General features: G+C 46.0%; 49 protein-coding genes, 5 tRNA genes, 11 pseudogenes and 1 riboswitch (2 of these 66 only partly in view). Of the genes and pseudogenes, 18 read left to right on the plus strand and 47 right to left on the minus strand.

The window, feature by feature from the left end; genetic code table 11:
* From RE628_RS21705 to RE628_RS21825, 23 genes and pseudogenes are all read right to left on the minus strand, one after another.
* Positions 1-80, minus strand: partial view of a DUF6382 domain-containing protein gene (locus tag RE628_RS21705; protein WP_309154992.1) — the 5' portion only. It extends 1,639 nt beyond the left edge of the window; only the first 80 of its 1,719 coding nucleotides appear in the window; the start codon lies at positions 78-80; the stop codon falls past the left edge of the window.
* 18 nt (positions 81-98) lie between these two features.
* A complete protein-coding gene (locus tag RE628_RS21710) occupies positions 99-608 on the minus strand; it encodes an A24 family peptidase (protein ID WP_309154993.1) in 510 nt (169 codons plus the stop codon).
* A gap of 55 nt (positions 609-663) precedes the next feature.
* Entirely contained in the window at positions 664-1,671 is a 1,008-nt protein-coding gene (locus RE628_RS21715; protein ID WP_309154994.1) for a pilus assembly protein, read from the minus strand.
* On the minus strand, positions 1,640-2,344 hold the full coding sequence (locus RE628_RS21720) for a hypothetical protein (RefSeq protein WP_309154995.1): 705 nt from the start codon (positions 2,342-2,344) through the stop codon (positions 1,640-1,642). Before RE628_RS21720 ends, RE628_RS21715 begins: the two co-directional genes overlap by 32 nt.
* Complete coding sequence (locus RE628_RS21725; protein ID WP_309154996.1) at positions 2,341-2,979, minus strand: hypothetical protein; 639 nt, start codon at positions 2,977-2,979, stop codon at positions 2,341-2,343. Before RE628_RS21725 ends, RE628_RS21720 begins: the two co-directional genes overlap by 4 nt.
* The gene (locus RE628_RS21730) at positions 2,976-3,809 is read right to left on the minus strand and encodes a hypothetical protein (RefSeq protein ID WP_309154997.1); all 834 of its coding nucleotides are present in this window, start codon (positions 3,807-3,809) and stop codon (positions 2,976-2,978) included. The genes RE628_RS21725 and RE628_RS21730 overlap by 4 nt, the downstream gene beginning before the upstream one ends.
* A gap of 138 nt (positions 3,810-3,947) precedes the next feature.
* Complete coding sequence (locus RE628_RS21735; RefSeq protein WP_309154998.1) at positions 3,948-4,625, minus strand: TadE/TadG family type IV pilus assembly protein; 678 nt, start codon at positions 4,623-4,625, stop codon at positions 3,948-3,950.
* 6 nt (positions 4,626-4,631) lie between these two features.
* Positions 4,632-4,832 (minus strand): Flp1 family type IVb pilin, encoded by a 201-nt coding sequence (locus tag RE628_RS21740; protein ID WP_309154999.1) that lies wholly within the window; start codon positions 4,830-4,832, stop codon positions 4,632-4,634.
* A gap of 81 nt (positions 4,833-4,913) precedes the next feature.
* Positions 4,914-5,787 (minus strand): annotated as a pseudogene (locus tag RE628_RS29780) (type II secretion system F family protein).
* Positions 5,788-5,796: 9 nt separating this feature from the next.
* Positions 5,797-6,618, minus strand: coding sequence for a type II secretion system F family protein (locus RE628_RS21760; RefSeq protein WP_309155003.1), 822 nt, complete (start codon positions 6,616-6,618; stop codon positions 5,797-5,799).
* A gap of 16 nt (positions 6,619-6,634) precedes the next feature.
* Positions 6,635-7,866 (minus strand): annotated as a pseudogene (locus RE628_RS21765) (CpaF family protein).
* Complete coding sequence (locus tag RE628_RS21770; protein WP_309155004.1) at positions 7,863-8,129, minus strand: hypothetical protein; 267 nt, start codon at positions 8,127-8,129, stop codon at positions 7,863-7,865. Before RE628_RS21770 ends, RE628_RS21765 begins: the two are co-directional and overlap by 4 nt.
* On the minus strand, positions 8,101-8,850 hold the full coding sequence (locus tag RE628_RS21775; protein WP_309155005.1) for an AAA family ATPase: 750 nt from the start codon (positions 8,848-8,850) through the stop codon (positions 8,101-8,103). Before RE628_RS21775 ends, RE628_RS21770 begins: the two co-directional genes overlap by 29 nt.
* 506 nt (positions 8,851-9,356) lie before the next feature.
* Positions 9,357-9,785, minus strand: coding sequence for a thiol-disulfide oxidoreductase DCC family protein (locus RE628_RS21780; protein ID WP_309155006.1), 429 nt, complete (start codon positions 9,783-9,785; stop codon positions 9,357-9,359).
* 176 nt (positions 9,786-9,961) lie between these two features.
* Positions 9,962-10,240 carry a hypothetical protein gene (locus RE628_RS21785; protein ID WP_309155007.1) on the minus strand — a complete coding sequence of 93 codons (279 nt, stop codon included), beginning with the start codon at positions 10,238-10,240 and terminating at the stop codon, positions 9,962-9,964.
* Between the two features lie 301 nt (positions 10,241-10,541).
* Positions 10,542-10,624 (minus strand) — tRNA-Leu (locus RE628_RS21790).
* Between the two features lie 164 nt (positions 10,625-10,788).
* Positions 10,789-11,814 carry an alpha/beta hydrolase gene (locus RE628_RS21795; RefSeq protein ID WP_309155008.1) on the minus strand — a complete coding sequence of 342 codons (1,026 nt, stop codon included), beginning with the start codon at positions 11,812-11,814 and terminating at the stop codon, positions 10,789-10,791.
* Positions 11,697-12,341, minus strand: coding sequence for an alpha/beta hydrolase (locus RE628_RS21800; protein WP_309155009.1), 645 nt, complete (start codon positions 12,339-12,341; stop codon positions 11,697-11,699). The genes RE628_RS21795 and RE628_RS21800 overlap by 118 nt, the downstream gene beginning before the upstream one ends.
* A 17-nt stretch (positions 12,342-12,358) precedes the next feature.
* On the minus strand, positions 12,359-13,381 hold the full coding sequence (locus RE628_RS21805) for a FecCD family ABC transporter permease (RefSeq protein ID WP_309155010.1): 1,023 nt from the start codon (positions 13,379-13,381) through the stop codon (positions 12,359-12,361).
* Positions 13,374-14,380: pseudogene (locus RE628_RS21810) on the minus strand (FecCD family ABC transporter permease). The gene RE628_RS21805 and the pseudogene RE628_RS21810 overlap by 8 nt, the downstream one beginning before the upstream one ends.
* 34 nt (positions 14,381-14,414) lie before the next feature.
* A pseudogene (locus RE628_RS21815) lies at positions 14,415-15,418 on the minus strand (iron-hydroxamate ABC transporter substrate-binding protein).
* Positions 15,419-15,547: 129 nt separating this feature from the next.
* Positions 15,548-16,348, minus strand: a complete 801-nt coding sequence (locus RE628_RS21820) for an ABC transporter substrate-binding protein (RefSeq protein WP_309155012.1) — start codon at positions 16,346-16,348, stop codon at positions 15,548-15,550.
* A 20-nt stretch (positions 16,349-16,368) separates the two neighbouring features.
* Entirely contained in the window at positions 16,369-17,166 is a 798-nt protein-coding gene (locus tag RE628_RS21825; RefSeq protein WP_309155013.1) for an AraC family transcriptional regulator, read from the minus strand.
* Between the two features lie 306 nt (positions 17,167-17,472).
* Here RE628_RS21825 and RE628_RS21830 point away from each other — a divergent pair.
* Positions 17,473-18,437 (plus strand): annotated as a pseudogene (locus RE628_RS21830) (DUF2804 domain-containing protein).
* A gap of 60 nt (positions 18,438-18,497) precedes the next feature.
* Here RE628_RS21830 and RE628_RS21835 read toward each other — a convergent pair.
* Positions 18,498-18,580, minus strand: a tRNA-Leu gene (locus RE628_RS21835).
* Between the two features lie 6 nt (positions 18,581-18,586).
* Positions 18,587-18,660, minus strand: a tRNA-Glu gene (locus tag RE628_RS21840).
* Positions 18,661-18,865: 205 nt separating this feature from the next.
* On the opposite strand from RE628_RS21840, the gene RE628_RS21845 reads away from it, so the two are divergent.
* Positions 18,866-19,210, plus strand: coding sequence for a hypothetical protein (locus RE628_RS21845; RefSeq protein ID WP_309155015.1), 345 nt, complete (start codon positions 18,866-18,868; stop codon positions 19,208-19,210).
* 13 nt (positions 19,211-19,223) lie between these two features.
* Here RE628_RS21845 and RE628_RS21850 read toward each other — a convergent pair.
* Both RE628_RS21850 and RE628_RS21855 read right to left on the minus strand, forming a co-directional pair.
* Positions 19,224-19,310 (minus strand) — tRNA-Ser (locus RE628_RS21850).
* A gap of 7 nt (positions 19,311-19,317) precedes the next feature.
* Positions 19,318-19,392: transfer RNA gene (locus RE628_RS21855), tRNA-Asn, on the minus strand.
* Positions 19,393-19,789: 397 nt separating this feature from the next.
* On the opposite strand from RE628_RS21855, the gene RE628_RS21860 reads away from it, so the two are divergent.
* Complete coding sequence (locus RE628_RS21860; RefSeq protein ID WP_309155016.1) at positions 19,790-21,076, plus strand: MFS transporter; 1,287 nt, start codon at positions 19,790-19,792, stop codon at positions 21,074-21,076.
* Between the two features lie 97 nt (positions 21,077-21,173).
* Positions 21,174-21,821, plus strand: coding sequence for a helix-turn-helix domain-containing protein (locus tag RE628_RS21865; protein WP_309155017.1), 648 nt, complete (start codon positions 21,174-21,176; stop codon positions 21,819-21,821).
* Between the two features lie 159 nt (positions 21,822-21,980).
* Here RE628_RS21865 and RE628_RS21870 read toward each other — a convergent pair whose 3' ends face one another.
* Positions 21,981-22,442, minus strand: coding sequence for a SprT family protein (locus tag RE628_RS21870; protein ID WP_309155018.1), 462 nt, complete (start codon positions 22,440-22,442; stop codon positions 21,981-21,983).
* 155 nt (positions 22,443-22,597) lie between these two features.
* On the opposite strand from RE628_RS21870, the gene RE628_RS21875 reads away from it, so the two are divergent.
* Together RE628_RS21875 and cmpA are read left to right on the plus strand one after the other, a co-directional pair.
* Entirely contained in the window at positions 22,598-22,948 is a 351-nt protein-coding gene (locus RE628_RS21875; RefSeq protein WP_309155019.1) for a hydrolase/acyltransferase, read from the plus strand.
* Between the two features lie 382 nt (positions 22,949-23,330).
* Entirely contained in the window at positions 23,331-23,480 is a 150-nt protein-coding gene (cmpA, locus tag RE628_RS21880) for a cortex morphogenetic protein CmpA (protein ID WP_309155020.1), read from the plus strand.
* Positions 23,481-23,634: 154 nt separating this feature from the next.
* Here cmpA and RE628_RS21885 read toward each other — a convergent pair whose 3' ends face one another.
* Positions 23,635-23,778, minus strand: a complete 144-nt coding sequence (locus RE628_RS21885; RefSeq protein ID WP_309155021.1) for a hypothetical protein — start codon at positions 23,776-23,778, stop codon at positions 23,635-23,637.
* A 354-nt stretch (positions 23,779-24,132) separates the two neighbouring features.
* Here RE628_RS21885 and RE628_RS21890 point away from each other — a divergent pair, with 354 nt between their 5' ends.
* The 3 genes from RE628_RS21890 (at position 24,133) to RE628_RS21900 (ending at position 26,560) form a co-directional block, all read left to right on the plus strand.
* Positions 24,133-24,588, plus strand: coding sequence for a CcdC protein domain-containing protein (locus RE628_RS21890; RefSeq protein WP_309155022.1), 456 nt, complete (start codon positions 24,133-24,135; stop codon positions 24,586-24,588).
* 69 nt (positions 24,589-24,657) lie between these two features.
* Positions 24,658-25,899: a sensor histidine kinase gene (locus RE628_RS21895; protein ID WP_309155023.1), complete on the plus strand. Its 1,242-nt coding sequence runs from the start codon at positions 24,658-24,660 to the stop codon at positions 25,897-25,899.
* Positions 25,889-26,560: a response regulator transcription factor gene (locus RE628_RS21900; RefSeq protein WP_309155024.1), complete on the plus strand. Its 672-nt coding sequence runs from the start codon at positions 25,889-25,891 to the stop codon at positions 26,558-26,560. The genes RE628_RS21895 and RE628_RS21900 overlap by 11 nt, the downstream gene beginning before the upstream one ends.
* A gap of 93 nt (positions 26,561-26,653) precedes the next feature.
* Here the strand turns inward: RE628_RS21900 and RE628_RS21905 are convergent, their stop codons facing one another.
* The gene (locus tag RE628_RS21905; protein WP_309155025.1) at positions 26,654-28,867 is read right to left on the minus strand and encodes a Tex family protein; all 2,214 of its coding nucleotides are present in this window, start codon (positions 28,865-28,867) and stop codon (positions 26,654-26,656) included.
* Positions 28,868-29,027: 160 nt separating this feature from the next.
* On the minus strand, positions 29,028-29,396 hold the full coding sequence (locus RE628_RS21910; protein ID WP_309155026.1) for a DUF4190 domain-containing protein: 369 nt from the start codon (positions 29,394-29,396) through the stop codon (positions 29,028-29,030).
* A gap of 344 nt (positions 29,397-29,740) precedes the next feature.
* Between RE628_RS21910 and RE628_RS21915 the strand changes: the two genes are divergently transcribed.
* The 5 genes and pseudogenes from RE628_RS21915 (at position 29,741) to RE628_RS21940 (ending at position 33,092) form a co-directional block, all read left to right on the plus strand.
* The gene (locus tag RE628_RS21915) at positions 29,741-30,517 is read left to right on the plus strand and encodes an efflux RND transporter periplasmic adaptor subunit (RefSeq protein WP_309155027.1); all 777 of its coding nucleotides are present in this window, start codon (positions 29,741-29,743) and stop codon (positions 30,515-30,517) included.
* A 38-nt stretch (positions 30,518-30,555) separates the two neighbouring features.
* Positions 30,556-31,209, plus strand: coding sequence for a hypothetical protein (locus RE628_RS21920; protein WP_309155028.1), 654 nt, complete (start codon positions 30,556-30,558; stop codon positions 31,207-31,209).
* Positions 31,209-31,970 (plus strand): ABC transporter ATP-binding protein, encoded by a 762-nt coding sequence (locus tag RE628_RS21925; RefSeq protein ID WP_309155029.1) that lies wholly within the window; start codon positions 31,209-31,211, stop codon positions 31,968-31,970. The genes RE628_RS21920 and RE628_RS21925 overlap by 1 nt, the downstream gene beginning before the upstream one ends.
* Positions 31,971-31,983: 13 nt before the next feature.
* Positions 31,984-32,543, plus strand: a pseudogene (locus RE628_RS21930) (ABC transporter permease); the annotation flags it as partial.
* A 9-nt stretch (positions 32,544-32,552) separates the two neighbouring features.
* Positions 32,553-33,092, plus strand: coding sequence for an ABC transporter permease (locus RE628_RS21940; protein ID WP_309155031.1), 540 nt, complete (start codon positions 32,553-32,555; stop codon positions 33,090-33,092).
* A gap of 144 nt (positions 33,093-33,236) precedes the next feature.
* On the opposite strand, the gene RE628_RS21945 is transcribed toward RE628_RS21940, so the two are convergent.
* The 4 genes and pseudogenes from RE628_RS21945 to RE628_RS21960 all read right to left on the minus strand — a co-directional run bounded on the left by RE628_RS21945 (position 33,237) and on the right by RE628_RS21960 (position 36,643).
* Positions 33,237-33,587 carry a type II toxin-antitoxin system PemK/MazF family toxin gene (locus RE628_RS21945; RefSeq protein ID WP_068779893.1) on the minus strand — a complete coding sequence of 117 codons (351 nt, stop codon included), beginning with the start codon at positions 33,585-33,587 and terminating at the stop codon, positions 33,237-33,239.
* Between the two features lie 3 nt (positions 33,588-33,590).
* Entirely contained in the window at positions 33,591-33,872 is a 282-nt protein-coding gene (locus RE628_RS21950) for a CopG family ribbon-helix-helix protein (protein ID WP_082790021.1), read from the minus strand.
* 244 nt (positions 33,873-34,116) lie between these two features.
* Positions 34,117-35,267 (minus strand): annotated as a pseudogene (gene alr / locus RE628_RS21955) (alanine racemase).
* A 243-nt stretch (positions 35,268-35,510) separates the two neighbouring features.
* Positions 35,511-36,643: pseudogene (locus RE628_RS21960) on the minus strand (outer membrane lipoprotein carrier protein LolA).
* Between the two features lie 297 nt (positions 36,644-36,940).
* Positions 36,941-37,118: riboswitch (M-box (ykoK) riboswitch) on the plus strand.
* Positions 37,119-37,468: 350 nt separating this feature from the next.
* Between RE628_RS21960 and mgtA the strand changes: the two are divergent.
* A complete protein-coding gene (mgtA, locus tag RE628_RS21965; RefSeq protein ID WP_309155033.1) occupies positions 37,469-40,114 on the plus strand; it encodes a magnesium-translocating P-type ATPase in 2,646 nt (881 codons plus the stop codon).
* A gap of 206 nt (positions 40,115-40,320) precedes the next feature.
* Positions 40,321-40,461, plus strand: a complete 141-nt coding sequence (locus RE628_RS21970; protein WP_309155034.1) for a tryptophanyl-tRNA synthetase — start codon at positions 40,321-40,323, stop codon at positions 40,459-40,461.
* 65 nt (positions 40,462-40,526) lie between these two features.
* Here RE628_RS21970 and RE628_RS21975 read toward each other — a convergent pair whose 3' ends face one another.
* From RE628_RS21975 to RE628_RS22040, 12 genes and pseudogenes are all read right to left on the minus strand, one after another.
* Positions 40,527-40,724: an S-layer homology domain-containing protein gene (locus RE628_RS21975; protein ID WP_309155035.1), complete on the minus strand. Its 198-nt coding sequence runs from the start codon at positions 40,722-40,724 to the stop codon at positions 40,527-40,529.
* Complete coding sequence (locus RE628_RS21980) at positions 40,706-45,103, minus strand: S-layer homology domain-containing protein (protein WP_309155036.1); 4,398 nt, start codon at positions 45,101-45,103, stop codon at positions 40,706-40,708. Before RE628_RS21980 ends, RE628_RS21975 begins: the two co-directional genes overlap by 19 nt.
* Positions 45,104-45,159: 56 nt before the next feature.
* The gene (locus tag RE628_RS21985) at positions 45,160-46,092 is read right to left on the minus strand and encodes a lamin tail domain-containing protein (RefSeq protein WP_309155037.1); all 933 of its coding nucleotides are present in this window, start codon (positions 46,090-46,092) and stop codon (positions 45,160-45,162) included.
* A 29-nt stretch (positions 46,093-46,121) separates the two neighbouring features.
* The gene (locus tag RE628_RS21990) at positions 46,122-46,538 is read right to left on the minus strand and encodes a hypothetical protein (RefSeq protein WP_309155038.1); all 417 of its coding nucleotides are present in this window, start codon (positions 46,536-46,538) and stop codon (positions 46,122-46,124) included.
* Between the two features lie 242 nt (positions 46,539-46,780).
* A complete protein-coding gene (locus RE628_RS21995) occupies positions 46,781-47,014 on the minus strand; it encodes a hypothetical protein (protein ID WP_309155039.1) in 234 nt (77 codons plus the stop codon).
* Positions 47,015-47,101: 87 nt separating this feature from the next.
* Positions 47,102-48,325: an MDR family MFS transporter gene (locus tag RE628_RS22000; protein WP_309155040.1), complete on the minus strand. Its 1,224-nt coding sequence runs from the start codon at positions 48,323-48,325 to the stop codon at positions 47,102-47,104.
* A gap of 133 nt (positions 48,326-48,458) precedes the next feature.
* Positions 48,459-49,016 carry a sensor histidine kinase gene (locus tag RE628_RS22005; protein WP_309155042.1) on the minus strand — a complete coding sequence of 186 codons (558 nt, stop codon included), beginning with the start codon at positions 49,014-49,016 and terminating at the stop codon, positions 48,459-48,461.
* Positions 48,923-50,230: a cache domain-containing sensor histidine kinase gene (locus RE628_RS22010; protein ID WP_309155043.1), complete on the minus strand. Its 1,308-nt coding sequence runs from the start codon at positions 50,228-50,230 to the stop codon at positions 48,923-48,925. Before RE628_RS22010 ends, RE628_RS22005 begins: the two co-directional genes overlap by 94 nt.
* A gap of 15 nt (positions 50,231-50,245) precedes the next feature.
* Positions 50,246-51,835: pseudogene (locus RE628_RS29785) on the minus strand (response regulator).
* Positions 51,836-51,984: 149 nt separating this feature from the next.
* Positions 51,985-53,667 (minus strand): extracellular solute-binding protein, encoded by a 1,683-nt coding sequence (locus tag RE628_RS22030; RefSeq protein WP_309155046.1) that lies wholly within the window; start codon positions 53,665-53,667, stop codon positions 51,985-51,987.
* A 303-nt stretch (positions 53,668-53,970) separates the two neighbouring features.
* On the minus strand, positions 53,971-54,864 hold the full coding sequence (locus tag RE628_RS22035) for a carbohydrate ABC transporter permease (RefSeq protein ID WP_309155047.1): 894 nt from the start codon (positions 54,862-54,864) through the stop codon (positions 53,971-53,973).
* Positions 54,865-54,894: 30 nt separating this feature from the next.
* Positions 54,895-55,855, minus strand: a pseudogene (locus RE628_RS22040) (ABC transporter permease).
* Positions 55,856-56,115: 260 nt separating this feature from the next.
* Here RE628_RS22040 and RE628_RS22045 point away from each other — a divergent pair.
* A pseudogene (locus tag RE628_RS22045) lies at positions 56,116-57,412 on the plus strand (amino acid permease).
* Between the two features lie 124 nt (positions 57,413-57,536).
* On the plus strand, positions 57,537-57,671 hold the 5' end (the start) of the coding sequence (locus RE628_RS22050; RefSeq protein ID WP_309155048.1) for an alpha/beta hydrolase family protein. Its footprint extends 2,118 nt past the window's final position; the window shows 135 of its 2,253 coding nt (coding positions 1-135); it begins with the start codon at positions 57,537-57,539; its stop codon lies beyond the right edge, outside the window.

Below are 57,671 nucleotides of genomic sequence, written 5' to 3' on the forward strand. Positions count from 1 at the left end.
TTGGAGTGCAGACCACCTTCAGCCTTCAAAATCATATAGGTACCGCCATTTCTCATAAAATCAACTTTAAACGCCGGCATCAAAGACCACTCCCCTTACTAAGAAAAAGTCAAGATCGCATACACAGCTCCTGGGAGAACAGCTAACATAAAAGGCATCTGCAATTGCCTCTTAGCTCCCGCCTGGACCGGGCTTAAACTGTGCAGGATCAAAATTCCGAACAAGCTATGCATAACATTGCGAATTCGCATAATAAACTCCCGTCGCAATAGCAATATGAACAATCCAATCACACCCGCAGCTAGAATAGAATACATGAGAATGGATAGAGTCAGGCTAACCCCGAGCCACGCCCCAATTGCACCGAACAGCTTAACATCACCTCCCCCTACAGCTCTGAACAGATACATAATGAACATCAGTACAAAACCAGCTGCAGCCCCCTTTATAGCAAATAGAATTCCGTCCATTCCTCCGGTTACGGCATGATACGATATACCGATAATGAATCCGCTAAGTGTGATCTTATTAGGTATCTTCATCGATTTGATATCTGTAATGAATGCCGTAATCAGCATAGCTAGACAACCCCAATACTCCAATGCCATAGCCGTTTGTCCCCCTTGTTCAAATCTTGGTTATCAGTACTGCCTGGTTCAGGCATTATTTGCGTGGGCTCTCAACATCGAACTGAGCCGTTGTCTGTAACCCATCCTCGGTCTCGATGATAAATGTCCATGTACCTGGTGTCGTGTTCCCACCTACCAGCCAATTCCATTCCACCTTACCTTCCTCATTTGCAGTTGCGTCCCCTAAATATTTAGCCTGACTCACACCGCTCTTGTAGTACACCGTGAGTTTGGCTGTGGTTCCCGGTTTGATTAAGGCTGCGACAAGGGCGCGATGCCCAGCGTATGCTGGTTCCGGCTTGGACAGAATAACTGCGGGCTGACCTTCTGCATTCTCCCCGTCTCCACCTCCCTGATCAAGCTCATTCGTATCCCCAATCCATAACCGCTCCACAGCCTTCGCTTGCAGTCTGATCGGTTTCTGCGTGAATGGCATTCGGATCGGCAATTCATAGCTGATCTCTAGGCCGAAATAAGGAGTTCGTCCGCTTTTGAAATCAGGTACGATTACACGGCTTACATGCAGTCTGTTCTCATTTAACTTCGTATCTGTCACAAAAGGGTGTAGCAGTGGCTTGATTACTGGATCGAGGACAGACTCCAGAACATTATTTTTCAGATTCTGCAGGGGCTCATCCCCTTTTCGTGCAGCGGCTCTGATCCAGTCAGAGATCGGCTCCGGTAAAGCATCCGCATACTGCTCAGCCCATTCTGTGAGCGACAGGCTCGGCATCTTCCAGCCCGATCCTGAATCTTCCTTACTTTTCTCCGTATCCTCCTTTTCATCGTTCGATATGGCTGAGATCGCCAATGCGACCGGATATATATGGGATGACACCTGCTTCACTGAATTCGATGCTACAATCTGCATCTGGTTAGAGATCACGGTCATCTGCACCATGTAAATAAAGAAGAAAATAACGATGATAAATACCGGCATGACCAAGGCGGCTTCAAGGACAATACTACCTCGAGAATCCCTACGCTGAAGCGAAGAAGGCCCCTTTGAATCAATAGGAGAAGTCCGCTTGTTTATCGACATAATATCGACTTCCTTCCACTCTTCCTTTCAAGGCCCCAGAGGCTCCAAGCGTCTTCGCTACTCCCGGAAGGAACCATAGTGGCATCGAGACGCTTACTCCTCCTCTTAAGTAAGTCGCACGCTGTTCCACGGGAATTCCGGTATTCATACGAATCAGCGCAAGCATCCGAGACAGCCTCCGCTCACTTGTTCCATGCATCAGCAGGAAGATACGCAAATGATCCCTATAGGTCAACTTCACCTTGATAAATTCACTGAGCTCAATGCTTCCTTCCTTAGTTAGCGTCAACATGTCCTTCGTAGCATGCTGGATTCCATACAGCAAAGCAGCAGCAAGAATCAGCAGTGGATTGCCTTTATTTAAATTTTTCAGCAATCCTTCCATCGTTCGAATTGCAAGACGCAACGCGAATATCTCTCCATAAGCCGCAGCAATGTTTCCCGTCGGATTATGAAAACCGTACAATATGTATTCAACCTCTTGCTTTCCAGGCGCAAACGAGTCACCTATAGTGTCAATCACCCCAGAACCCTCACTGTGCATCAATTCATCCAAGGTGCTTATATCAAATAGCGGATAGTAATGTACGACATATTCTCCCTGAAGAGCTGCATCTGTCATCGATTGTAGTACACTGGACATTCCACCAAAGAAGACATCCATCCCACTCATCGCCTCGGCTCCGGCATCGGCCGGATCACCCCTGTTCCAAACCCACCCTCATCCCCGGTGGAGAGTGATTGATTAAACTCGAGATTATCGTTATATAAGGTCTGTAGCTCATCAAATTGCTTCTGTGCATCCACAAGTTTATCTTTGAGTGCGGAGATCTTTCCTATCAGCCCCTTCGCATCCTTAAGCGATGCTTCTGCTTGGTTCTCGATCGTTTTACGCTCCTGGTCAGAGGCGCGATGTTGTTCGAGCAGACTTTTGTTAGCATCAAGGATATTGCTACTTCCCGAATCCACATATTTAAGTAAATAAACATCTGTTGAGTGGTCAAGACTGCTCACTGCTGAAGATAAAGAGTAGTCCGAGATTGAAGCTGTAAGAACCGAGCCCTCTAAACCTAGAAAAGAACTTACCTCGGCATAGAACAAATTAAAATCAGCTTCCTGCTGGCCGATATCCTTCTCCAAACCAGCAAGTAGTTCAGCGGTAAGAAGCAACGAACCACTCTGCTCGCGGATAGCGGCGATCTCATCATTGGTAACTGCCTCGTTATCACTGAGACCTTCATGTGAAGCTACGTCATCGTAGCCATCAAGTACGGGTCGATGCTCTGCTTCTTCAATCGTCCTCTTCATCTGGTCATTGATAACGATAACTTCTTGAAGCAGTTTTCTCGCATCAGGAAGAAGCACAGCATGACGCTCCGAAGCCTTCTGCCCACTGCGCCCAAACCGCTAAACACCCCCGAGGCCATCGATTGGTACTTTTGAATATAAAACAAGTACTCCTCCTCTTCCTCAGGGTCCCTTAACTTTTCCTCTTTGTACCTTGCTGCATAGTTCGAATATTCCTGGGCTACGTATGAAGCTGTCGCTCCACCGCCAGATGATCCACTAGAGGCACCAGAACGTGGGATTAGCACAGCAATATTATTCACGGTTAACGCCGCAGAACGCTGCTTCTCTAGCATCTCATCCAACTTGGCTTCCCGTTGATCGTACAACTTCTGCAACTTGCTAAGCAGGTCGACGGTATTCGAAGCTTCTTTCATTACCTTCGACATCGGCTTGAAACGATTAATGATCTCTATTGCAAAATCTATGGGAGCCTTATATTTCATTTCTTCGCGGATCTGTTGTTCGAATACTTCATAAGTTCCTATCGGCCGCAGAAGTTCAACGGTCGATGAATCTAGCCTTGCTTTCATCAGCGGAATATCATCGCTCCGCTTCGATAAATCCATCTGGTCCTGCAACACCTTAGACATAATATAATTTGCATCAGTGTTCCCAAATGCAAATAAACCATATTGCTCCACCAGCTGCGGGTCATAAGAGGACAGGACCGACCTTGATGCAGAATGGGTCATCATCTCCGTCTTAGCCTGCAGCGCCGCCATTCTTGCAAAATCAATAAATATCGACACAAATGCGAATATCGAGGCGAATATAACGACTAGAAACACGGTAACAGCTCCGCTCTCCGCCTGATGTCGCTGTTTTTAAACACCGGCTTCCCCTCTTTCGGAAATGAAATCACTTGGTTATCTCCTCATCCTTCATCAGTTGGTCGGTCATTGCCTATTCACTTCAGCAGTCTGGAGCTAAGGCTTTTCTTCCTGCCTGCCGAATAACGTCAACGCTTTGCCTGCTTCCTTCTGATCCATCTTTTCCCCACCGCTGCCTTTGAATTTAGCTCCGTAGTATCTTGCTAAATCCACTGTTCTGATCCACTCCACCGGATCAACTATATATGAGACGGCCTGTCCAGATTGAATCACATCACCGATCACCCGTTCCAAAGGGACAAATGGGACAAGTCTATCCAATCCTACCTTGACTTTACGCAGTAGAAGCTTGTTCTCATATTGCATTCTGCCATGAATTGCAACAGGAATCGCCGAACCGGTTGTCGCAAGCTTCTTCAGAGGCAAAGATCCACCTCCAGACTCAGTCTGTTCAGCGGGAAGGGACAATCCTGAAGTGGGCAAATCGCTGGACCAGCCGAATATCGCCTGCAGCATACCATCATCCTTAAGCCGCCAATAGAGTGAATCATACTTTCCAGTCTCATAGGCGCCCGTTAAAGGCTTCCGATAGCTGTTATCCCAGGAATACGCACTCCGTTCAGCCGCGACAGCCGCAACCTGACCAAGTGCGGCATTTTGATATAAATACAAACAGAAGAACAACAGAATTAAGATCGCTACGAATATGGACGGAAATACGAGTGAAGACTCGAGAATGAAACTCCCCTTCTGATCACGTAGTAGTCTCTTCATATTCACTTATGCATCTTCATCCATAAATTTCTCTGTTCTGCTCTTCGCTTTGCCAAGCAAGCTCTCTAGGATTTCCTTCAACTGCTTACGGAAAGCAATAGCCAAAATGACGATAACAGCGATGATCAAAATCATCTCCAGCATTCCTAAGCCATCCTCATCTTGAGAGAACGTTCTAATCTTATTTGCAAGTACACTTAACATCATGTAACCCTCCTAGAAATTTCGCTTATAAATCCACTTATAATGCTTGTTCAAAAAGTCCGGTTTTCAGCTTTTTAACTTCCTCTATAATTCCATGATCATCAATGCAGGAGCACCTACCATAACAACGATAATGAGGAACAACAGCAGCATAGGAAATACCAGCTTAGCCGAGGCTTGTTCGCCGAGCGTCTTGCTCACAGCCTTGCGTCTTCCCACAAAGTATGAGACAGATCCATCAACGCCAACACAAAGTCATTGCCACCACGGCGATAATTAAGCAATACCGAGGTTACAAAAGCCGACACCTCCTGAACGCCTAGCCGTTTGCTAACTCCCTCCATCGCCTGTTGGAAGGAGTACCCACTCTCCCATTCCCGCTGCATTCTGAACATTTCACGATACAACGGGTGTTGTTCTGCACCTGCCTTACGCTCCAGACAACGCTTGATAGCCTGCTGAACAGTAGAGCCCGCACCAACCAGCAGCACTATTTTATTAAGCAGCTCTGGCAGCTCCAGAATAATCTCTCGCTCTCGCTTGGCGACTTTCTGATGTAAATCCCTTGCGAGTGCAACCGGAATAAGAACAGCCAGAAGGGCACCAAATATCATAACGCTGGGATCATCTCCAAGAAGCAGAGAAAACAAACTACCAGCGGTTAGAATAAGCCAGCCGTACGAGAGCATTTCAGCTAGGAACAGCAAAGTATATTCGCCCCGCGCTTATCACCACTAATCTTCTGGACTGAACGCTGTATTTTGAAGAAAAAAATCGGAAACCTTTGCGATATTCTCAGCTTCTCTAACAGTAACAGCATTGGAGGAGCTATGATCTGCAGTCTGAGTCCATCCATCTTCATGTCCCGGCAGCCCTGATATTTATGGTGTGAGTTCCGGTACAGGATCAGCCAGGTCAGCACCAATATCGTAATTTCAGCGATGCTATAAACTATCATCTTTGCCTCCTAGACCCGGATATCCATAATTTTGAGCATTAACCAGAAACAAAACGCGAACACGACCAGCGCACCGAACGAGATAGCCAGACCGATTCCGCTATGCATCGGCTCCATATAATCCGGTGAAGAGAACTCCATAAATACGAGAAAAAATATTGGAGCGGCGGACATCGCCTTTGCTTCGAACCGTTTCTGGGCAATCATAACGCTGATCTCCTGACTAATCTCGAGCTTCTCGCTAATTATCGTTGACGTACGCCGAATGACTTCGACCAAATCCCCCCCGGAACGCTTGCAAATCGTAAAGACGTCAGCAAAGTTGCTAACATCCTCCAACCCGGCCCGCTCGCTGAAGTCGAACAGCGCCTCTTCAATCGGCTGGCCGTACTCCATACGGGTGCAGATGATACCAAGCTCAATGATCATATCGCTTGAATTGCCTGGATAGAGTAGCTGTAGATCTTCAATAGCTTCGCGAAATCCATTCTCTACCGAGCGGCCCGCTGCCAAAGAAGAGGAGAGCGAATAGAGTGCCTGCTTGAAATGGAGGCCGAGCGTCTCTCTTCTCTTACGGAGAAGATAACCGCTCCAATATTTCGGAGCAAAAGTCGCTCCACCGACGAGGACCAAGCTAATCAGCCATGAATGGAAGAAGATGTAACCGATAAGAAAGAAGCCTACTCCACCAACCAGTAATGCGGACAGCCTCTGTCTAGGTGATAGAACATAGCTGCGATAATCCGTCAATCTGGTTGGTTGCTGAGCATCGCTCCTCTCCGCCGCTTTTGCTGATGCTTTTAAGGTACTCGACCTCCCCAATCCGCTCATCTCTTCCCACCCCCTCTCATAAGATCATCCCTTCTACAGAGATGCCAGCCATGTTAAGCTTGTCCGTATGCATCAGCCGATGCCCCGTTCTTCTCAAGCTGCCAATAACTCTCCCATTCTTCTCCGCTTCCTCCTCAAATACATAAAGCGGATTTAGCATCACCTCCCCATCCTTCATTCCGCATACTTCTGCTATTTCCAAGACCCTCCGCGAGCGATCGCGGAGCTGGCTGAGATGGACGATGATATCGATCGCAGAAGAAATCTGCTGTCTGACGACCCCAAGCGGCAAATCCGCGCCGCTCAACACCATCGTCTCCAGTCTACTGATCATATCGACCGAGGAATTCGCGTGGCCTGTAGACAGAGATCCATCATGCCCCGTGTTCATCGCCTGTAGCATATCTAACGCCTCCCGGCCTCGGACTTCGCCGACGACAATCCGATCCGGTCGCATACGCAATGAGGAACGAATCAGATCACGGATCGATATCTCCCCTTTGCCTTCGGTATTCGCATTACGAGTCTCCAGGGATACCAGATTAGGTAATGTTACGATCTGCAATTCTGCCGAATCCTCAATCGTAATAACCCGTTCATCTGCAGGGATATATCGCGACAAGGCATTCAGAAATGTCGTCTTGCCAGAGCCTGTCCCCCACTAATAAAAACATTGTATTTACTACGAACGAGAGTCTGCATAAAACGGGCAGCCTCTTTGCTGAGTGATCCCTTCTCAATCAATTGCTCCATCGTTAGTGGGTGTTCGGGGAACTTACGGATCGTCATCGTTGGCCCCTTCAAGGCAATCGGAGGCAGCACGATATTAACCCGGGAACCATCCTTCAGTCTCGCATCTACGATCGGCGACGATTCATTCACCACCCGGTTGACTCCGGAGACAATCGCTTGGATAATATCCTCTAGCCTCTCCTGGGATTCAAAATGGAGAGCAAGCTTACGTACTCTGCCATTCTGTTCTACGAAAATCTGCTCATGGCTGTTGATCATAATCTCCGATACCGAACGATCATCGACCAGTGGCTGCAGTACATCTAGGCCCCGGAACGAGTCATAAAGTCTCCGTACCCATTTCCGCTTCTCCGATGAAGTGAGGTTGGCCAGCCGGTAATCCTCAAGTACCCTCCGTTCGATGTATTCCATCAGTTGCCCGTCCTGAAGCGTCAACGTAACATCAAGTCCAGAACGGATCTCTGCCCGGAGCTGGGTGAACATATCCTCTGTCATCGCTGTCCGCTGCCTCCCCTGAATACTTCGGAACTGCCATACAGCTTGCGGCAAAGCTGCTGCACATCACGTTGATAGAGTGGAGAATACATTGCGGAAGCCTGTCTGATCCCATTCTTCCAAGCAGATATGTACGAGAGCATCGATTCAAAGACGATTTCGATCCCCGGTATGGAGGTATTTAATTCACCTGAGTACCGGTTCACTGCAAATAAGGATTTGCTCAAAATATGGTTATGCATGTCCGGATGGGATCGCTCCAAATGGGTGAACCACAGACCGGCTCTTCCGCATAACGTTATCATCATCTGTTACGAGCCATACCAGCTTATCTGCCCGTTCCATCACTGCCTCGGTTCGTCCATTCGGATAAGAATCCGTATCGATCACGACAGCGTCGTACAATCCACTTGCCGCAATGAATTCGATTAGATCAATGGTCTCCTGACGCTGTAACTCAAGCATCTCATTTAAATTGTCTAATGGAGCAAAGGTGTCCCCTTGAAGCAGCGGATGTCTACAAGCATAGGCCGATACGGGAAACTTCGGGGCCTGCTGCTCTTCTTCCGCGGACTTCAAATCGTATAGCAAACGAGCCAGGCCTCCCTGCTGCCCTTCACGGACATCCTGACCTTCAAAGATAAGTCTGTTATTCACTGTCTCTAGATTCAAATAAAATACTTTAGTTCCTTCAGATGAGAGCTGCTTCGTGATATTCAGTGATACGGTGGTCTTTCCTAGGCCACCGACAGCCGAATACACACCAATTACGACCGCCCCACCTTCCGTATTCACCAGCTTATCTCTGTCTCCCCGAACGATATTCATGAGTGTGGACAGCAATTGGTACAAGGGCTGATATTTATTCAGACTCAAGCCTGAAGCAGACTCTCCTCTCACACATAGAGAGACCACGATTAGGCGCCCCGACTTCGGGCCCTGCCACACTTCCAGAAATGCAGGTTCTGCAAGTACGATATCCACCAGTTCCCCGAATCCTTCATATAGGTCTCAAAGGCATCCTGTTGGCTGAAACCCGTTACGATAATGCGCCGGTCGAACTCACTACAGTGGACGTATTGTAAAAATGGCTCTAAATATAACTCATCCTGTACAGCCAGAACCAATCTGAAGGGATTCAAACCTTCACCTTCTTTCTTACTCGGAACACAAAAAAGCACCGCCCAAATACCGACATATCGGTTAATTTGGACGGTGCTACCGTTCACGAGTTCCTAATATTTACAGTCAGAATATCACAGATCATTTCCCCAAGCAAGTCCTAAATATATATCATAGACTACCTCTATAATTGCGAGTTTAAAAAGTCAGACTTTCAGCACCGAGAAGGTTGGATGAAGCTAGGGCGTGAGGAGCGGAGCGTACGTAGTGTGTACGTGAGCACCGGAAGGCCCGGCTGAATTCAAGATTCGATGTCGAATAGCTTCATGATTTACTTCGTGATCAAAGGGGAGCTTTTTAGACTACCTCTATAAGTCTAAGAAGCGTTCTTTGATTCCGTTGGCAGGCAGCATGCACACATCGGATTTACCGAACCAGCGGTACCTGTTGTTTGCGACCCAACGGTAAACTGCATCGCGTATGCCCTGGGGAACAATAATTAATGCATATAATAACGGCCAAGGGAATTTGAGCTTCTTGGCTATTTTGAGAGCTGCAGAGGAACGTGTGTACAAGCTTTCTCGCTCCAGCAGGTACATCGTATTCATCGGCTCGTCTATAGCTCGTGCTCCTCCATACTGTTGCAGTAGCCGCCTGCCGACATCAGATTGCAATGACGCGAACTTGAATTGGGCACCGGGATCATGCTTAATGATAAATTTAACGGCTCCCTGACACAAAAGACATACCCCATCAAACAATACGATCGCAGCCTGATCTGCATTCTTTCCTGGCATCTGAGAACCCTCCCCGAGCAACTCATTACCTTAATCATCCGCTATACTGTCAAAAACAAAAAGGATAATTATCAGCATCTATGCTCATGCTTCCATTGTACGTCTTTTTCGAACGCTTTATAGAGCAAAAAAATACGAAGGAATCGAGCTCCTCCGTATTCTTTATTCCACCAGGCTTATTCTGCCAGCAACTTCTCGATCATTTGATCGCCTACAAGCTGGCTATGGAAGTCTTCCTTAAAGCCCTCCATGCAGTTGCAAATGTAGTCCTTACGACATACCGGACATGGCGTCTTTTGCAGTCGATTGACATTCGTGAGGCGCCATTCTGGAAAACGGTGATAAAATACTCTGCACTGCGTTCCATCGGCCAATTTCACAGCAAATTCGTACAATCCTTCCTTCTCGTTACTCCCGGCTATGGACACGTTCTGAACACTTGGTCTGTAAGACATTGTCATCACCCGTTTTATTAAATTAGAAAACTTTTCAAGCGGAAGTTCAAAAAATCATCTTTCAATTAAAGCTTGACTTTTGGAACTCTCACTTTTAGTACTAAGACATATTAAATAATTTTTTAATACATGTCAACTTGAATCACATAGTCTAACCCCTTTAGATCCAAAGAATTCAAAAAAATAATAAATTCAAGCGTTTACATGAATGAATGCGGGCAAATTACATTATTATTATATTGTCCCAAAAACAAAAAAAGATCCTTACTTCCCGTAAGGATCTTTCCTCTGTTCTTCGTTATGCGGTAGAGAGGACTCGAACCTCCACGGGCGTACGCCCACTACCCCCTCAAGATAGCGTGTCTGCCATTCCACCACTACCGCATGTTATTAAGTTTTTCAGCAACTCTGTTATTATACACTGGCGATCGTAAAAAGTAAATAGGAATTTTATTAAAGCTAATTATCGCAAGCAAGTTCATCCCGAATATCACGGATAATATCATATAAGCGCCTCCATCCAATGGATAAGAAGCGCTTTTCTCATTTTAACTTGTCACACGACGCAGCATCGGGCTAAATAACGAAGGCAGCAGCGATACATGTCCCTCATTGGGGACTTCGATCATCGAGACCAACTTTGGACCATATACGTCTTCCGTCATGAGTTGATACAAGTTATGCGCGTCACGGACCATATTCGGCTTCTCTTGACTGCCCACACTCAAATGTAGCTCTATCTCCGTCTCATGAAGTGATATTTGCACTTTATTATTTTCCCACAGCTGAAGCAGGGTTAGATTCTTCCACCAAATCGATGGACTAGCGGCAAAATAACGCCGGAACGTGCTCGGACGCTTAAATAGTGTATACAGAGTGAAAAATCCACCTAGCGAATGACCGAATAAAGACTGCTTAGCACGGTCGATTGGGAATTCCTTCTCGATCAGCGGCTTAAGCTCATATTCGATAAAATCGAGAAAAACCTCAGCCCCTCCTGTCAGCGGCCAAGCTGACCCGTCAGGTCTTTTCGGTAATTCGCTGTCGTCGGCAAAGACCGTGTAATCGTAGAAGCGCTCACTCGTCACAATCGGATCATTGGAGTTATACCCTATGCCCACAATCACGAATGGAACCATGCCATGAGGGCCTCTGGTTTGCAGTCTGGCCGCTTCTGCCAGGGAACCGAAGGTGGCATTGGCATCCAGCGTATAAAGCACGGGATAACCGCCCTCAGGTGGCGGACCCATTGGCTCTACGATGTAGATCTGGTATTCCCGCCCAGACAAATGAGATTGGAGGTCCCATACCTGCGTACCGGGAACATGCATCTCCCCACTCATTCTCCTGAATTGGAGGTGCCCCTCTGAATTGCCAAAAAGCCACTTCAAGCTCTCTGGAAAATGCTTCATCATAAACAGATCGTCATGGGTACCTTCTGGCTCCACTGCCAGTTTCAACCCAGCTGCGCCCATGCCCTTATCAAGCCACAGTTGGTGGGCCTCCTTGGTATGCTCCACCATATGACGCTGCCGCGTCTCTTTATAAATCCCTTCTTTATCTCCAACAGACATATACACACGCTGAGTAGCCTCAAGACCGTCATGCTCCCGGATGAAATCGAGCACCCCTTCATACCAGAAGGAGGCCGATAGCAGACCGAGCCGTCCGAATGTATCCGGTCGCCAGCAACCCGCGAAGAAGGAGATGAGTCCCCAAGCGAGCCGCCGATGATCGCCGTCTCCTCGGCCTGTCTTTTTGTCCGGTAATGATGGTCGATATAGGGCTTGATCACATCTGCAACTTCATCGATATAGGCATGTCCCCGGCCCGCAAAGGCTGGGAAGCTGTCCACCAGCGCGGCTGCTGGCCAAGGTGTATATTCATCATTACGTGAATGCGGCTCGATGCCGATTAGAATAACTTCTGCCAATTGACCGGATAAATACAAATGATCCAAATAATTCAGGCAACCGCCGAATAGCTCGTCTCCATCCTGGACATACGCCACAGGATAACAGCGCCCTGATGTTTCATATGATGGAGGCAAATGGAGGACTAACTTCCAGTCTCCAACATTAAGCTGCTGATATCGGTTCATACTTTCCCCCATCTTCCCTACGATCCTCTTGTACGAAGCAATAAATAAACGAAATACGGCACTCCGATGATCGACACGACGATACCCACCGACAGCTCTGCCGGAGCAAATACGGTCTTGCCGATAAAATCGCCGATCAGCACCATAATCATGCCCACAAGCCCACTAACCGGAATGATTCGCATATGTCGCAAACCTATAAGCTGCCGGGCCAGATGAGGCGCGATCAAGCCAATAAAAGCAATACTGCCCGACACGGCAACGCTTGCGCTGACCAGTCCAATGCTGCAGAGTAGAAATATATTTTTCTCCCGTTCAACATTCAGCCCTACGCTCTTCTGACTATCCTCACTAAGCTGGAACAGATCGAGCTTATAAGACCGAATACAGATCAACGGTAGAAGCAACAGCCATGGCAGCATCGTAACGACGAACTTCCAATTCGCATTGTGGAGACTTCCCGCAAGCCATACAACCGCCATCTCGTAATCATTCGGATTCATCTTCAAAGATATAAACATTGTGAGCGCACCAAAGCCGGATGCAACTGCGATACCGACCAGAATCAGTCGCTGGGAATCAAGCGTGCCATTCTCTTTAGCGAACATATATATCGCTACGGTAGCCAGTAAGCCGCCTGCAATTCCGAACATCGGCATCAGCATGACACCGAGCCACCCTGTCGCATTAATCACTCCCTGGAACAGGAACATGAACAACACGACAGCCAGGCCAGCCCCGGCATTAATGCCTAATATCCCCGGATCGGCAAGCCCATTCCGCGTGACCCCTTGGATGATCGCTCCGGCAGTACCAAGCGCGAACCCAACAAGCGCTCCTAATACAATCCGCGGCAGCCTGAACTCAAACACAACCAGATTATGCTCTGGCTGAGGATTGATTTTTAGTAGAGTCTTGATCACATCCAATACCGACATATCGAATGTACCATTAGTCAAGCTAAGATAAGCAGACGCAACAGCAAGAAGAATGCCGATGACTAATACTCTCCAGAATCTTCGCTGAGTTAAATTATTCACGGTGCGCCCCTCCCTTTGTCTTGATCAGATACAGGAAAAATGGCACACCGATCAAAGAGGTAACAACTCCTACTGGAGTTTCAAATGGATAGTTAATGAAGCGGGCTGCAATGTCGCATGTTGCCAGGAAAATCCCACCGAGTACTCCGGAGACCGGAATGACCCAGCGATAATCGACACCCGAGAGGAGACGGGCAATATGTGGAATGATCAGACCGATGAAGGCGATTTTTCCAGCCAGCGCTACAGAGACACCGGTCAACAGCACGGTCGCAAGAATAGCCAATGCCTTGATGATCCAGGTACGGATACCCAGCCCTTGAGCCACCTCTTCCCCAGCGCAAGCGCCGAGATATACCTGGAGATCAGCATCGCTAACGTCAGTCCGACGAGTGCAAACGGAATGCTAAGCTTAATCATCTCTGGGTCCATCTGATGCAATCTGGCATTATACCAGAAGCTGATATTTTGCGAGACTTGGAAATACGTCGACATCGCATGAGCCGTTCCGCTAAGAAAGGTACCGATGATCGAACCAAGAATCGCTAATTTGACTGGACTTAGTCCATTAGGAATAAGCCAGGCTAGCCCGAAGACAATAGCTGTTCCCAAGGCAGAGCCAATGAGCGAACTCGTGATATATAAATTCGGACTGGCATTCGGTAAAAGTACCATGCACAGCGTAACCGCAAATACGGAACCATCCGATACCCCCATAATCGAAGGGGAAGCGAGGTAATTCCGGGTCATACCCTGCATGAGGGCTCCAGACACAGCCAGGAATGCTCCGATTAGCATTGACCCGATAACACGCGGAAGACGGGAACTCATAATAATCTGATGATCTACATTGTCTGGATCAAAGGCAATGATCGAGTTCCATACCTCGGCTGCCGTAATACTCTTGGCCCCATATAGAATTGAAGCAAGGATCAATAATACAATGACTGCCGGGGCCATTCCGAGAATGGCCACCGGCAGCTTTCGTTTTAATCGCATTGTCAACACGCCTTATATTAAACTGATGTATATTTTACTTGGTCAGATTAGCTACTGCAGCTTTCAAGAACTCAATCTTGCTGTAAGCTGTTCCCCTTGAGCAAGCGGATCAACGATGTTCACGAACACTTTCTCATTTTTGAAAGCATTCAAGCTTTTCATGATCGGATCTTGCTGGAAGTCTTCCAGTGCTTTTGGCGTGTCCTGGTTCTCATCCGTCGAGAATTGGATGAACAGATAATCCGGATTCATCTCTGCGAGCTTCTCCTTCGAGATCAGCTCCTGAGCCTTAGCAGCTTGTACTTCTGCCGGAACAGTCATACCGAGATCCTCATACAATACCGGGTTGAAGAATACCCCAGCCGGATAAATGTAAACTTCCCCGCCGCGGATTCGTACGGCCACGACTTTCTTATCCTTCAGACTATCTCCAATTTGCGACTTAGCCGCATCCAGATCCGTCTTGTATTTGGCGATTTCCTGCTCAGCCTGCTCTTCTTTACCACTAAGCTCTCCAAGCAGTCTCAGATTTGCTTCCCAATTCGTAGATATATGAGAATACGGGATGGTTGGAGCAATTTTCTCCAGTTTCTCATTGACCTCTGGTTTGAACTTGGTTGAAGTCAGAATGACATCCGGCTTAAGGGACAAAATCGTCTCAAAGTTCGGCTCCATCTTCTCACCAACAGACTTCGCTTCTGAAGTAACTGACTCGAACAAGGACGGGAACTTGCCAGAGAATGAAATCGCACCGATCGGCTTCACATCCAATACGATCGAATCCTCCATCGCTTCAACGGCACCAGTAATAACGATCCGTTCAACCTTGCCCGGAAGTGTATATTCCTGATCCAGGTATTTAATGACTCTAGTATCCGATGATGCCGGCTGCTCCGCTGTTTCCGCGGGCTGCTGTGCGGCGGTTTGGTTAGAATTTTGCGCTGCTGGAGACTCCGAGGACGAATTCTCCTTGCCGCAGGCCGATAGGACTACGGTTAACGCCAGAATTACCCCTAATAACATATTGAATCTTTTCATATTCTTTCTAGCTTCTCCCTTCGACGACTCTCGTCTCAATTGATAATGATTATCATTATTATTGATAGTAAAGGAGGATCGTCGAATGTACCATGGACAAATCGCCGAATTAGCATGGACTTTTTCCAGTTAACAGTGCTGTTGCCGCTTCTGCCATTTGCTCCATTGCAGCCGGTGAACGCTCCCGCCACGGATAAGAAGTAATAAGATGCATTTTCCCTCTCTAACCGCCTCAAGCGACATCCATGCTGCTGTGGACGACAGCTCTCTCCAATAGGCTAACGTCTCCGAATCCTGCCTCACGAGAACAAAAATATGCTCCGCCCCGATCATCGCCAATTGATCCACAGTCAGCGGTACAAATGACTGTTCCCCTTCCAGATGAAGGGGGACTTCGCAGCCCAGGAGCTTATACAGCACTTCATTCACAGCTTGACTATTATAAAGTGTAAGCTGATCTTCAAAGACGCGCACCGCCACCACTGCCGGAGGCTGCATATACTGGATGATCCAAAGCCGCAGGCGAATGATACTCCGTTCAAAGGATTGCAACCACTGCTCCGCCTCAGCCTTTCTGTTTAACAGCCTGGCCAGTGCCATTAGTTCTCCTTTCCAATCCTCTGTCTCCAATGACAGCTCATAGATCGGGGCAATCTGCTCCAGTCTCTGCTTCTCCCAAGGCTCCAGCCCCTGGATACATATGATCTGCTCCGGTTGAGTCTCTGCTAGCTTGTCGAGATTAGCTTCTTTGTTATGATTCTGCCGATAGGCATCCAGGTGAACAGGGATATCCGGGCCGAGTGTATGATATAGCTCAGATGACCATTTAGGATGCAACGGGGCAGCATAGGGGATTATCTGCAATGGAGTCAGATATCCGAGCAGCGAGGTAGAACCATATAAGGCGATCCTATAGCTCCGCTCCTTCATGTAGGCCGAAGGGGATAGACCTACCTCTTTTTAAATTTCCGACTGAAATAGAACTCGTCCTTGTACCCTACCATTGGAGCGATCTCCTTCAACAATGCGCTGGAACTGAGCATCAACTGCTTCGCCTTAGCCATCCTTACCTGCGTCACATAATCCATGGCACTATGTCCGTATGTCTTTTTGAACATATCTGCAAAATATTTCGGACTAAATTCAGCGACCTCAGCCAGTCGATTCAGCGTCAGTTCCTCGCCATAGTGTTCCTCTACATACGTTCTGGCCCGTTCAAGCGCTTGAGCTTTATCCGTTTTGACTGCATTCCTGCTCTCAGCCGCCAGCTCGTACAACAGCTCCTCGAAATCAAGCTGAGCCCTCCACTGCTTATGCGGCTGGCTATGGTGGAAATGCCTGTACACTTTACGGCATACCGCATGTAGATTCTCTACCGGACTTGCACCTATGCTGTTCTCCCACAGCGCACAATCTCCAAGTTCTCTAATTTCTGATAGAGACTCCTTACATGAGGCATCAGCCCGATAGAGAGTGAAATGGAACACGGCAGCTGTTACAAACTCGCTCACGCTGCTCTTCACTCCAAATGTTCTTCCGCAAGGGCATAGCCAGGCACTCCCCTCACGAAGATGAACAGAGCGCCCTTCCAATTCGAGATTGAGCTCACCCTTTAGTACTATAATTAACGCATTTTGCACGGCCAACTGCTGCTCCAGATTTAACTCGGCCTGGCTAAATATTTCCGCGTACCACAATCTGACCATGACAGCCTGAAGATCGGCTCGATTAAATTTTGCATTGATCATCTTTCATGTACCGCCTTTTTAATTGAGAATGGTTATCATTATCATGTGGATATCATACCATAAACCGTTTTGTCTGCGATAAGGACTTTCAGTATGAACCTCTACTTCCTATAAAAATAAAAAAAAACCTTACTCCTTTCTAAGGAATCAGGTTGTTCCCAATATATCGAAAAGTAATCTTGTGATATATCTTAAAAATGTATAGACTTCAACATAAGCAGATACATCTCAATTAAAAGGGAGTGTCCTATGAACAATCATCGTATTACGACCTTTTCCGATTTACTTCATCCTAACGGGACCTTAATGCAGAAAGGCTATTCGACCAAGGCGGTCATGCGCTATAACCGCGGCCAAATCAAAGCGGCTCCATGGCGTATCAAAGAATGGGATTTCTATCAGGTGTCCAATGACGAGTTCTGTTTGCAGCTAACGATTGGGCATGCTTCCTATGCCGGTCAAGTATCGGTGATGCTGATTGATTTAATCAATAAACATACCTACTTCGTTACCGATATGCTCGTTATGCCTTTCAACCGATTAAACATGCCGGAGTCAGCCGAGCAAGGTAATCTGACTGTCAGTCGAAAAAACATCGATATACAGTTTGAAGTGTTTACCGGTGGGCGCCGCCTTCGCTGTAAAACCAATAATCCAAAGGTAGCGCATAACATGGAGATCGATATCGAACTGGTCCAGCCCGATTTGGAGTCGCTGGTTATCGCCACGCCATTTCATGAGAATCCAAGGCATTTTTATTACAATCATAAAATCAACTGCATGCCGGCTAGCGGAACAATCACGATGGGTGACAAGATTATATCTTTCGAACCGAATACGGCCTTCGGACTCCTCGACTGGGGACGCGGTGTATGGCCATTCAGCCATGAGTGGTATTGGGGCAACGGAAGCACCTGGGTAGACGGCAAACGGTTTGGCTTCAACATCGGATATGGATTCGGCAATACAGAGGCTGCTACTGAAAATATACTATTCTACAATGGAACTGCCCATAAACTGAGTCAGGTATCTGTCGATTTTGCCACAGGAGGCTATATGTCTCCCAAAACTTTTACTAGCGACGACGGTCGTTTTGAAATGCACTTTAACCGGTATACGACCGCTACACTGAGTCCAAAATGTTGTTCGTTAACAACAGCTGTCATCAGATTTTTGGCCTTTTCACGGGCAAAGCAGTCTTGGACGACGGAACGATAATCGAGGTAAAAGATATGATGGCTTTCATGGAGCATGCGGTGAATAATTGGTAGATCCGCACTAAGCGGACATACAAAAGAAGCACCCGCTATTCGCGAGTGCTTCTTGTCTTATGCGGTAGAGAGGACTCGAACCTCCACGAGCGTACGCCCACTACCCCCTCAAGATAGCGTGTCTGCCATTCCACCACTACCGCATATTATGGTGACCCGTAGGGATTCGAACCCCTGTTACCTCCGTGAAAGGGAGGTGTCTTAACCCCTTGACCAACGGGCCATATTTAATTTGCTGTCAAAAGCAGCGACAAGATTGAGTATAGCAAAAAACAATAATCATGGCAAGAAGTTTTTATTTTTTTATTATCTATTTTTAAGTCTGCTAGATACTAGGAAATAAATGCCGCCGTTCAACCTAGAAGACGGTAGATTTTATCGTTACTTCGCCAGTCGCGCGCATTAAAACTCTGTTTAGCTCCTATGCGTTGAAAATTCCTGCGGAAGTGCAGTTTTTTGATAGACTAAAATCCTATAAACCAGGAATTCCTGCACAAATGCAGTTTTTTTATATTAAAAAGCTCGATTTCAATGTTCTGACCGAAAATTCCTGCATATTTGCAGGAACTTGGATAGAATCAGCAAATCTGCAGCTTAAAAACTGCATTTTTGCATTTTTTAGTGTGCTTACTGTCTTTAAGTATCCTCTAGCAGTCGTTACACCTACCAGTGGCATGCACTATACTATCACTGGCATGCAGCGAAACACCGTTCTTAAGCGCTCCCCACAAACAGAAAAAAACTCCCGACGCATACGCGCGGGAGCTTCTTGACGTTGTATTCCAACGGAGAGAGGGATTCGAACCCTCGCACCGCTTACGCAGTCTAACCCCTTAGCAGAGGGTCCCCTTATAGCCACTTGGGTATCTCTCCAAGAAAATGGCTCCCGAACAGGACTCGAACCTGTGACAACTCGATTAACAGTCGAGTGCTCTACCAACTGAGCTATCAGGGAACATTAACAACTATCAGAATAGAACTAATTTTATTACGCTTTCATCAGAAAGTCAAGATATAAGAGGTTGTTCAAAAAGTCCGCTTTTGATCACGAATTGAATCAAGAAGTATCTGGACATCGAATCTTGAATTCAGCCGGACCTTCCGGTGCTCACGTAGGTTTTGCCTACGCTCCGCTCCTCAGTCCCTAGCTTCATCCAACCTTCTCGGTGCTGAAAAGCCTCTTTTGAACACGCATTACAAGAAGCGGACAAGCTAGGCAAAAAAAATTCAAAAAAATCTCACTTTCCTCTTGCCAAATTCCAAATCGTGGATATAATGATATCAACGTCAAAATATTTTTAATGTTAAATAAAACTGAATGAGTAAAATATTTTACCGAGAGGAAGATGTCTATGTCAGAAGCTATGCCTAAAGCCATGACTGAAGGTGCCTTAAGTAAAGAAAAGAAGCTCTCCAGTCTATTTGCTTTCAAATCATTTATTTACTTGCTCCTTGCCCGAGTTATATCCCACTTCGGCGATTCAATCGACGCGATTGCTTACAGCTGGATGGTCTATAAACTCACGGGATCAGAAATCATGATGGGAACTTTATTCGCTCTTAATTATGTACCAGGGATATTATTAAATTTCTTCTCAGGAGCTCTGGTGGATCGTTGGTCGAAGCGAAAAGTCCTCCTTGTCACTTATTCACTACGCGGCTCACTTGTCATTTTCACAGCGCTACTGTATTGGTTGGGGTGGTTACTGCCTTGGCATCTGTATGTTATAACCCTCTTCATCGCCACCATTGAATGCTTCTCTTATCCCGCTGAAATGGCACTGGTTCCAAATCTGCTGCCCAAAGAAAAATTGCTGAGCGCCAACTCTATCAGCACTTCCGCAACAAGAACGGCCGAACTGGCCGGGCTCGCAATTGCAGGTGGTATTATTGCTTTTCTAGGGATTTCCGGAGCGATACTCATCAACGGAATCACCTTCTTCGCTGCTACTACACTTATAGTATTTATCCGCACTCATGAAGAAAAAACAGCCTCACCTGATAAAAACGAATCAACAGAGCCCCAATCTTTTTTCAAAGATGTCAAAATCGGATTAAAGTTCCTAGCTTCGAATCGTCTCATCATCACAATAGTTATAGCGGCCGCTTACGTAAATCTATGTCTTGCCCCTTATAATGTTCTGACTCCAGTGTATGTGGCAGAGATTCTTAAATCCGGTCCGCAAGGACTCAGCATGCTCGGAATTGGTCTGATCAGTGGCATGATCGTGAGTTCATTATGGATCAGTCGGAAAGGTAGCAAATTCAAAAAGTGTCAGCTTATTCTGATAGGCTATATGATGTTAGGGCTAAGTTATGCACTGTTATACTTACCTACCTTAGTCCATATAAATTCAATCTATTTAGCGATTATAATCACTTTTTGTATGGGTCTTTCAGTTTCACTTGTCAGCACCCCATCGTCCACTTATTTTATGGAGACGGTACCGAAGGAACTGCTCGGAAGAGTCGGTGCCATTTACGGCATGGTTTGCACGATTGCAGTACCGATTGGAGGTTCTTTAGCAGGCATTCTGGGAGGATGGATAAAGGTAGATATATTATTCCTTATTTTCGGGTTATTGATGATTCTGCCGTTCTTCTACTTATTGAGTCAGAAGAGCTTCCGGCAAATTTAAGAGAGCTATCCTGTCTTGTGCTTTCCCTTACATGAGTTATACTAAATAAAGCAGCAAATGCAGCAAATTCAATGCATAATGATTCGGGAGGCACGCCGTGAAGAAGGAACTCAAACTCAAAACATTGGAAGAGGTCCGGATTTATTCCGATCCCTATCGCATTCAAATCATGAATGAATTTCAAAATTTCAATCGGCCTGCAACTATAAAAGAGGTAGCCGATGCTCTTCAGGAAGTGCCCGCCAAAGTGTATTATCACGCCAAGAAACTGGAAAGCATCGGTATGCTGCAATTAGTTGACACCAAACTGATCAATGGGATCACGGCTAAATATTATGAACCCTTTAAGGGGCAAGTCATCATTAACAAAAGTGGAGCCGATGAGAAGATACAGCAGGTCTTTCAATCCGAAACCGAGAAGCTCATCTCGAACTTATATGACGAAAATAAAAAGCGCTTCTTGCAAGTTTCCACCACCGGCAGACCGAAGGGGAATCTTACAAATACAAATGTTTATTTAACGGAGCAGGAAGTTGAAGCGTTATTCGTGATGATCAACGAGTTCTGTGAACAACATGACAAATCTTCCGGTGAGGATGATCGTGAGCGGTTCGAAATGTTCTTCACCCTTTTCACAATGCGGAAACAAAGTCCAAATAAAAAGAACCATCTTCTCCATAATAGGAACGATGGTTCTTATGTTTATTCCTGTTCAATTGCTCCAGCTTGCTCTTCGTCCGTCTAGTTCTCATATCCACGAGAGCAAACTGACTCCGTTCCATCTCCGGATTACGTTTTCCTTCCCTTTCGCATTTTTGTCGGAATTTCTTCGCCTTCAATGTCGCCATACAAATATCACTCCTCCTGCTAATATGCCTTCAGTATAACATATAAAATTATATTCCTATATCGTATGCAGCTTCAAAGCACCTGAACATTTTCCGCAGCGATATCGTGCAGGATCTACCTTCCGTTTACGCATATATTCCATCCCGCAGCGGGCACAGATTAATTTATACCGATAAGGCAAGCTTCTCCGATTCGCGCTCCCCGGAAGTGACTGGCAATAACGGCTTCCATCAACCTTTTGCAGCAGAGCTTTGAACTCAGGATCGCGATGGCGGTAACCCCGTCCTGACAAGTGAAGATGATAATGGCACAGCTCGTGCTTGATAATCTTCTCTACCTCTTCCTTACCGTAGGTATGCAATTGTGCCGGATTGATTTCAATGTTATGGCTCTTCAGAAAATAGCGCCCTCCTGTCGTTCTCAGACGCCGATTGAAAGAAGCCTTATGACGAAAAGGAACGCCAAAGCTGTGCAATGAAATCGCCTCGATCCAGGCCTGAAGCTGAGTATCGTCCATAGTTGCAGTTTCTCCTCTTACTTAATTAATCCATCCGATTCTATCATACCACGGCCAACATTACTGCCTTTATGCTGCCGATTGTACTTGAATTTTAACTTCTTCTTACGCTACACTGTCAAGTAGTAATGACAGGACAAAGGAGATTATTTGTGATGCCTTCGATGAGATATGTTATTTTACAGCAAAATGCAGATTTAAAGTTTGTTGAAATGCCTGAAGAATATGCCTATCAGCTTAGCGCACTTAATTTGCGTTTGAACAAGGAAATCGCCAAGCTTACCGCCGCTAATGTTCCAAGCTTGCCGCTAGCCATCGCGGAATGCGACCGCTTGGATCTGCTGCAACCATCCTTACATATCACCAGTGGAATCGATTATATCAATGAATTGGAATCCGTCTTTGCAGCAATTCAAGAGGAGAACTATCCTCTCATCTCCTTGCTTACGGAAATTCGCGCATTACAGGCACAGCTCGAACAATGGTACGAGGAAGAAGCTTTTTGAACTTCCTCTTGAAATACTTGTTCAAAAAGATCGGTTTTCAGCACCGAGAAGGTTGGATGAAGCTAGGGGCTGAGGAGCGAAGCGTACGTTTTGGGTACGTGAGCACCGGAAGGCCCGGCTGAATTCAAGATTCGAATGTCGAATCCACTCCCTGATTCACTTCGTGTTAGATATAGAATTTATAAGTTATCAACGAAGTTGATGAAATTCTATATCGCAAGAAAACCTACCTTTGTATCGCGGTCGCTCATCCTTGAATTACTTCGATAGGTTTTCTTATCAAAAGCGGACTTTTTGAACTACCTCTAAGTTGAGGACCTGCACTTTTTCTGGCATTCCCCATATGCTAAACGTACTAAGAATGCCGGAGGAGGAGATATCATTGCCAACTTGGCTAAGTAATCAGATCATGCGTGCCTTCCACAATCGGGACCGCCGTCAGATACGGTTGCTCAATGATTGCTGGTTCTTCTACTATAACCATCAGGGACCTAATACGAGCTCGAATCATCTACATCGTTCCAAATCATAGTTACTAGAGTGAAGGGCAGAATTGTTTCTGCCCTTTTTTATTAAATCATATATGAAATATCAATACATATTGCATCACAATGGAACTAAAACGGCACAATTCTGCAAGGTAGTAAACGATAAATTTGTGCCGCCCTATCTCTCCCCCTTTGGCGTCACTCATTTTTCGGTGCCTCGTGCGTGCCTCGCCCGTCCCCACTCTTGCTCCCAGCGACTTCCCACCTGTCAATTCGCTGCATAAAGATCATCATCTGCACAGCAGCCAGATAGTTGCCCTCAAACTCTAACGGTTGTGACAACGCTTATTTAACACAAAATGCCCTGATTCAGATTATAACGGTTACGGGCGAGCTTATTTGGCTGTTTTTCACAGAAAACTCTCCATATTTGCCCAAATAACGTCAACCACAACCGTTAGAATTGCAACATCGATTATTTCCCTGTAATAACCTCTGTTACAACCGTAAGAACCTTATCGCTTCATATTCACTTTAACTTCGTGAGTCGATAGAGCGATATCGCTGTTTTCCGCTTTCCCCGTACATCTCCAGATGTATCTGTCCGAGTAAAGATCAATACCGCGTAGGATTCAAGCTTCGTCAACCATTGATATTCTGTAATTAACTTAGAATATTAATGAGGTGGTATAAATAATGGACAATTATACAAGTTATATCGTTATATTCCTTCTGATCCTTTGGCTGTCGGTAAGAGAAAAGACGGTGAAACCGAAAACCATGTGGATCATGCCGGCACTCTGGGCCTATATCATACTTCCCTCCATCCAGTGGCAGAATGTAGGCTTTACAACTCTCGCTTTATTTGCACTATGCTTGATAATTGGATTGGCGCTTGGCGTAATAAGAGGTAAACTGGAAAAAATGCGTTTTCGTCAAGATGGAAAGATTTCTATCCAAGGCTCGCTTTTCAGCATCCTTATTTTCGTAAGTGTATTGGTACTTCGGCTTACTCTCGAGTATTGGGGAAAAACGCATGCCCTCGTTAGTTTTGCAAATGCCCTATTGTTTATCTCACTCGGCTCCGTCAGTGCGCGCCGCTACATCATTTATCAGCGTTACCAAGCGATGCTGAATCGTCGCAGAGTTTAAAGGATATTGGGTATAACAAAGACACGTTAGAAAAATCTTAAAAATCCGTAAGTGCTGTCAAGGAGGTGGATGATGAACACAGGCGATACACCAAAACAACCCTCTGTATCCCTATTGCGACCTAGAACACTTCTGGTGAGCCTGCTGCTAGCCTTTCCTGTGATCCAAGACCTGCTACACGAACCGCTCCATAACGCTCTACCGGGCGCGCTATTAATCATCTATTGCATCTGTCTGCTCTGGTGGCCTACTGCCATACAGAAATATGGAATGGTTCTGGGTGCCGCCATTTTTGGCGTGATCTTCGCCTTTGCAGCTTGGCTAGGATTTGGCTTGAATGGGGCAATCGTTACTGTGTTTGCATTTTTGATCATCTGGGTGACATATAGATTGCCGACTGCGTATTCCGCAGGGTATACCGTAGTTACTGCTATCATTGCTGCTAATATCTTATATTACGTCGAGCAGCATAGCTTCGAATCGCTGGTAACCTACACTTTAGCACTTGCAGCGATATATCTGATGTTATGGGGTAGCAGAACCAGAAAAGAAACGCGGCTCATGAAAGAACGCCATCACGAAGAACTAAAGGTCGCCCATCAACAACTCGAAAGTGCTTATGTACAGCTTCATAAGGCACATCTGGAATTGGAAGAGGCCTCTGAACGATCGCTCCGTTATGCAGTTTTTGAAGAGCGAAGCCGCATTGCTGCAGATATCCATGATAGTATCGGTCACGGCTTGACCTCCGTAATCGTACAACTACAGGCACTTCCCTATATGGTCGAAGCTTCACCTGAAGAAGCCGGTTCAGCGCTGCGGAACGTCACTGAGATTGCACGCAGCTGCCTCCAAGATGTTAGATCCGTCGTTCATGAGATGGGGCTCTCCTATCAGATTTCCGGCCTTCATGAACTTCAGAAGCTGTCGCACAACTTCAGCAAACAGAACGGGCTGCCTGTTTCTTTTGCCGCTGACATCCATGAAGAAGTCGCCCCTAACCAGATATATGTGTTGTATCGGATTCTGCAGGAAGCTTTGACCAATATTTCACGTCATGCGATGGCTTCAAGTGCCAGTGTATACCTTACGGAGGATAACGATTATATCATAATGATCATTCGAGATGACGGTCAGGCCCAGTCTGCCATTATACCTGGCTTTGGACTCACTGCCATGAAAGGACGATGCGATAAAGCCGGAGGCACCATGACCATTCAGCCTATACATCCGCATGGATTGGAACTCACTATACAGCTTCCACGATCTGTAAGCACAAAAAGCGAGGTGGTTAACATTGATGCAACCTGAACGTATTCGTGTCCTGATCGCGGATGACCAGCCCCTTATTCGCAATGGGCTCGGGTTTATAATTAAAGTTCAAAAGGATATGGAGTGGTGCGGAGAGGCCAGCAACGGCCATGACGCCGTCAATTTGGCCCTTAAGGAACGTCCTCATATCGTACTCATGGATGTGCAAATGCCCGAGTTGGACGGAATTGAGGCTACCCGCGAGCTAAAACGTCTGCTGCCTGATAGCAAGGTAATTATTCTGACCACCTTTGATCTGGAGGAATATGTATATGAGGGTATCCGCGCAGGTGCGGTTGGATATTTGCTGAAGGATGCCGAACCGGAAGAACTACTGGGTTCGATCCGTGCTGCCAGCCGTGGTGAGGCGATATACCGCACCTCTGCAGCAGCCAAATTGATTACAGAAGCACTACACCAGTCCGCTCAAACCAAACAGCAATCAAATAGTCCACCCAATCTACCGGATCCATTAACCGAGCGGGAGCTTGAAGTACTCCAAGAGATGGCCTACGGGCTAAAAAATGAAGATATCGCCGCCAAGCTTCATATCAGTGAGAGCACCGTCAAAACACATGTTCACCGCATATTGCAAAAAATAGGTGCAGAAGACCGGACACAGGCGGTGGTCCTTGCTATTCGCAGCGGGTGGGTGACGTAGACCTACACGAAAAAAGACCTTCCTGATCAACAGGAATGGTCTTTTTTCGTCTATATACTCACTATAGTTTAATCCTCTTTATAGCTGTACCGGTCAGTTACCAGAATCAGCAGGTTTGCGCATCGTTAAGCCAACTCTTCCCTTCTTGAGATCCACATTCAATACCCAAACAGTCACATTATCCCCTACAGAGACAACATCCATCGGGTGCTTCACGAAGCGATCGCTAAGCTGTGAAATATGCACGAGACCGTCATTTTTAATGCCGATATCCACAAAGGCGCCGAAATCGATCACATTACGTACCGTACCTTGCAGTTCCATCCCCGGCGTCAGATCCTCGATCTTGAGTACATCGGTGCGGAAGATCGGCAACGGCAGTTCCTCACGTGGATCGCGGCCAGGGCGCTGCAAGCTGTCTACAATATCACGCAGCGTTGGCACGCCGACTTCCAATTGCGCTGCAACCGCCTCAGGCTGTACAGCACCCAGCTTACTATTCAGCTCTTTGGATCCGAGCTGTTCCTTATTTACGCCAAGTTCAGCAAATAACCGCTCCACTACTTCATAGGATTCTGGATGAATCGGCGTACGGTCCAGTTCGAAGCTGCCGTCATTAATACGCAGAAAGCCGATGCACTGTTCATAGGTTTTAGCACCTAGGCGTGGCACCTTCTGTAGTTCCTTACGACTCTTGAACATCCCGTTCTCATCTCTATATTTCACAATATTCTTCGCAATCGTTGCATTAACGCCAGATACATAAGACAGCAATGAAGGCGATGCCGTATTGACGTCGACACCAACATGGTTAACGGCAGATTCTACGACATTCTTCAAACTCTCATCGAGATGCTTCTGGGATACGTCATGTTGATACTGTCCTACACCGATCGCTTTAGGCTCGATCTTAACTAATTCAGCAAGCGGGTCCTGCAAGCGGCGGGCGATCGATGCCGCACTACGCTCCGCAACATCCAGATCCGGAAATTCTTCTTGAGCTAACTTAGAAGCAGAATATACACTGGCACCCGCTTCGTTGACGATCAGATAAGCAAGTTCATTACCCTTACCCTTCCTTCCGGCGAGCACATCAGCTACAAATTGCTCCGTCTCCCGCGAAGCCGTTCCGTTGCCAATGACGATCAGCGATATCCCATATCTGTCAATCAGTTGATTGAATGTAGCCTCAGCTTCCCGCTTCTTGTTGTTCGGCGGCGTCGGGTAAGTGACGGCAACCTCTAATAGCTTGCCAGTCTCATCAACGACGGCGAGCTTACAGCCTGTGCGATAAGCCGGGTCAACACCAAGCACGCGTTGCCCGCGCACCGGAGGCTGCAAGAGAAGATTGCGTAAATTACCGGCAAAAATATCAATCGCCTGCCCCTCCGCCTTCTCGGTCAATTCGCCGCGCACTTCTCGCTCAATCGAAGGGGCAATTAGACGTTTGTAAGCATCCTCAATGACAGCATGAAGCACAGCTTCCACGACCGAGCTGCCTTTGATCCAGCGTCCGGCAATATGGCGATGGATCGCTTCCGTCTCCACTTCCAATGACACCTTGAGCACATTTTCCCGCTCGCCGCGGTTCATGGCCAAGATACGGTGAGATGGCATTTTCTTGGCAGCTTCCCGATAATTGTAGTACATCTCATACACAGACTCTTCTTCAGGCGTTTTCGCTTCGGATACCATGAACCCGTTATCCATCGTATAGAGACGTACCCAAGCACGGGTTGCCGCTTCATCGGAAATCTCCTCAGCAATGATATCCATTGCCCCTTGAATCGCTTCCTCAGCCGTTTCGGCACCCTTCTCAGTATCGATATACTGGGCTGCCTCTTGAAGTGGGTCCCCCTGCTTCGGCTGCGACAGTATCCACTTGGCCAGCGGTTCGAGTCCTTTCTCCTTGGCTACGCTGGCCCGCGTCTTACGCTTCTGCTTATACGGACGATATAAATCCTCAACTTCCTGCAGCTTCACCGCTTGTGTAATCGACGCTGCAAGCTCATCGGTCAGCTTGCCCTGCTCTTCGATGATCCTCAGCACTTCGCGCTTACGTTCTCCTAGGTTGCGTAAATATTGCATCCGATCCGCAATATCCCGGAGCTGATTCTCATCAAGCTCCGCCGTCATTTCCTTCCGATAACGAGCAATAAACGGAATCGTGTTACCCTCATCCAATAGTGATGCTGTCGTCCTCACTTGCTTGAGTGTCAGATTCAGCTCTTTTGCAATTTGGCGAACAATTTGCTCCTGCTCCTCGGCTCCTGAATATTCCTGATTTACTGTTGTAGTTGTTGTCATATCCGATTGTGGCAAATGGAATCCCTCTTTCGTCTCAAAGTACAATTGTCTCTATTATCACAAACTTTCCGGCTCATTTCCAGCGTGTTGAACACCGGAGAAGCGATATCCTTATAAAAAAATAAAGCATCGGGCTCTCCCGATGCTCTACCGAACTATTTTAGAAATTGGAGTATATCGTGTTGTCCACGCTTCCAGCGTAAATGATGAACACAAACAAAATGATGAATAGCAAAAGCCCATAAATAATAGTTCCTATAATGCCACAAACAAGTCCGGCAATGGCCAAGCCCTTTCCTTGCTCATATCTCCGCTTGAGTTCTTTTAAGGACAAGCTAGAGAAAATAATCGCCATAATCCCCAGAAGAAAACCGACATAAGGAATCATGATCGATAAAATTCCCAATACCAAAGCCGCGATCGATTTGCCGTTCGTCTTCTGAACAACCGGAGGTCCCGGTGGGTACGGCGGTGGATAGTTATTCATCGTTGAATATTGATACTGCTGATCTGACGCATTTTGATTCATTCAAAAAGGTCCTCCCCCAAAATATATAAATTCATTATAACAGATATCCCAAACTACGTATGAAAAAAATCCAATTCATTAACATTTTTCCAACACTTATTAATAGGAATACGTGAAATATATTTTGCCACTGTCAGGGCGGTAGACACTCCCGTATTCAGCAAAGATTCAGCCTGCGTTCAGTTTACATTCAGCTTAATTTCACGCTCCTTTCATACTTGCGAAATACAATAACAACAGTTGAATTGCTAGGCGCATCATTAGATTTTTGCTTAATCGAAATATTCACCAAAAATCAGTGTTACTTGCGCAAAAAATTGATCTAAAGAAAGTTGGAATGATTCATGAAGAAGAAATGGTTATGGATCGGAACTGGAATCATTGTACTGGCCATCGCAGTAACTGCAATACTGCTAACGCTTCCAAAAAAGAGCAATGATGCTGCGCCCCCAGAACAAAGAACGACCAAAGTCACCAAGGGGAATATTACTGAAAGTGTCTCCGGCTCTGGCTCAGTTATTGCCACAGATAATGAGACCATTCGTACCAAAGATGAAGGAAAGGTCAAACAAGTGTTGGTAAAGGTCGGTGATGTCGTTAAAAAGGGACAAACCTTATTAACCTATGAATCTCAGGATTTATCCGACAATCTCGAAGCCCAGGAAGCGACGCTACAAACGCAAAAATGGGATCTAGAGGATTTGCAGAGCCAATACAAAAGACAAGTACAGCAAGGTGCCTCCGATGATGAACTGAATCAAACCCAAAAATCGATTGATAAACAGCAATTAAATATGGATAAGACTAAAAAGGATATCGCCACTATTAAAGAAAATATGCTTCCGCCCGATCCAATAATCTCACCGATCGAAGGTACGGTCACTGCCGTTAGTATTACCTCCGGCGAGCAAGCTAGGGCTGGCAGCGATTTATTTGCAATTACAGATTATCAAAATTTAAGCGTCAAAACACAAGTTGATGAACTGGATATTCCAAATGTCAAAACAGGTATGAAAGCAAGCATCCAGCTGGATGCTCTGCCGACTCGAAGATTGAAGGTGAAGTCTCCGATATTTCAAATGAGGGCTCCGCATCTAATGGCGTATCTCTGTTTGACGTAACAATCAAATTGAATCCTACCGATGGAGTTCGCGTAGGAATGTCCGCCGAAGCAACGATTATTATCAATGAGAAACAAGATATCCTCACACTTCCGGTTGAAGCGGTGCAAAAAATGGGTGATAAATACGTCGTTATGCTCCCTTCGGATAATACCTCTGACTCGACGTCGAGCCAAGATACAACGAATAAGCAAGGGGCTACGGGCCAGATGTCTAGATTCGAAGGTAGCCCTACTGGCGCCAAAGGGACGGCCACCGAGGGTGGGACCCAAAGTAGAACTGGCAGATGGAATGGCAACCCAGGCAACACTCAAAATATAGGCAGCACTGGCGACACTAGTAATCCTGGTAACACCGGAAATACGAGCAACCCAGGCTTCGGAAGACGTGGTCAGCTTGGCAATGTTAAGGAAGTAGAGGTTGGAGTTCATAATGAGAACTATATCGAGATCGTCAGTGGCCTGAGTGAAGGCGATGAAGTCGTGCTCCCAACAGTTATGGCGTCCTCAACGAGCAATGCACAAAAGGATCAGATGATGCAGGGCGGAGGATTTGGCGGTATGGGTGGTGGTAACTTCCGTAGCGATTTCGGAGGCGGAATGTCTGGCGGAGGCGGAATGTCTAGCGGCGGTATGTCAGGTGTACCTAGAAACAGCAGTACAGGCGGCATGACCAGAGGCGGTGGACAATAATGTCTAGCACAACGTCTCAACATCCCTTGATTCAAGTCAAACAACTCGGGCACGGTTACATGATGGCCGGCGAGATGATGAGCGTGCTTGAGGATATTACATTTACGATTAATCATGGTGAATTCGTAGCAATTATCGGGCCCTCAGGCTCTGGCAAATCAACGCTCATGAACATGCTTGGCTGCCTTGATATTGCTAATATCGGAAGCTATCTATTGGATGGACTAGATGTCAGGAAGCTGTCGGATAATAAGCTGGCTACAATCCGGAATGAAAAGATCGGCTTTATATTCCAGTCCTTTAATCTGCTCTCCAAATTAACAGCATACGAGAATGTGGAGCTTCCACTCATTTACCGGAATGTCTCTCATAAAGAACGAAGAAGAATCGTAGAACAATCGCTAGATGTCGTTGGCCTGAATGACCGCATGCATCATAAACCCTCCGAACTATCTGGTGGTCAACAGCAACGTGTGGCGATTGCTAGGGCTATTGCTGGAAATCCCCCGATCCTTCTAGCTGACGAGCCTACGGGTGCACTGGACAGTAAAACCGGAGTAGAGGTTATGGAGCAAATGAAGAAGCTCAATGCCCTCGGCCATACGATCATCATCATTACGCATGATCTAGCCATCGCAGAACAGGCTAAGAGAGTTATTCGCATTCAGGATGGCAGAATCGTAGAAGATCGGGGAATGCGGTATGAACCTGTTGCAGAGCATCAAAATGGCCTGGAAGAGCATTATTGGGGCCAAGGTTAGATCTCTATTGACGATGCTTGGGATCATCATCGGGGTATCCTCAGTCATTATACTCGTCTCGGTCGGCCAAGGTACCACTTCACAAATTACGTCCCAACTGGAGGGACTAGGAACTGATTTATTGACCGTAAACATTATGGGAAGAGGAAATACTACTTCACTTTCGCTGGACGAGGCGATGGATTTGGGTCAGATCGAAGGCGTCAAAGCGGTCTCCCCGATCATCAGCGGTAGTGTTACGGCCAAAAAAGGGACGATCAACGATACGGTATCTGTTGAAGGCATCGTTCCTTCCTATGAGCAAGTTCAGAACTTTCATGTCCAATCTGGTCGTTTTATCCTTGACTTGGACAATGATTTCCGTATGAAAGTTGCTCTGATTGGCACCGAGACAGCTAATACCTTTTTGGAACCGAAAATCCAGTTGGTCAGACGATTCAATTAAATGGCACCAGTTATAAGATCGTCGGCCTTCTGGAATCGAAAGGCTCCAGCCTAACGGCTTCGAATGACAAGAAAATACTCATTCCGGTAACAACCGCGGAACGCTCGCTAAGAACAGGAGGAATTCGTTCTATAACAGTGCAAGTCGATGATTCGAAGCAAATAAGCAGTGTAAAAACGGCGCTGCAGTCGGATCTGGATAAAAAATTCCAGAATGCGAACAATTCTTATAACATTTTCAATTCACAGGATATGCTAGATACCCTGAATTCCACGACACAGACTCTCTCACTAGCCTTAGGTGGAATCGCCGGCATTTCGCTCTTAGTAGGCGGAATAGGAATTATGAATATTATGCTCGTATCCGTCAGCGAAAGAACGAGGGAGATTGGTATTAGAAAAGCAATAGGAGCAAAAAAACGGAATATACTGCTGCAATTTATGGTAGAATCCACTTTCCTTAGCGGATTTGGCGGAATCGTTGGAATTGGGTTAGGCTATGGGGGAAGCGCCCTGATCGGTCATTACACCTCCCTAACTACGACCGTTCCCTACTATATCGTAACGATTTCATTCGGCTTCTCCTTGTTGATCGGAATCATCTTCGGCATGATCCCAGCGAATAAAGCGGCTAAGCTTCGCCCGATTTATGCATTACGTACCGATTCAGCCGGTTAATAGACAGACATACTCTTATAAGTCATACAGAACCCCTACCTATGGTTAATCCATAGATAGGGGTTCTGTTCGTTCACCCATAAAGAAAAAAGCACCCGAATCATCGGGTGCTAGCTCGAAGGCTTCCGCCTCCAAGCTATATCATTAAAAATCAATCAAACCTAGACTGATCAACAATGCATCATTTACTTTCTTCATCGTCTCATCGTCTAAATGTGTGATTTTATCGGTTAATCTTTGTTTGTCGATCGTTCGAATCTGTTCCAGCAAAATGACGGAATCACGATCAAATCCGTGCGTCGCTGCGTCAATTTCAACGTGAGTCGGCAGCTTTGCCTTTTGAATTTGAGCTGTGATGGCAGCAACGATCGCCGTAGGGCTAAATCGATTGCCGATATCGTTCTGGATGATTAGCACCGGTCTTACCCCTCCCTGTTCAGAACCAACTACAGGGGAAAGGTCTGCAAAGAATACGTCACCGCGCTTTACGATCAATGGTTACACCCCGCTTACTAGGCGGTCCAGAGTGATGTCTGCATCTTCCTCTGCTTGGAACGCTTCAGAGGCCATGGATAGGTTAATTTTTGCCATTTCCATATAACCCCGCTGCATCGACTCGCGAATAAATCTCTTCTTCCGCTCATTCAGATACAGCTTCATGGCTTGTCGAATCAATTCGCTGCGATTGGAATTCTCCATCGCCACGATCCCATCTACCTCCTGTAAAAGATGATCCGGTAAACTGATCATGATTCGTTTGGTATTGTGCATATTGGCCACCTTTACTTCCACCCCCAAAACCTTATCGACCCATAACCCTTGCATTAAAACTCAGTATAGCATTATTCAAGGGAATTTATACAAGAAAATATATGCCGAGAGTATATCAAGTATGCTGCATATCATTATAAACAAAAATGATAGTAGCGTACATACCTGATTCTTTCCATATTTTTATCATTCGATAACCTTGGCATAAAATCCTTCCATGTCATAAAAAGTTTTGTAGGTTTTTGTCAGGTTTTTACGAAAGCAGCGGATTTAGCACTAATTCCGTCACACCTTGGCGTGTATATACCCGTGCAACTCGATGAGCCAACATACATACCAGTTCATAATTAATCGTTCCAAGCAAATCAGCCAACTCTTCAGCGGTAATTTCCTCGCCTAATTGATGACCGATGAGTACAACCTCTTCGCCGGCTTGAATTTCTTCAGCATTTTCAGCCAAAGATTGTAATGACACCATACATTGATCCATACAAATCGTTCCTACAACAGGGGCACGGCGTCCGCGTATCAATACCTGCGCCTTACCGCTCAGCATCCGGGAATAACCATCAGCGTAGCCGATCGGAAGAGTAGCAATTCTCTCTTCTGCATCGGTGACATACTTGGCCCCGTAGCTAATGGCTGAACCGGGCGGTACCGTTTTTACCCAGACAGCCTGCGTCTTCAACGACAAGATCGGCTTCAACTGAATCTGCTCCTTCATAACTTCGTCTGAAGGATACAGACCATATAAAGCAATACCGACTCGAGCCATCTGGCAGGTCAATTCCGGTACATCGATTGCGATAGCGCTATTGCCCGTATGTATTATAGGAATATGCATTCCTTGATCCCGAAGCGCATCTACCATGCCCTGAAAACGTTCGTATTGTTCCAATGTATAGCTTTTGTCTCTTTCATCCGCGGTTGCAAAATGGGTAAACATCCCTTCCACTTCCACATGCGGTATTTGCATCGCCCGACGAATGAAATCAACGGCTTCTTTCCCGGCTTCAGACCAAGACGTCCCATGCCGGAATCAATTTTGATATGGACCTTCAGCTCATTCGTAAATTCTACTGGATCCAGCGTCGCAATCGTATCAAGTACTTCCTCACTGAACACGGTAATCGTAATATCGTGTTCCCAAGCGATACGCACTCCATGCGGGGGCGTATATCCGAGGATCAGAATCGGCAGGGTAATTCCCGCGTTTCTTAGCTCTAATGCTTCGTCCAAGAATGCAACGCTAAGATAATCTGCTCCCAGCGCCTCGAGCTCTCGGGAGATCGGAACTGCTCCGTGACCATAAGCATTTGCCTTTACGCAAGCTAACAGCTTGATTCCTTCAGGCAGTCTGCCTCGAAATGCTTCATAATTGGCACCGAGTAAATCCAGATCTATTTCCGCTCGTGTGGTCGATAGTTTACTTGCACTTTCAAGTCACCTTCTCCATTGTTTTAAAAAAGTCCATGCCAAACGATACAATTATCGTAATGTTATGAGGTTCTCATGTCAATTCCGCTACAAGCCCCATATTTGCAATTATGTGAAGTAATATTTTGGACAAGAATAAAAAAGACGGAAATACGCTGTCCCGCCGGGAAAAACTTCGTCGGGCTAAACCGTATACCGCCTTTTTTGCCATTATTTACCTGTCTGATCCTGCATCGAGGATGCGATCTTCACCATCTCTGTAACAGGTAGATTATCACTTGTAATTCGGAATTCAAGTCCATCAATCGTCCAGGTCAAGGTCTGCAAATCATCGCCTGTGAGCCACCCCGTCGTGAAGCCCAGGTCTACCACTTCACTTTGAACAAGCGATGTAGCTCGATCGGCCGCTCTTGTCTCAGTGATCGTATATTGATAGGCCCCATCATATCTTTGTATGACAATACTGCGATCACTGTCTTCCGTTGCCTTACTGTCCTTATATATTACTCCTTCTGGGTAATAAGTCGGAACTATGACTCCGAACGGTTCTGACAGTGCAGGCAAAGATGGTTCTTCTGTCCCTTGTCCTCCCACCGCAGCGTCCGGTGAATCTGTTCCCATTCCTGCCCCTGTCTCATCAGCCGACGGTACCTTCTCGATCAGCATTCCGTTCTCATCAACCTCAAGCAAGGTACCCTTCGAATCCTGTGCGGCTTTTTCTAAGTTACGCTGCATATCAAATGACTTGTCATCGAATTTGGGATTAAAGTCAAACTTATCGAACTTCACTTGTACAACAACTTTAGCCTGGGCATCCGATACCTGAACCTGCTTCGGAGCATAGTTCTCTTTGCTCAGCCAAATCTTCTGGCGTACTAAAGCATGGGTATTGTAATTCGCCGCTACATCGAATACATAATTGTCCTTATCACTTACAAACTGCCTTGAGCTATCGCTTAGAATGCTGCGTATCAACGTCTGGTACAAATACACCTGGCCTTGATTCTCCGGCCAGTCACTTTGGAAGCGGAAGCTCTTGTTGAGGCTCGGCGTCAGTACATAGACGCCCTGATCGTTGCGTAGCACGATCTGAGTGACATTTTTCTGGGCGTTCGTGAGTGCTATCCGGTAGTACGATGGCTTCTGATGCCATACCTCCACCTTGTATTCCTGTGGAGTATCACCGGTATACAAGGTCATCGTCCCTGAAGTCTGGTAGCTCTCTAATTTAGTTACGACTTTGTCCAAATCCTTAACGACACCTGCGGCGTCTTTTTCCCGCATGCGGTCATTACGATGCTAAACACTATTATGATAGTCAGCATCCACGTGATCCGACGCATGAGATCATCCCCTCTGCAGTTTGATTTCCTAAACTGATACATGTCTATGAGGGAACTTGGCCGATTATGCAGACTAGCTTGACAAGCCGGAGAGGGCTGTACATAAATCAGGCGAATACAAGGGCAACGACTGATCTAAAAACGATGAAATAGCCTATAGAACAGTTTGTAGGAGTACAGCATACTGTATGTCAGATCATTCAATTTGGCTTTCAGCATTCATTTTTCATTCGATTTAATACAAAAAAAGATGTTGACAAATGAAAAAATAAGGTCTACGATGACGTTGGAAATTAAAGACGTCCTCGTTAGGTGAGGCTCCTATATAAACACAGGCCACTGCCCAGAAATATCGAAAGATGCCTATGGGTAGAACAGGGATTGCCGGATTAAGGCTTTTCATAAGGTGGCTAAGAGGTCGAAGCTCGACTTTCTTTACGTTGTATAGTGCCAAAACTCGACTAGGGGGAAGCAGGCTCAGTTTATTTGTGTGTCTACTAATCCCTCTAGGTGAATGCCTGGAGGGTTTTTTAATGCAAAAGGGGGAACAAACAGTGGACAGTAGTCCGAGTTATCGATTATGTAAATTCACTTTCAAATCTGTACTGGGGGAGATACGTTCACTTGCCCTCCTATCAATACCTTACTTATTCCTCCCGCGAAAAAAATCTTTTCTCAAGGGTCTATTTAAGTACGCGTATATGACATGGTAATGCATCGGAACGGTTCAGATCAGGCTCTCTCTGGAAACAGAGAGGGCCTTTTTTTGTGTCCTCCCAACTGAACTGAGTAAGCGGCGTATCGTACGCCCAAGGAGGAATTGTTATGAACAAATTGAACAAGTTGAAAAAAGACAAAATGACGAAAGAAATTGCTGAACGTCTCATTCAAGCATCGATTTCTATGGAAGAGGATATTCTGGATGATCTCCAGACCCAGCATCAAGGACTTAGTGAAGCGGAAGCTAAAAAAAGACTTGAGACAACCGGAAAAAATGAGATTGCCCACGATAAGACACCAGCTTGGTATATCCAACTGCTTGCCTGCTTTAAAAATCCGTTTATTCTGATCTTGCTATTCCTGGCTGCATTCTCCTATTTCATGGACGATGATATTGAAGCGGTCGTCATCATCACTACGATGGTTACCATCAGCGTTATCATTACATTTACGCAAGAGTTTCGTTCGTCGCGGACAGCAGAGAAACTAAAGGCGATGGTTAAAACAACCTCAGCCGTGACCCGTCAATCGGCACAAAAAGAAATCGATATGGAGCTTCTAGTACCTGGCGACATTATTCATTTATCGGCAGGCGACATGGTACCTGCTGATGTAAGGCTACTCCAGTCTAAAGATTTACACGTTGGTGAATCAGCTCTGACCGGGGAAGCTATGCCTGTTGAGAAGTTGGATACAATTCCGCGCGGAACATTAAAGATGTATAACAAGCCGCATAATAAACCGCTGAATGCTCTAGAGCTTAACAATATTTGTTATATGGGCACCAATATCATCAGTGGTTCGGCCACCGGCGTTGTCTTATCGACCGGATCCGATACTTACTTCGGATCGATGGCCAGTACACTTGTCGGAAAACCGCCTCTCACTAGCTTTGATAAAGGCATTAAGAGCATTACCTTCGTCCTGGTTCGCTTTATGATGATCATGGTTCCTATTATTTTTGTCATCAATGGGTTCACCAAAGGGGACTGGTGGGACGCCCTCTTGTTTGGCTTATCAATTGCAGTAGGATTGACCCCAGAAATGTTGCCTGTAGTTGTCGCCGGAAATCTCGCTAAGGGTGCAGCTACCATGGCTAAAAATAAAGTGGTTGTGAAGCGCCTTAATGCGATCCAAAACTTAGGCGCGATGGATATTCTGTGCACCGATAAAACGGGAACATTAACCCAAGATAAAATTATTCTCGAAAAGCATCTAGACATTACAGGCAATGAAAATAAGAAGGTGCTAGAATACGCGTATTTGAACAGCCATCATCAAACCGGACTTAAAAATCTGCTCGACGTCGCCGTGCTGGAGCATGCCGAGCTTAACCAAATTACAGGAGTAGAGGATAACTATATTAAAATCGATGAAATTCCATTTGATTTTAACCGCCGTCGCATGTCGGTCGTGCTTGAGAAAAAAGGAAACGGCCACACCCTAGTCTGTAAGGGAGCGATGGAAGAAGTACTTGGTATCTGTTCATATGTAGAGGAGAACGGAGCATATATCCCATTGACTGAGGAATATATCAACAAAGTACAAAGCCTCGTCGATCACATGAATCATGACGGCTTGCGGGTACTTGCTGTTGCCGTAAAACATAGCGGAGCCAGAGAAGAAGCCTACGGTGTAGCGGATGAGAAGGAGCTTGTTCTTGTCGGCTTCCTTGCTTTCCTTGATCCACCAAAGGAAACTGCCAAAACAGCCATTCTTGCCCTTAAAGAAAACGGCATCGAAGTAAAGGTAATCACAGGCGATAATGAAGCAGTTACCAGAAAGGTTTGTAAAGATGTAGGAATTAAGATCAACGATTTGCTGCTAGGCAGCGCCATTGATGAATTAACAGATGAACAGCTTGCTGAAGTTGCAGAGCGGACAACGGTATTTGCCAAGGTGAATCCATTGCAAAAAGCAAGAATCGTTCGGGTATTAAAGAGCAAGGGGCATACTGTCGGCTTTATGGGAGACGGAATCAATGACGCCGTATCTTTAAAAGAAGCAGATGTAGGGATTTCCGTAGATACGGCCGTCGATATTGCTAAGGAATCTGCAGATATTATTCTGCTCGAGAAGAGCTTAATGGTCTTGGAGCAAGGCGTCATTCAAGGTCGTATCACCTTCGGCAACATGATCAAATATATCAAAATGACAGCGAGCTCGAACTTCGGAAATGTGTTCAGCGTGCTGGTTGCTAGCGCCTTTATTCCTTTTCTTCCGATGCTGCCTATTCATTTGCTGATTCAAAATTTGTTTTATGATATTTCGCAGCTCTCCATCCCTTGGGATCGAATGGATAAAGAATATTTGCGTAAGCCACAAAAATGGAATGCTAAATCTGTTAGCCGATTCATGATATTTATTGGTCCGATCAGTTCCATTTTTGATATCACAACCTATGCATTAATGTGGTATATCTTCTCGGCGAACTCCATCGATCATCAAACTCTGTTCCAATCTGGATGGTTTATTGAAGGTTTGCTGTCACAAACGCTCATCGTTCACATGATCCGGACCGAGAAAATACCGTTCTTGCAAAGCAGAGCCAGTGCCCCTGTCATTCTGTTAACCGCTTTGATCATGGGATTGGGTATTTTCATTCCATTCAGCAGCTTCGGATCTAGCCTCGGTCTTGAGCCATTGCCGATGAGTTATTTCCCTTGGCTCGTAGTAACCTTGTTGTGCTACTGCGTGTTAACCCAAATTATCAAGAAGTGGTATATCCGTAAATTCAACGATTGGCTGTAAGTCATATCTGAATTACTCTAGCAGCCTTAGTTCGATCAACTGCCGAACTAGGGCTGCTTCCGGATATTTGTCCAATCTACGCCTATCATCATGCTTTCCGGCCCGAAGGGGCTGCCGAGATTCACGCTGAATGCACTAAAGGAACGATCGGTTGTACCGAGTGCAAGGAGCGACTTTGCACAGCGCTGAACATCCTGTTGGAACCAATGCGTGAACGCCGTTCCTTCTACGAATCCAGACCAGGTGATGTTGATGATATACTCGGCTCGGGAACACGCAAGGCCTGTGAGATCGCCCGAGAGACCATGCAGGAAGTTCGAGAAGCGATGGGTATGAACTATTTCTGATATACGAAAAAAGAGGGTGTCCCCGGGCCATGGTCATGGCTTGAAGGGACACCCTCTTTGATTGATTATCGGTTCATAGCAACATAGATCATTTTAGCAACTTCCGCACGAGTAAGCTCGCCCTGCGGGTCAAATTGATGATTGCCTTTGCCATTGATGATATTTTGCGCCTGCAGACGATTGACCGCTTCCTTCGCCCAAGCTGAGATCTCAGCGCTATCTGTGAAGACCGTATCTACCGTGCCTACCGAAGATTTATGCAAGTAGACATCCAGCGGTCAATAACAACAGCCGCTTCCTCACGCGTAATCTCTGCCTGAGGACGGAATGCTCCTCCGCTTCCTTGGATTAGTCCAAGCTCTGCAGCCACTGTCACATAACCTCCGTAGTAGGTGTTCAAGGCTACATCATTAAATGGCGAAGCTCCTTCTTTCGCTTGCACCCCCGATGCCCGGACGAGAAGCGTGACGAAGTCGGCACGGCTAATCTTCTGATTTGGCTGGAAATGCTGCGAATCAACGCCGGTGATCACATGCTTGGCCGTCAGCTTCTGAATGAAATCCTGGGCCCAGTTACCTATTACATCCGCAAAAGTCTTATGGTACTCAAGTACAGCGAATGATGATAGCTGATCGGTTGTAAATTCCAGGCTGCCTTGATCAAAGGTACAGCCTAAATATGCAGATTGACCGCCAGAAATCCGATAAATACCGGCATAGTCCCAGTTAAGCTGTTCTGGAGCGAGTGTTCTCTTTACCTTAACTGGTCCACCAAGACGCTCAATTGGTATCTCTTGGCCTGCTTTCACGGCAATCATTCGCAGTGTATAGACAAGACCCGCGGAGCGATAATCTGGATTACTGTTTAAAACTTTTTGTAAATCAGTTTGAAGAGATGCATTGGTAATCGTCTCGATATACAAAGTGACCTTATCCGCTTCGATTGCATCGCTCGTCAGTGACGTTGCAGGAATCGTGAGACTAACAGACCCGGCTTCAATTCGAATCATCAGCTTGCGCTGTTGTAATTGTCCTAATAGTGCTGCGTCCAAATCAAGCTTGGCCGTCTCACCCGCACCCTGCAATTGAATTAGGATTGTTCCATCTGCGGCTTGGAACGCTTGCTCCAGAACTGGCTTACTGACAAAATAAGCGCCATCTTTACCCGCTTCAGCTACAATAACTCCATCTTTCAGCTGGCTTAGGGGATCCGGATTTGGGGTACTTCCTCCATTGTTGCCTGAGCCCGGAGTTGATGTTCCCGGATTTGGAATTGGGTCTGGCTTCGGATCAGGATCAGGACGACTTGGCTCTGTTGCGCTCCCTGTATAGAATCCCCAGATATCGGATGTAGCACTGCCGCTGAACCCGTCATTCGCTCTAGCATACCACTGGTAATAACGGTCGGATGTTAGACCGTTCCAGGTTACTGAAGCATTTGTACCGCTCTCTACCTGCACCTTTTGTCCGATAAGCTGATCAGTATAAACCTTAACGCCGATATAATCTGTGGCGACACGCTTCATCTTCGGCTGCAGATCAAGATCCAGTGAGAACTCGTCTTTACCCGGGTATATCTCCGGGTCATAATAGTTGTAATTATCCAGGTAAGGAGAATAAGTCTTAATGTGTAGCTTATTATTTTGCATATCGAACTGCATCAAGCGGATATATCCCAGTCCACCCTCCTCTGCACCTTGATAATCGGCGAGCATTTGATATACCTTACGATCACTCACTCCATCTCCATCATCATCCAACTCATCGACTTTCAGCTGTGCATCATGATAATGGCCGCTTAAGGCCGCAATTACGTTCTTGTTAGGTTTAATGACCTTCTCGAAGATTTGATCCGCGATTGGAGCACGATTGTTCGATACGAGCAAGTATTCATGCAAGGCCAGAATCGCCTTTCTCTCCGGATATTTCGCGACGACCTGATTCATCCATTCGATCTCTTTGTCACCCAGTCCCCAGCCCATATAGACGATGATAAAATCATTGCCACCTGCAGATACAAGATCATAGTGACCGCGGTTATTATCGTACGAGCCGGCGAATGTCGGCATCTTCTTGAATCTGTCCTCCCCAAAGTATTTCCAGTAGTTTGTATAGTCATTTTGTTGGTGGCCTACATCATGATTGCCAGCCAGTACGCCATAAGGAATGTTGGCATCCTCAAGCACCTTCATATCCTTATCCGCTTCTAGCCACTGATATTCCTGGTACTCCTTATCAACGATATCCCCGGTGTGAATCACGTATTTCAATTTGATCTTATCCTTATTTTCGGCGATCCACTGCACATTCTTCTGATAAATATACGGATAGTCCTGTGAGTAATACTGTGTATCCGACATCCATAAGAAAGAGAAATCATAAGGATCATCACTGACCGGCCCTGATTTTGAGGCAGCAGCGATCTCATCTTGAATCATGATCTGTATCGTATTGGCTTTCGCCTGTTTGATCATGTAGTCGCCTGCGAGAACAGTAGCGCTAAGCTCGAAATCCTCTGTTCCAGCAATCTTGTAGACAAGCTGCTTCCATTGCTGAGCAGGCTCGCTCCAAGCATACAGACTCACTTTCCGTCCTTCAAGAGAATGCCCGTTCCATACAATATCTACTTGGTCGGACGGCTTGATAGACGGATCCAAAGTAATCTCATAACGCTGATATGGGAACTGATCCACTGCATCATTCACCAAATACTTACCGTCTACCGCGCGGATATCTTCATATTCCTGTGCAGTCAAAGCTTGCTCACCTTGCGGAACCATCATCTTTGGCGGTTCGGTATCGGAGGAATTCTTATAACCTGTGAATCCCTCCGAACGGTTTCCGTCATATTTAAATCCTCGATAGAAGGATACATCCATCGGATCTTCAGTCGGGTCCGTCACTTTCACAGTCAGATCTGGATGAAGCGATACCTTCTCCTGGCCCTGCTGCGGAGATACAAGCTCCGGCTGGTTCGGATTCTCATTCGGCACACTAAAGCGAATAGTCTTTTGCGACTTATTGCCCACTTTATCGGCGGCTTCCAGGAAGAGAACATGCTCTCCACCCTTTAATTTCCCGGACGAAGTGGCATAAGGCAAGGCAATGGATTGATCATCCAGCTTCGCATCAAGCCGATCTAACCCTGCTCCGTGATCCTCCGCACTCGCATCGATTGTGAACTCACCGCGATATTCCTTACCATCCTCCACAGTTGCCTGAATGGAAGGAGCGGTATTATCAACAATAACCGTAGACGTTAATTCATCGGTGTTATGCAGCAGCTCAACAGTATGCTCTCCATCGGCTACTTTACGGGTATCCCATGAATAAGCCTTGGACTTAAGCATCTCTGGCGTCAAATTGAACTGGAAGCCAATCCATTCTTGTTTGCCGGAGCTGTCTCCCATCTTGATCTCTTTATCGCGTACCGCATATTTTGGATCCCATATTTCTGTGCCATCGGCGAGAAGCAGCCTGACATTTTTAATCTCGAAATCATCCTTGTTCTCCTCGACCCGATCGTCAAATGGCGAGGACTTGGAGCCGGAGCGAATATATATAATATTATCGTCTCCCAATTGCAGGCGACTAGCATCAATCGGGAATGATAGTGTCGTGTAACTGGTGATTGGATCCATGAATGTATATAAGATCGTCTTGTCTTTTAATGCTGGATCGCCCATCGTAATCGCATTTTTAAAATAATAATCCACACTGTTCGCTTCAAATACGAAGTAAGCGTCCTGCTCGAGCGCCGGGAAAGTATTCTGCTTGTTCAAGGCTTGTCCATCTACGCGAAGCTGCAATTCATCCGGACCTGCTTGTTCGGCTGTACCTTTGATCGTCAACTCTCCGTGGACAACCTCCCCATCCTTCACATTCAGACGAAGCGGTGAATGATCCGGACCGCCCACCACGTTAACCCGTATTGGGTTAGACTGAATCTCATTCGTACCGTCCGAGACTACGAAATAGTATTCAATATAGGAGCGACCGATTAAATCGGCTGATGTTAATTTATAGTGATACAGCTTGTCGTTATAGTCCTCTGTCAAATTATGTCCAACGTAATCCGTCTGCTTGTCGGAGTGAATAAATACCTGCACAGAGGCGATCTGCCGATCATCCTTGGCAAAGGCCTTCAAATGGAGCGTATCCGCCTGATCAACTTCAGTCACTCCAGTCATGTCTTCTAATTCCGGTTTGATCGTATCTGGAACCACATGAACCGGAACAGCCGGGACCTGAGCAGGATCTACCGTGCCAGGGGTAGGTGCATTGATGCCTGAGCTAACTTTAATCATTGTCGTACTGCCATCTACAGGATATTTGAACTCAATTGCCTTATCTTCTTTCGTCTCATCTCCCACAGTTCCGCCATCATAGAGTATAGCGCTGTTATAATAAGCGGCTGAGACTTCTCGCTCCGTATTCGTCTTGATCACGACGCCTCTGGAGCCTGAGTTGGCCATTCCATCGCTCTGAATCTGGAATAGATTATCATTCAGTACTAAATTGGTATGATAGAAATTGTTGAAATCGTCTACTGTATAATCGCTGTTCATGCTATTGATGATCCAGAAGACCACCGACTTCTGAGCTGGAATTACAAAATCAGATTTGGTCGAGGCCCACTTCACGTCTGATCCAACGCCCTTATCAGGATAGCGATAGTAGATTTTATAATTATTGAAGTTTACTGGTTGATCGGTATTATTATATATTTCGATAAATTCATAAGCATCGGAAGAAGTCCCGGTACATTCGTTGAGTTCGGTACAAGCTCTGTCACCAGCAATTGAGGGGCTTGATCCGCGTTAAATTCCGGGGTATTCACGTTTACAGAATAGCTCTCTACCGTGCTTCTAACACGGATCTTATAATCTAGTTTGGACTCTACCAGAGCAACTGCCGGAATCGTAGCGCGATACTGCTCGCCGCCGGAATTGCTCATAGTAATCATTGTATAACGCGCTTGTGCAGGCGTCTTGTACAGTAACTGGACTTCCGGAATAGGATTGACACCATCGTTAAGGTTCTTCACAATGGCCAAGATCTCCAAGTCCTTTACATTTACAGTTCCTACCGGAGAGTGAATAATCTCAGGCAGAGTTCCCTGCGACCTCTGAGTCAACTGTTCATCCTGCACAATCCCTGGTGTTGCCGGGTTCTTCCCGGCGGTTGGAAGCAAGACCATGTCCGTGCTGTTCGTATCCGGAAGCTGGTACTCGATCCCCTTATTTACCGAGACATGTTCTTTATCGTAAGAAGCTGAGACGATCACACTGTTATCAACTACACTACGGATTTGAATATTGCGGGATGCGGTATTGGCCATCCCCCCGTTACCATTGATCCGGAATAGATTGACCCCTTCTACAAGATCAGCAGCCGCATTGAAATTACGGATAAAGTCCCTCTCATCAATCGTCTCGTTCACCCCATTCATAATCCAGAATACAATAGGTGAACGTGCTGGAATCGAGATACTAGAAGCCGGTGTCCATTTGTCTTTATTGTTATAATAGAAGTAATAGTCCTGACCGAATTGAATCGTCTTGTCCGTATTGTTATATACCTCTACATATTCATAAGCATCCGAGCCAGACACATTGTCCGTATCCGGCACTAGCTCCGTGATTAACAGTTTGGGAGAGCTTAGCCTCTCTCTATCCCTACGCTTGTCTGCTGCAGTTCAACGTGGTATGTCTCCGACTGAACTGGCGCTCCGTCCTGTTCAGTCACTTCAATATAATAATCGAGCTGCTGACCGTCTAGCTTATCCGCCGGGATAACAGCCTGATATGTACTCTCTTCTATCCAATCTAGTGAAATCGAAGCTTGAGGTTGTGCATCGACGACATAATACACCGCTGCCGTTACTGCTTGTCCCTCACTAGTAATAGCAGCATCAATCGTATAATCCTGCTGCTTATATGCAGTAGTAGGGACATGATTGATCTGCAATTCCATTTCCATTGCCTTCGCCAATCCAGCTGGAACGACCAGTCCTAACAGTAAGCAGCTCATAACGAGCAATGAAATCCACCGTGTGCTTCGTACTAAAATCTTCAAGATCCTAACACTCTCCTTAGTCCGTAATGTAAGCTAGTTTAATACCTTGGCATTTCTAATAGGGTACTATTGGTGTATTTGGACAGTATTATGAAAGTGTTAAAAATAGATTTACTAAAAACTTTATGATATATCAGAAATTCATAGAATTGGCTCTTCCTCAAAAACAAAACCTGCGGATATATGCTCCGCCGGTTTTGCACTCAATCTTAATATATTCTACGTGTCCTTCTTACGGATCCTTATAACAAAAGGATAATAGCCAGCAAATCGAATAATACGAGCGGTAAAATGAAGGGGAAGAAAGTAGCGTGCGCCTTGCTGCCCTTATGATGAACCCCGCTCACCTTGAGATACACCTTCTTATCCGAGACTTTGATGATCGTCCCATACAGAACTGCGCCCGTCTTCATCTTAATTTTAACACGTTTATTCACATATTTACGGGCTTGCTTATATCCGACTGGTGTCGCCAAATGTGCCTCACCTCCTGTAGTGTTGGCACAATATATGCGCATATCCCCAGGGAAGTGTGGGCTAACACCGACAACATCAATATGATATTAGGCCTCCGTATCCCCAATAGTTCGTTGCAGTTGCCGATGTGCTCCGAGCAAGAAGGGAATACCACACACCGTCGTTAACGCCAATATGGCGAAGATCAGTGTAGCGGAAGCAGCGCCCAAGGAATTAAGCAGCAGTCCGCCAAGTAATGGAGCCATTACATTCCCCAAATTGTTAAAACCGAACATCCCAAAATAGGTGCCACGTAAATCTGGTTTAGCAATACGGTCGACAAGTACATCTGTCATGGTAAACATCAGCACCTCCCCGACCGTGAATATGATAACCCCGAGCATAAATGACCATATCTGATGGAAGCTACCAAATACCAGCATGCTTATAGCAACTAATAGATTGCCTGTTATTAGAGGAAGTGCTGGGGAGAAACGACTGGCGAATCTGACAATCGGGAACTGCACGATCAGCACAACCACGGCATTCAATGAGATCATATAACCGAACCATTTCGCACCGTCTGTGACATATGGACTCATCTCCATATACTGAGCTAACGTAGAGTCAAAATGCCCGTAACCGAGTACACAAAAAATCATGCCAATCAGCACATACATAAAAGTGCGGTCTTTACCTGTTACTCGGAAAGCCTCCGATAGTGTTAACCGTTCACTACCAGATGACTTCGCACCGCCGATCTCACGATGAACAAAAAACTGTACGACTAGAACTACCCCATAGCTCAGATACACTATACCCGCGATAAGAAACCCGAGGCCAGATTGCGTCGTTCCTAACCACATACCGAGCAGTGGTCCGATAACCACCCCGATATTAATCGCCGCGTAACGGAGATTGAAGACGAGCAACTTACTCTCTCGCGACGTAATATCAGCTAGTAGCGCTCTGGAGGTTGGTTCGAACATTGCCCGGCATAATCCGTTCAGAGCGTTCATAATGAAGAAGAGCCAGATTCGGTCTGCGGCCGCAAAGCCGAAGAAGACAAGCACCCAGCCAAACACCGAAATGAATAGAACCGCCTTACGCCCGATGACATCGGAAATATAGCCTCCATAGAAGCTGGCGAAGACACCAATCAGAGAGCTGACCGCGACGACCATCCCCGCCTCTGCCGGAGTCGCATGCAGAAATCTAATCAAATAAATCGATAAAAAAGGAATACTCATCGAAGTAGCCATCCTGCCGAAGATCGTTCCGGCAATAATGGTCCAGCATAGTGGGTGAATCTGCTTCAGGTGTAATTTCATTGAATGCCTCTCTTTCATGAAGTTAGTATTCTATCAGATTCCTCACTAAGTTAAATTATGTAAACAAAATGATAACGCCAATAATAGCAAAGGGCCTGGCATACCGTCAAGCAGCTGCCATGGCCCAATCAATCTATGTCTTGCCTATTTTTCTAGCAGGAATAACGATCTGCACAGTTGTACCGATCCCACGCCCACTTCCGATCGTTACCCCATAATCACTGCCAAAATGAAGTTGAATCCGACTATGCACATTGCGGATCCCAAACCCGGTGTTGAGCCCTTCGATAGGATCGAAGATCTGTCTAATCCTTTCCGCAGGCATTCCTACCCCGTTATCGATAATTTTGAATATAATCTGTTCCTCTTCAAGACGGCCGACAATGCGAATATTGAGGGAATCCCCCATCCGGGCATGCTCGAACGCATTCTCTATAAAGGGTTGTAATATCAGTTTGATCGTCTCATATTTACCGATGGCCGGATCAATATCATAATCAATCGTTACCGCATCACCGAATTTCGTCTTCTGGATGCTCATGTAAGCCTCAGCTTGCTCAAGCTCGCTACGAACGGGAATCAAGGTTCTCCCCTCATTCAAGGACAGTCGGTAAAACTTGGCCAGATCGAGTACCATTTGCTGCAGCTTGTCGATCTGACCGAACTTGGCCAGTCTGCTGATTGATGACAATGTGTTATACAGAAAATGTGGGTTGATCTGCGCTTGCAGCGACTCAAGCTCCGCTTCTTCTTCTCAATCTGGGTCACATATACTTCCTCAATCAGATGATTGATATTTTGCCCCATCTCATTTAAGGCCAAAGCGATCTCCGAGAACTCATCTTTCCCGTGATAGCCCATCCGCTTATGCAGTTCTCCTTCTCGATAGGCGTTCAGCACAGAGACAACCTTATTCATCCGAATCGAGAAATAGCGTGAAATGAACATACCAGCAAAGGTAAATACGACGAGACAGAGTAGGCAGATCGCGATGATGAACATTGTTACCCGGGCCGAATCTTGTTCCATGACCGTCATCGGTACATAGGCGACCAGTTCCCAATTCTGATGGCCAACATTATCTTTTATGACCAGGTAATTATTTTGATTCACAGTGCCATTCACATGATCAATCATATCCGGCAATTTCCCGGATTGATACATAATACCCCCGTTCTCATCTTTAATAAGAAGAGCACCGCCCTCACCAATCTTGGTATAATCCACTGCTTGGAACAATTCCTGTTTGCGTACGCTGAAGCGCATGAATCCAATTTCCTTTAAGTTTAATGGACTTTTCATGTCAACTAGGCGTCTGAGCAGTGAAATTCGGCCTAGCTCATTGTCGCGCTCCACCTTTTGCCAGACCATCGTCTGCCCTATCTTCTCCGCAGGGAAATTGCGATGCCAGTTCTTGTCCTCTATACGGTCCAAATGATATAGGTTATAGGTCTTCATGCGTTCTAAGAGATCTGGATTCTCATTATCAATAAAACCATAATATTTCTCCGGGAGCGTGTCATTGTCAAGAAATATGTACATAGCGATATTCAATCCCGTCGCATTTAGAGCAATATCGAATTTAGGCATAATAATTTTCGTAATCCGCTCATGGTTGTCCCATCCCATCTTGTAGCTCCTGAGCTCGGTAATTAACGAATAATCATCATACAGCATATTAGAGATGCGCTCCACATCGTCCATTTTATATTCAATATTATCTTTGATCTGGGTAATCGTCCCTTGAATATTGCTCCTTGTCTGCTTGCGGATCGAGTCCTGATACATCGTATGTGAGAAATAACCGATCGCAATGACCGGTATAATGATAAAGACCATATATGTCAACATCAGCTTATATCCAAAAGGTATAAACTTTGCTCTCTGCACATTTGGGGTTGGCATATTCACCCTCCATCATCATTCACGTTTGCGATATTCGGCCGTGTCATTCCGAAGGTCTCTCTGAATTGTTTACTGAAATACGGTATATATCGGTATCCGACCTGGTCGGCAACCTCGTAAATCTTCAATGTTGGATCCTTCAACAACTCGCGCGCCCGTTCCATACGCATTGTTACAAGCACCTCACTGAAGCTCTTACCTACTTCTTCCTTAAATAAATACCCTAAATAATTCGGAGAGAAGAAAACTGCTGCGCTATATCCTTCAAAGTGATATTCTCATGCAGCCGTCCTTTGATAATCTTCATAATTTCCCCGATCAATCGGCTGTTTTTGGATTCTTCCTTCTGATGAATCATTTCGGAAATTTCAAACACACGTCTTACTAGCCAGGAACGGATATCCTCCATCATTTCAAACTTCAATACGACATCAAGACTATCCAATTCCATCCCAAGCATCTCGAACAAGTCCTGGTCTAAGGTATGTAAATATTGATCCAATTTGAATATGATATAGGTGGTCAAATTGTAGATTGTGAACTTGGATCGCAATGTCGATACAGACAGAAATAAATTGTCGATCTCATCATGGATTCGAACTAGATCATAAGTAACCATCGCCTTGAACAGGGCATCTAGGCGAATATCGAGCGTTCTGGCATCTTTGAGCTCGGGAGCCTTGCGGACATCCTCATACTTGATCAACTGGCCGCGCCGGAAGAACATTTTACCGTCCAGCGCTTCAAGCGCCTCTTTATAGGAAAGTGATAATTGAAAAATATCGTCGACATTTCTGCCCAGGCCTATTGTAATAGGTACGGATAGTCCCTGGTCCAGAGCAGTGCGCATTCTATCAATCCTTCTCTCAATTAGCGGGCTGTGAAGCACGGCCGCCAGCCGGTAGCGGGACAATTTGCACCAATGCACTCCCTGATCCTGAACAATTTCTTGTAGCTGCTGTAGACACTGATCTGGCAAGGAGTAGTCTGCAGATTCATGAACCCTGTTTCGTTCGCTTGGGCCTGACAGCAGATTCAGCTCATCGATCTCCAACACCGCTACACATAACGGAGCTTCCAGATAATTCAGTCCGTAAGCGGAGACCAGCTTCATCATCTGTTCGTTCTTCCCCAGGCCTGCTCACCTTCAAGTAAACGGAAGAGCAGATCGTTCTTGGCCATCGGCTTAAGATGACCGAATTGCTCCTCAGCCTCCTTGCGGCGTTCCTCCTCTATGAGCTCCTGAATAATGCTTTTTAGTGATGCGATCAATTCATTATCATCCATAGGCTTAAGTACATAGCTGCAGGCCTTCAGCGACAGCGCTTGCTTTACATAATGAAAATCCTGATACCCACTTACAAAAATAATCCGAATATTGGAACTTTTTTCTATCGCGATTCGAGCTAGTTCAAGACCAGTCATATTCGGCATGTTCACATCAGTGACTAAAATATCTATATCCTGTCGTTCCAGCACTTCGCAAGCGGAGAATCCATTGCTTACTGCGGCGACAACTTCAAGTCCCAGGTCAGACCAGGGGATAAACTGCTTCATGCCCTCAAGGTCCAGCATTTCATCATCAGCCAACAATACTTTATACATGCTGACAAAGCCTCCCGATGGTTGGTTGTATATTCCAGTATACTCTGTCCAATTCTTCCTGAATAGACATGCATATGTATCAGATCAATACGACTGCGACAAATTAGCAAAGAAGGGACCCATAATAACGAGTCCCTTCCAGTTAATAATTAATTACCGTTAATCATTGCTTTGTTCTCATTCCATTTTTGTACGTAGAAATCAAGCACCTTGTCGAAGCCTGCAGACATCGTATCATCATAGGCTTTGTCCAGAAGTGCGAGCGTTTCTTCATCCGACTTCGTGTACAGTGTTTGTGCTCTGACCTGCAGCCAGATATCACGTGCACGCTGGTATGAGATACCTTCCTCTGAATCCGGCATTGGTGTCATATTTACGAATTGTGTTCCATCACCCTGTGTTTTCCACGTAATTTGATATTGCCAATACGTTGCCCAGTTACGATCCTGCTCCGCCAATGTCGATTCATACTTACCTTTCGTGTCATCCGCAAATACCGTGTTACCAACCCACATAATTGGGTCCATCTTTGTCTGATATTCGCTCAATTGATCTCTTTGCGTTACATATTTCTCAGTAAATTTAGGTGTATATCCATCTGCCTCAAGACCTTGCCAGTATTCCCCTTCAACACCCCAGAATTGAAGCGTCGTTCCCTCTGGACCGGTCCAGTAATCGAGGAATGCGAATACGGCTTCAGGATCCTTGGCGCTTGTCGTAATGACAGCAGCGTTCCAACCTAATTTGTTATAAGTCCCCGGATAAATCTTGTCCTTGTCAAGCCCTTCCTTGTGAATCGGCCATACCATGAAATAGCCATCTTCTGGGTCTTTCTTTCTCAGTTCTGAATCGGCCGTCATTGCATATACGGTAGGGTTAGCGGATGCATACACAGCTACACGTCCGTTAATCAACTTCTCATCTACTTGGTCTCGTGTCTGCGTCATCGCATCCTGCGTCATCAAGCCTTCACGGAATAATTTCGCAGCGTATACAACGGATTCACGGAACGCTTCATCTTTATAGATCGGCTTCATTTTTTCTCCATCTGGTACAGCGAAGAATCTTTGGAAACCGAGGTTATCTTCCTTAAATGCGGAGTAAATTTGATCTAAGCCATGTCCATCTTTCGCCAGGTCAGTTTCAAACGGAACCACCTTAGGGAACTTCTCCTTAACCTGTTTCAAATAAGCGTACAGATCATCGGTTGTCTCCAGCTTAGGCTCGCCAAGCTCCTTATAAATCTTCTTGTTAACTACCCAGCCTGCGTTCCCGTTCGGGCGATTCGTATACCAGTTCGGGAATTGATACAACTTGCCGTCCGGTGAACGGAGCATATTCATAGCAACCGGGTCAAGCCATTTTTTCAGGTTCGGATATTTATCGATATAATCATCCAATGGTACGAGTAGACCTGCATCACGCAGCCGCTCTACGTCGGTTCCACGATCACCCCAAATAATATCGGGGAGTTCACCGGAAGCGATCATCGTGTTCAGTTTTTGTGCAGTGTTGCCTCCATTAGGAATTTCAGTAATCGTTACCTTCTTGTTGTCTTGTACCCATTTAGTAGTCGGGTCATCGCCCCATTTCGGCATTGTGTACCAGTCGTAATTGCCGTACAAGGTAATATTTAGCGGATCTTTACCCAATTCATAAAGTTTTGGGCCTTCATTCTCTGCAGTGTTCTGCTCCTGCGTATTCCCAGCACTAGAGCTATTAGGCTCTGGCGTCTGAGCACTGTTGCCACCTTTACCGGAACAACCTGCTAGAAGTGCGACTATCATCAATACCGACAAGACATTAACGATCAGCTTACTCCTTTTCTTCATACGCTGCATCTTTCCCCTTTCAAATACACAATTTTATTTATGTTTAAAGCAATAGCTCTAAACTCTACCAAAGTGATGCTCATTATAGAGGTTGTTTAAAAAATCCCACTTTGATCACGAAGTAAATCATGAAGCTATCAAGGGGCATCGAATCTTGAATTCAGCCGGGCCTTCCGATGCTCACGTACAAACTACGTACACTCCGCTCCTCAGTCCCTAGCTTCATCCAACCTTCTCGGTGCTGAAAGTCTGACTTTTTAAACTCGCACTTATAACATCGGGAATTTCATAATAAATTGAAGGCTACTCTTTCAGCGAACCTACTAAAACACCTTTTACGAAATACTTCTGTACGAACGGATATACACAGATGATCGGAAGTGTCGCTACCATCATTGTAGCCATTGACAACGATTTACTAGTTACAGTCTTAGCCTTTTGCAAATGAGCAAGTGAGGCAGAATCTATACTGGTTGCTTGCTCACTGACGATATTGGATAACAGAATCTGCCGAAGTATCGTCTGAATCGGATATAGCTTCTGATCCGAGATATAAATCCCTGCTAAGAACCATTCATTCCAGTGAGCTACTGCCGTAAACAATGCTAGCGTTGCAATAACCGGACCGGACAAAGGAAACACAATCCGGAAGAAGGTACCCCAGTTGCCGCAACCGTCGATCTTGGCCGATTCTTCAAGGCCGTTAGGCAGGCCGAGGAAGAAGGTTCGGAAGATGATCATATTCCATACTCCAATCAAGCCTGGGATGATAAAGACCCAGAAGGAGTTCATCAAGCCGAGATTGCGAATCAGCATGAAGGTAGGAATCAATCCACCTCCGAAGTACATCGTAATAATACACATGACCATATAATATTTACGGCCCATCAGCTCGCGCTTAGACATACCGTAAGCGAATATTGCAGTGCATAGAATCGATGAGATGGTACCGACTATCGTACGCAGCACGGAAATCACAAACCCGCTCATCAATCGTTCGTCCTTGAACACGACCTTATAGTTCTCAATTGTAAATACTCTAGGCCAGATTGTGATCCCGCCTTTGGAGGTATCTAGCCCCTGGTTGAACGAAATGGCCAGGGCATTCAAAAATGGATATAACGTACTTACTGCGAACAATATCAAGAAAATATAGATGCATATGATCATAATACGGTCCCCAAGGCTATCGCGCATGTCCCAATTCCTCCTCTGATCTTGTGCCTTTTACCATAAGCTGTTGCCGCTCCTTCTGGCCACGAAGTTCGCCATTGTGAGTAAGCCGACGCTAATTACTGCCTTAAACACGCCAACAGCAGTCGCATAAGAATAACGGAAATTGTTAATACCGACCCGAACGACATAAGTATCAAGCACGTCGGATACGTCGCGAAGCGCTGGATTAGCAGCGAGAATCAGAATATCCTCAAACCCTGCACTAAGCAGGTTACCAATTTGCAGAATCATAAAGATAGCTACGACTGGCATAATCGATGGAAGTGTGATCAAATAGATCTGCTTGAAGCGGCTCGCACCGTCGATTGACGCTGCTTCATAAGTGTGGGGATCTACCCGGCAATCGCGGCCAGATATACAATGGAGCCGAATCCGATTTCTTTCCACACATTCGTCGATACGAGAATTCCCAGAAATATTCAGGCAACGACAGGAAATTTATCGGTTTATCGATTAAATGTAGCTTCTCCAGCAGCATATTGACACTGCCACCATCCACCGCCAACAAGGAGCCAACCAAGCCGCCAAGGATAACCCAGGACATAAAGTGTGGTAAATAGGTAATGGTCTGTACAACGCGTTTGAACGCCATCTTTCTCACTTCATTCAGAATTAACGCCAGAAAGATCGGTGCTGGAAATCCAATGCAAAATTTCAGCAAGCTGATCACGATCGTGTTGCGCATGACCGTTCCAAATTCAGGCGAGTGGAAGAAATAAACGAAATGCTTCATTCCCACCCAAGGACTGCTTGAAAAGCTATGTCCGATCTTGTAATCCTGAAAAGCAATCAAAATCCCATACATCGGTATGTAACTAAATATAAAGATTAAGATTAAAGCGGGTATAACCATTAGTTGCAAATCTAGCTGCTTGTAAAACCGGACAAGCCCCGCCTTAAACTTCCCCTTCGGCTCAGACTTGATCGTCTGATTCACGGAAAGCTGTGCCATGACTAGTTCCTCCCCAATATCATTCTCCGTCTACACTTCATTTTAGAGAAGTATGAAACCGTTTACTACCTGACCAATCAACGAAATGTGATACTTATCAACAAGAGTTATATCACTTTCTACGAATTGCAATTTGTTGTATGATGAGACTCGATATATTTTTTTCATTACAACACCTGGGAGGAATCTCATTGAACAACACTAACAACGAAGAACCATCATCCTTGCAGAAGAAACTGCTTCCGCGACATATTAGCTTTATGGCCATGGGCGGCGTAATTGGCACAGGCATATTTAAAGGAAGCGCTGAGACGGTTGGTATCGCCAGCCGGGGGTCATTTTTTCTTATATTTTCGCAGGTCTCCTGCTCTTGGTCGTTATGAGCGCAATCGCTGAAATGGCAACGATCTATAAGGGAAAGAACATGAAGGAATTCATCCGCGAAGCATTTGGAGAGCGCTTCTCCTTCGTAATCGGCTGGTTGTATTGCTTCATGTGGCTGGCGGTCTGCGTAATTGAAGTCATCGCAGCCGGGAGCTTCTTGCAATTCTGGATGCCGGATGCTCCTCTTTGGCTATTAAGCCTGGCCTGCGCCGCGTTTATAATCATCATTAATACGTTGAGTGTTAGTACCTATGGTGAATTTGAATTTTGGCTGGCTGGAATCAAGATTGCCATGATTATTGTCTTTATCGTGCTGGGGCATGTATTTTGTTCGGCATCATCCCTGGCTCGGATGCACCATTGCTTCACAACTTCACAAATAATGGCGGCTTTTTCCCGAATGGCTGGACGGCCATCTTCTCCGCTCTCTTGGTCGTTATGTTCTCATACGGCGGCTCAGAGCTAATCGGCCTGACGCTGTCGGAGACGCAGGATGCAGAGAAGGTACTGCCTCGTGTCGTGAAAAGCTTCATCTTAAGAGTGATTCTGTTCTATACCTTGCCTATTCTAATTATTTGTGGGTTAATTCCGTGGAATAGCTTGAATGAGCATACAAGTCCGTTCGTACAGGTACTCACTTCAGCCGGTCTACAGGGTGCGGCCCATATTATTAACTTCATTCTGATCACCGCAGTGTTGTCCGCCGCGAATTCCGGAATTTACGGAGCAACGCGGATGCTGCATTCGATGGCTAAAGACGGTGAAGCCCCTGCTGCTCTCGGTCGCCTGTCCCAGAGAGGTGTACCGATTAACAGTCTCAAGCTGAGTGCAATTGTGCTAGTTGCTGGTTCCATGATCGCCTATATTACGCAGGACGGATTGTTTAGACTGCTGATGGCGGTTCCGGGATTTGTCGTGATTCTAGTATGGGTCAGCATTTGTATGGCCCAGTTCAAGCTCAGAAAAAACTATCCGCATGAGCCTAGCTTCAAGGTATGGGGATACCCCTATATCACTCTGATCACTATCTTCTGTCTATCCTTGATCGCCCTAATGTTCATATTCGATGCTAGAAATCGTATCAGCATTGGTGTATGCCTGGGAGTACTCTTCATTCTGATCATCTATGCTTTCATTAAGTTCAGAACCAGCAACAAGAGGACAAACAGTTAAAGAGGCGGCAATCTCAGCTTCATTTAACAACCTCTATAAGAATGGAAGTATTTTTATTCTTTTCTCCTTTGAATCTCCCGGACTAAAAATGTTACAATAATGTCATCTAAGGACGGGAGAAAATATGGATTTACAATTACAAAATGAATTTTCTTTACGGAAACCGCCGCTTCGTTCAAGAATTATGCGCCGTATCCGGCGTACATATCAATACGATACACGCTTCTGGAGAATAAGCATTGCCGGTCCTTGGGCGGCC

Source organism: Paenibacillus sp. D2_2 (genome assembly GCF_031199965.1).
Lineage (GTDB): Bacteria > Bacillota > Bacilli > Paenibacillales > Paenibacillaceae > Fontibacillus.

Bases quoted from the DNA above. Each gene is read 5' to 3' on its own strand.
- RE628_RS21710 (WP_309154993.1), bottom strand. From the start codon at position 608: ATGGCATTGGAGTATTGGGGTTGTCTAGCTATGCTGATTACGGCATTC.
- RE628_RS21715 (WP_309154994.1), bottom strand. From the start codon at position 1,671: ATGTCGATAAACAAGCGGACTTCTCCTATTGATTCAAAGGGGCCTTCT.
- RE628_RS21720 (WP_309154995.1), bottom strand. From the start codon at position 2,344: ATGAGTGGGATGGATGTCTTCTTTGGTGGAATGTCCAGTGTACTACAA.
- RE628_RS21725 (WP_309154996.1), bottom strand. From the start codon at position 2,979: ATGAAGAGGACGATTGAAGAAGCAGAGCATCGACCCGTACTTGATGGC.
- RE628_RS21735 (WP_309154998.1), bottom strand. From the start codon at position 4,625: ATGAAGAGACTACTACGTGATCAGAAGGGGAGTTTCATTCTCGAGTCT.
- RE628_RS21740 (WP_309154999.1), bottom strand. From the start codon at position 4,832: ATGATGTTAAGTGTACTTGCAAATAAGATTAGAACGTTCTCTCAAGAT.
- RE628_RS21760 (WP_309155003.1), bottom strand. From the start codon at position 6,618: ATGAGCGGATTGGGGAGGTCGAGTACCTTAAAAGCATCAGCAAAAGCG.
- RE628_RS21780 (WP_309155006.1), bottom strand. From the start codon at position 9,785: ATGCCAGGAAAGAATGCAGATCAGGCTGCGATCGTATTGTTTGATGGG.
- RE628_RS21785 (WP_309155007.1), bottom strand. From the start codon at position 10,240: ATGTCTTACAGACCAAGTGTTCAGAACGTGTCCATAGCCGGGAGTAAC.
- RE628_RS21795 (WP_309155008.1), bottom strand. From the start codon at position 11,814: ATGTCTGTTGGAGATAAAGAAGGGATTTATAAAGAGACGCGGCAGCGT.
- RE628_RS21800 (WP_309155009.1), bottom strand. From the start codon at position 12,341: ATGAACCGATATCAGCAGCTTAATGTTGGAGACTGGAAGTTAGTCCTC.
- RE628_RS21820 (WP_309155012.1), bottom strand. From the start codon at position 16,348: ATGAAGGAGCGGAGCTATAGGATCGCCTTATATGGTTCTACCTCGCTG.
- RE628_RS21825 (WP_309155013.1), bottom strand. From the start codon at position 17,166: ATGATCAATGCAAAATTTAATCGAGCCGATCTTCAGGCTGTCATGGTC.
- RE628_RS21860 (WP_309155016.1), top strand. From the start codon at position 19,790: ATGTCAGAAGCTATGCCTAAAGCCATGACTGAAGGTGCCTTAAGTAAA.
- RE628_RS21870 (WP_309155018.1), bottom strand. From the start codon at position 22,442: ATGGACGATACTCAGCTTCAGGCCTGGATCGAGGCGATTTCATTGCAC.
- RE628_RS21875 (WP_309155019.1), top strand. From the start codon at position 22,598: ATGCCTTCGATGAGATATGTTATTTTACAGCAAAATGCAGATTTAAAG.
- RE628_RS21890 (WP_309155022.1), top strand. From the start codon at position 24,133: ATGGACAATTATACAAGTTATATCGTTATATTCCTTCTGATCCTTTGG.
- RE628_RS21895 (WP_309155023.1), top strand. From the start codon at position 24,658: ATGATGAACACAGGCGATACACCAAAACAACCCTCTGTATCCCTATTG.
- RE628_RS21900 (WP_309155024.1), top strand. From the start codon at position 25,889: ATGCAACCTGAACGTATTCGTGTCCTGATCGCGGATGACCAGCCCCTT.
- RE628_RS21905 (WP_309155025.1), bottom strand. From the start codon at position 28,867: ATGACAACAACTACAACAGTAAATCAGGAATATTCAGGAGCCGAGGAG.
- RE628_RS21910 (WP_309155026.1), bottom strand. From the start codon at position 29,396: ATGAATCAAAATGCGTCAGATCAGCAGTATCAATATTCAACGATGAAT.
- RE628_RS21915 (WP_309155027.1), top strand. From the start codon at position 29,741: ATGAAGAAGAAATGGTTATGGATCGGAACTGGAATCATTGTACTGGCC.
- RE628_RS21920 (WP_309155028.1), top strand. From the start codon at position 30,556: ATGTCCGCCGAAGCAACGATTATTATCAATGAGAAACAAGATATCCTC.
- RE628_RS21925 (WP_309155029.1), top strand. From the start codon at position 31,209: ATGTCTAGCACAACGTCTCAACATCCCTTGATTCAAGTCAAACAACTC.
- mgtA (WP_309155033.1), top strand. From the start codon at position 37,469: ATGAACAAATTGAACAAGTTGAAAAAAGACAAAATGACGAAAGAAATT.
- RE628_RS21970 (WP_309155034.1), top strand. From the start codon at position 40,321: ATGCGTGAACGCCGTTCCTTCTACGAATCCAGACCAGGTGATGTTGAT.
- RE628_RS22000 (WP_309155040.1), bottom strand. From the start codon at position 48,325: ATGAAATTACACCTGAAGCAGATTCACCCACTATGCTGGACCATTATT.
- RE628_RS22010 (WP_309155043.1), bottom strand. From the start codon at position 50,230: ATGCCAACCCCAAATGTGCAGAGAGCAAAGTTTATACCTTTTGGATAT.
- RE628_RS22030 (WP_309155046.1), bottom strand. From the start codon at position 53,667: ATGAAGAAAAGGAGTAAGCTGATCGTTAATGTCTTGTCGGTATTGATG.
- RE628_RS22035 (WP_309155047.1), bottom strand. From the start codon at position 54,864: ATGCGCGATAGCCTTGGGGACCGTATTATGATCATATGCATCTATATT.